Origin of the sequence: Sphingobacterium sp. UBA2480 (genome assembly GCF_002341965.1) — a bacterium.
Lineage (GTDB): Bacteria > Bacteroidota > Bacteroidia > Sphingobacteriales > Sphingobacteriaceae > Sphingobacterium > Sphingobacterium multivorum.
Genome location: NZ_DDPA01000001.1, coordinates 519,043 through 576,713, shown reverse-complemented (window position 1 = coordinate 576,713; position 57,671 = coordinate 519,043). Strand labels below are relative to the sequence as shown.

Genomic DNA, 57,671 nt, shown 5'->3' with positions numbered 1-57,671 from the left:
TTGCTGGATAGCTGATTGTACCTGTAACAATCTCATGTGATGCTACGCCAAAGCTGACAGGAACAACTTTTTCAGCCTGAGCCTGTGCTGCACCTTGCTTTTTTGCATCCTTATTTCCACAAGAGGTCCATACTAATGCCGTCCCAAGGAAGAAAGCGAATAATAATTGTCTTTTATTCATGATTTGTATTAGTTTCCGTTTATTGATTAATTTGTGTGGATTGCCCCAACTGCTTTCTGAACATCTAATTTACTTGATAATAGTGCATAGAGGGAGTTCAAATAATTAAGTTGCGTTGTTTTGAGATCAGTTTCTGCTGTCATTAGATCGAGGTAAGTTTTGATACCTTCGTCATATTGAAGTTTGATGGTCTCGTATACTTCTTTGGAGAGTTCCACATTTTCTTTAGCTGTTTTCCAATCATTTAAGTTAGCATTATAGGTTGCTCTTGCCAGCGAATACTCTGTGTTAATGCTATTTTCTAAATTTTTGATGTCCCAGTCAATTCTTTCTTCCTGCAATCTGGACTTATTGATTTGTTTTTTACGTTTAAATCCGTCGAAAATTGAAAAAGAAACATTTAGGCCGGCAACTGAACCCGGGAAATTATCGGAGTAAAGTTTACTAAATTTATCATTTCGATAGTTGAAAGCGTAATTATAAAAAGCACTTACACTTGGTAAATATGTCCATTTATAGTATTGCGTGCTCAACTGCTGGATTTTTTTGGATGTTTCCAATTGTTGGAATTCAATTCGATTAGAGACATTTATTCCAGCAGTTGTGTCTAACAAAATTTCTGATTCCATATTGCTATTGTCAAAGGATAGCGTCAAATTTTTGCTTTTATCCAAAGCTAGCAATTGTTTGAGGTATTCGTATTTATATTTGCGAAGCTCAACCGTTCTTTTCTCGTCTGCATTCGAATTTGCCAAAGCAATTTGTGCTCGCTTATAGTCGGTCTTATCGACTAAGCCCACATCGTATTGAGACTTTGCATCTTTCAATTGTTTTTGGAGGCGAGCGATATTTTCTCGTACAATCTTGATCTGCTCTTCCGAAGTTAGGATATCATAATAGGCTTTGCTGACCTCTACAACAGCGGTGATCTTTTTGTTCTCCGTATTTTGTTTATTGCCAAGACGTACCAATTCTGCCGCTTTCTTCGCCTGCATTAGCTCTGGATTTAGGATCTGTTGATCCGCTTGAAGCGTTAATGCACTTGCATTGTTCTGCCCCATTTTGATATTATTTCCGCCAATATTTGCTAATGGAACAATGACATTATAATTATAACTTCCTTTTAGACCCAATTGTGGATACCAACCTGAAAGAGAGATGTCAATATCCTTTTCACCGATGGTCTCGTCCAATTGCGCTTGTTTTACAGCGATTTGATTACGTAAGGCGTAATCAATCAGCTGCTGAAGTGTTGCATTTGCCGGCAAGTTTTCAGATTGCTGTTGTGCAAATCCTGTATTACTCAAAAGCGATAGGGCCGCTAAGGAATAAACGATTTTATTAAACTTCATATATGTAATTAATTATTTTTTTCTCTATTAATAGCCCCATCCCAAATAATCCCCATTAAGTCCTCCACATTTTGTTCGGAAAACTTGAGATCTTTAAATTTGATGCTGTGAACAGTTGATAGTGCCACGCCAATGTAACTTGCCACCAAAAGATGGACATCTACCTGCTTCAAAATTTTTCGATCAATGCCTTCCTGTAAAAAATCAACAACTTTGTTTTGCCCCCCCACAGGTTCTTGTATCTCAGCTTTGTTCTTCTCGTAATAAGGGGAGGAAAAAAACTGCTCAAAAAAACTAAAGATGTGCCCGTTCTCTAGATAGAACTTGACAAAGTTGCGCCAAATATGAAAAAATGAGTCTTTATAGTCGAAATCATCTTTTATACCATCAAAAATATACTCATTGAGTAGTGTTCTACAATGTTTGAACAAACCAAAAATTAGATCGTCTTTTGACGGGAAATAATGGTAGATAGTCCCAATTGCTACATCAGACTCTTGTGCGATTTTGCTCATCGGCGTTCCATGGAAGCCGTTTGTTTGTATAAGTTTTAGTGTGCTGGCAAATACTGCCGCAATTTTTTCATTGGAATTCATCAATCGAACGTTCATTCGGTTGCAAAATTAACGATTAATTTGGATCCAAAATGTCAGAATATTGTTATAAATCAATAAATATAAAACGATTTGAATCAATAATACAATAAGGAAAAAGAGATGAAATTGTTTTCGTATTTTTATTTTTTTTTGATCGGTGGAGGGGAGGTAGAGGTGAAGGATCGCAAATAGAAAAGCGGTGATTTGATTAAATCACCGCTTTTCTATTTGCAACCTTTTAAACTTTTCTCAACATCTTCCAAAGGATATAAATTTTTCCCTTTGTTGATCTTGGTATTGATATAGGTTAATACATAAGCGATATCAATTGCGGAAAGATTTGAAGCGGGCATGGTATTATTAAACTTTTTACCCGCAACTTCAAGTTCACCAGAAGTTCCGTGCTTGATGATGCAAGCAAGATCTTTACGATGAGTTTGCAGAAAGGTGGTATCGGTTAGGGGCGGATAGAGATTGCCCAATCCTTCACCTTTCTCTCCATGACAATTTTGACAATGTGTTCGGTATACCTTTTGACCGTTGACCGCATATTGCGCAGTTTTGATATCAACTTCATGCTGACAGCTTATCAAGACCGCTAAAATAGCACCAATTGTTATACCTGTTTTTAAGAGAATGTGCATGTTATTTTTTATCCTTGCTCAAGAGTAAAGGTAAGTCGTTCATCAGTTTTTTTACTTGCTCATCATTTGTACCGTCGTAGGCGCCCCGAATTCGCTTATCTTTGTCTATTAAGACAAGGTACCCCTGATGATCGTAACCTCCAGGCGCATTTTTATCTTCAGCGGTATAAACCAGGTATTGATTGGCTAGGCCATATATTTCTGCTTTAGTCCCCGAAACAAATTGCCAGTGATTATTGGTTACACCCAATTTATTGGCATAATCTTTCAGTACGTAGGGTTGATCGTATTTAAAGTCTATACTATGGGACAGGAAACGAACTTCTTCATTATCCTTGTATTGCTGGTATATCTTTAATAGGTTGCGATTCATCGTCGGACAGATACTTGGACAATGGGTAAAGAAGAAGTTGGTGATATATACTTTACCCTCAAAATCTTTGTCTGAAATCATTGTACTATCCTGATTGAGCAGTTTAAAAGGCGGAATAGTATGATAGACTGTATCTACGATTTGTTTTCGATCAACTGTTTTTTCTACAGCTTCTCTTTCGCCATAGATGGGTAAGCTTGTCTGGCTATTGTTTTTACAGGAAAATAAACCGAGTAAAAGACCAGTTGCGCAGTAAAATTTAGTTATGGATCTCATGTATTTAATAGTTTTGTTTGTTAAAGCTTGATTCCATCTTTACACGAACAACTTAATGTTAACCTAAAGAGGGGCGGACTGTGTTATTTGAATTTTTGGATTTAAAAATTCTTTAATTTGTCTTGGCTTTCTTTAGCAACATTATCAAATATTTTTTTCATATCACTTACTTTTTGAAGCTCTGTTTCAAAATATTTAACATCTGTTGAATCTGGGTTATATCCTTTCATCCAGTCCATCATATGGTCTGTAGCACTTTCTAAATTAGCTTTCAATGTGCTTAGCTCTTTTCTTGTTAAATTGGTGTCTAAATCAGCCTTAGTTGTTTTTAGGTTTTTTAAATTTGCCAAAATAGAATCTATCTTAACAGCATCGCGGTCGAAATGAGCGATTTGAGGCATAATTTCATCATGTATCTTAATAGTTGAATCTTGCAGGGCTTTTACACCTGTTGCACCATTTCCCTGGGTTCCACATGCTGCTATTGCCAAGGATGCGATAGCTACAAACGCGATTTTATTCATGTTTTATGTTTTTTGGTAATTGGACAAATATATTAATTTCTTATGGCTCAATATTTCGATTTCTGGAAGGGAATGTAAAATTCAAGTCACGAATATAGGTTTCACAACGTACCGTGGCACAGAGATCGCCAGACTTATCTTTAATTTCCAGGGTAAAATCCTTTACTACTTTGCCTTTTGTGCGGATAATATGAGCACATTCTTCAAGGATTTCCTCTGAGAGTTGCACAGAATATTCCACGCTGGTTTTGCCGGGTTTCTTAAAGGTGATCTGTGATGATTTTAACCAAGCAACGGTTTTCTTAAAGCCAATTTTTTGAAGGTATTGGTCGATTAGGATAGGGAAGATGGGGTCTGCTGCAGAAAAGATTGTTCCACCAAAGAGTGTTTTGTTGGTATTGATGTTGAATGGTGTTTTATATATTTTTACTTTGGCACCTTGGAAGCCAGGACTAATTTTTTTTACCCAGATTCCTTGAAATAGAAAGGGCGGGTAAATACGTAATAGCCATGTTAAGGCAAGTGGACTATATCTCATGATGCAAAAATAAAACAATGTGTCGGATTATTTTTCGAAATCTTGGTTTTATAGCTTCACTATGGTATTTTTACAGATCAAAAAACCTAAAATGTCAACAATAAAAGAAAAACAACCCAATAAAAAAGTGTGGTTACTGGTTATGATTGCGTCACTGGGCTATTTCGTCGATATCTATGATTTGATTATTTTCTCCATCGTCCGTATTCAGTCCTTCACTGATATTGGCGTCCCTGCGGAAGAGATGCGGGTAAAAGGTGAATTTGTGCTCAATATGCAAATGGGCGGTTTGCTGTTGGGTGGAATTCTTTGGGGGATTATAGGGGATAAATTTGGACGTTTAAAAGTGCTTTTTGGATCGATTCTTTTATACTCTGTAGCGAATATTGCAAATGGTTTTGTACATGATGTGCTTATTTATGGTATTATTCGTTTTATAGCGGGCGTTGGTTTGGCCGGAGAACTGGGGGCGGGAATTACCCTGGTTTCTGAAAGTATGCATAAATCAAAACGCGGTTATGGGACCATGTTGGTTGCCGGTGTCGGTGTTTTAGGCGCTATATTGGCCTATTTTGTCTCGGAAGAATTTGACTGGCGGACGGCCTACTTTGTCGGTGGTGGAATGGGCTTACTGTTGCTATTGTTGCGCATTGGCTCTTTTGAATCAGGATTATTTAAGGAGCAAGATAAATCGGGTGTTGTGAAAGGGGATATTCGCATGCTTTTCACAAATAAAAGCCGCTTAAAACGGTATGTCAACTGTCTATGCATTGGTCTTCCAATCTGGTTTGTTGTCGGTGTTTTGGTTACTCAAGCTCCGGAGATCGGTAAGGCCTTGGGGGCTGCAGGTACACTGAGTGCTGGTCAAGGGGTGATGTTTACCTATATCGGTATTTCTATCGGGGATGTACTGGCAGGAATATTCGCACAGATTTTAAAATCCCGCAAAAAAGTGGTGTTTATATGTCAATTAATTATCATTGGAAGTTCACTATGGTATTTATTGAGTGATGGTATTACCGCGACGAAGTTTTTAAGCCTTGCCTTTATAATGGGCTTAGGAGTAGGGTATTGGGCAACCTTTGTGACTATCTCAGCGGAACAATTTGGTACAAATCTTAGAGCAACTGTCGCAACGACGGCCCCCAATTTTGTACGGGGTGCACTCATTCCGTCAACAATGCTATATGGACTTCTAGTAAATGCATTTGGAATTGTGCCAGCAGCAATTACAATGGTTGTCGTTCTTTCGGGTATAGCAATTTATTCGTTGACCCAGTTAGAAGAAAGCTTTGATAAAGATTTAGACTACCTGGAAGAGTAGTCAATAAATAGCTATTTTTTTCGTCCCGGACATTTTTTACAGCGTTTGCCTTCTTTATATTTTTTGCAACACTTTTTAAAGCAGGCACAAGAAAAGTCAGAAAAAGGGTTCATAGCCGTATTCCGAAACTGAAACAACCCAGCTTTATTTTCTGACTCATCGATCTCCAACACAGATTCAATAACTTCGTTCATAATACAAAGTTACAATTTGTTTAAAACAATTCTAAATAATAGAATTGTTTTTACATTTTTTTGATCAGATTTTCAATTATTTTAGGGAAGTACTGATGTTCGAGTTGCTGTCCTTTAAATTTAATAATGTCTAAAGTATCGTTGGGATCCACTTTGAATCGTGCTTGGTATATAATTTCCCCCTCGTCGAAATGTTCATTTGCGAAATGGATCGTAATGCCATGTTCCTCTTCCTTATTGGCCAAAACGGCTTTATGTACATGGTCACCATACATACCTTTGCCACCATATTTTGGTAGGAGAGCAGGATGTATATTTATAATTTGATTTGGAAATGCTTTCAGCAGGTTATTTGGAACGAGCCAAAGAAAACCCGCCAAAACAATCAGATCAATATTTAAGTTTTTAAGAATGTTGACAACGTTGTCGGTTTTGTAAAATTCGTCACGATCAAATATATGTGCAGGTATTTCAAAATTGTCGGCTCGTTGAATAACGTAAGCATCAGGGTTATTGGATAAAATCAAGGCAACCTCAGCTTCATCTGAATACTTGAAATGTTCCATTATTTTTTGAGCATTGGACCCTGAACCTGAAGCAAAAATAGCAATTCGTTTTTTCACGATTAATAAGTATTAATAGATTTGATCGATTTAAAAATTAGCCCAAACTTACGGATTTTTTGTAAAAAAACTAAAATAATAGTTGACTGAAGCGCATTTTTAAGTATTATTGATTAAAATTAATTGAATAGTCACTGTTGGTTTAAATTTCTTTAACATGAGGTTCCTTTGTTCCCTATTTTTTGTAAGTGTATTTTTCTTATTTAAACCTGTTTTTGCACAGGTACCCAAAACACTTCCATCGTTTACTTTTGAGGAGGTCTATCAGGCCAGCAAGTTTAATTCAGACAGGCTTCCAAAATCGGGCTATATTGTGTTGGATTTTTACGACCCGGGTTGTGGCCATTGCCAGAAAATGGGGGCTGGTATCGCACGCAATTTGTCCAAATTCAAGAATGTATCCTTCTATTTTATCTCCATGAATGATAAGCCTTATGTCGATGGATTTATTAATATGCATGCGAAGGCATTGAAAAGTGCCCCAAATGTCAAATTCTTGTTTGATGCTGGAACTCAATTTATTGAAAAATTTAAGCCAAGCAATTACCCATCGCTCTATATCTATGACGCAAAAACCAAAGTATTGGTACAGCATTTGGACGGCGAAGACGATGTAAACAAGTTGTTAAAAGCTTTAGGTATTACAGGTTAAATGTTTAAAAATTAACAATAAAAAAAGAACGTCCGACAGTACTGTCGGACGTTCTTTTTTTATTGTTCTTGTTTATTGATGAACACAAATTTACCGTCGAATACATCCAGACGAATAATCGAATCGCGATTTACTTTTCCGGATAAAATTTCCTTTGATAGTTCATTTAAAATTCGTTTTTGAATAACACGTTTTAGTGGCCTAGCCCCATAAATTGGGTCATAACCAAGCTGTGCCAACCAATCCATTGCTTCATCAGAAGCCGTAATGAATATATTTTGTTCGGCCAGCTGTTTCTGAACATGTGCAAATTGTAAACGAACAATATCTCCAATTTCGTCTCGATTTAATGGCGTAAACATAATCACTTCATCGATACGGTTCAAAAACTCGGGGCGAATCGACTGTTTTAAAAGATCGAAGACCTCATTGCGTGTTTTGGCGATAATTTCATCCCTATTATCATCGGTCAGATGACTGAAATTCTCCTGTATAATGGTTGACCCCGTATTGGAGGTCATGATGATAATGGTGTTTTTGAAGTTTACCGTACGACCTTTGTTGTCTGTAAGATGGCCATCATCCAATACCTGCAATAGGATATTGAATACATCGGGATGAGCTTTTTCAATTTCATCTAACAAAACAACAGAATAGGGTCTTCTTCGGACTGCTTCAGTCAACTGTCCGCCTTCATCATAGCCGACATATCCCGGAGGCGCTCCGATTAAACGAGACACGGCGTGTCGTTCTTGATATTCCGACATATCAATACGAACCATGGATTGTTCGTCGTCAAATAAGAACTCGGCAAGTGCTTTTGCAAGTTCGGTTTTTCCGACTCCGGTAGTCCCCAAAAATATGAACGATCCTATTGGTCGTTTCGCATCATTTAATCCAGCACGTGATCGACGAATGGCATCGGAAATAGCTTCTATTGCTTCATCCTGACCGGCGACACGTTTATGAAGCTCTTCCTCCAGATTCAATAATTTTTCGCGTTCTGATTGAATCATCTTGCTCACAGGTATTCCTGTCCATTTTGCGACAACATCAGCAATGTCTTCTGAAGTAACTTCTTCTTTGAGCATACGCTTGCTTTCTTGTTTTTCAGCGAGTTCAGCCTTTAGTTTGTCTACTTTTTCTTGCGCTTCTTTAATTCGTCCATAACGAAGTTCTGCTACCTTTCCATAGTCTCCGGAACGTTCGGCCTGCTCAGCTTCGAGTTTGTAGTTTTCAATATTCTCAATCTCTTGATTGACATTGTCAACAAGACTCTTTTCTTCTTGCCATGACGCTCTTAAGGTATCTCTTTCCGCAGATAGATTAGCGATACTTTCCGATAATTCTGCAACTTTTTTATCGTCATTTTCACGTTTCAAAGCTTCACGCTCAATTTCCAATTGCATGATACGACGTTCAAGCTCATCGACAGCTTCCGGTACAGAATCCATTTCAAGGCGCAATTTGGATGCTGCCTCATCAATTAAATCAATCGCTTTATCTGGTAGAAAACGATCGGCAATATAGCGCTGTGACAATTCCACGGCAGCAATGATAGACTCATCCAGAATGCGTACTTTATGGTGTGTTTCGTAGCGTTCTTTTAGGCCACGGAGAATGGAAATGGCATCTTGCGTGTCAGGTTCTTCAACCATAACTTTCTGGAATCTGCGCTCCAATGCTTTATCTTTCTCAAAGTATTTTTGGTATTCGTTTAAGGTTGTCGCTCCAATTGCACGTAGTTCACCTCTAGCTAACGCCGGTTTGAGGATATTAGCCGCATCCATTGCGCCTTCACCACCTCCAGCACCTACCAATGTATGGATTTCGTCGATAAAAAGTATAATGTCTCCATTGGAATCGGTAACTTCTTTTACAACCGCTTTTAGACGTTCTTCAAATTCACCTTTATATTTAGCTCCGGCAACCAAAGCGCCCATATCTAAGGAAAATACAATCTTAGATTTTAAGTTTTCGGGTGCGTCGCCTTTTATAATTCTGTAAGCAATACCTTCCGCAATAGCCGTTTTACCAACCCCAGGTTCACCGACAAGTATCGGGTTGTTTTTGGTACGACGGGAGAGTATTTGCATCACACGTCGAATTTCTTCATCACGGCCGATGACGGGATCCAATTTGCCGGACTCGGCATATTCATTTAAATTTCGGGCATATTTCCCCAGTGCATTGTAGGTGGCCTCCGCATTTTGATCAGTTACCCGACTGTTTCCGCGCAATTCTTTTATGGCGGTCTTTAAGTCTTTTTCTGTAACGCCCTGTGACTTAAGTAATGTTGAGGTCTTATCAGAAGTTGCCAGAATACCCAATAATAAATGTTCTACCGAGACAAATTCGTCATTGAATTCTTTGAGATAGCCCTGTGCTTTCTGAAGTGCATTGTTGGCATCGCTACTTAAATAAATATTGCTGCCACTGACCTTCGGAAAACCTTCAATTTGTTTATCTAGTTCCGTTCCGAGATAGCTGATGTTGACATTTAACTTTTTTAATAAGTGGCTGACAACATTTTCATCCACTGTGAGTAAAGCTTTTAAAATATGCGCTGTCTCAATCGCCTGTTGTTGATGGCCAGCCGCAATTTCGGAAGCTTTTTGTATAGCCTCTTGGGCTTTAATTGTATAGTTGTTAAAATTCATTTTTATTCTCTTATTTAAAGTTTCGTTGATACATATGGGTTATAACAATTGAAGTGCCATTCGGGTTTTAAGCCATACTTCGGAAAAAATGGCAATAATTTTTATTGAATCATGACAAATTTTCAGTTATTAAAAATAATGCGCTTGATTTTTAAATAATTGGCTTAGCAGGGTATAAAATTCTTGAAATCGACTTGCATTTTTGGTTTAAGCTTTCGATATTTGCAGCATCTTAAAACGGTCAGACGTTATAAGATTGAAAAGAAGTAACGCCTCTTTAGCTCAGCTGGTAGAGCAACTGACTTGTAATCAGTAGGTCATTGGTTCGATTCCGATAAGAGGCTCTTTTAAGCAACATGCATTAAACTTCTTTAAAAAGCCTCTTTAGCTCAGCTGGTAGAGCAACTGACTTGTAATCAGTAGGTCATTGGTTCGATTCCGATAAGAGGCTCTTTTAAGCAAAATGCATTAAACTTCTTTAAAAGCCTCTTTAGCTCAGCTGGTAGAGCAACTGACTTGTAATCAGTAGGTCATTGGTTCGATTCCGATAAGAGGCTCAATAAAAAGATCCCCAAGATTTCTTGGGGATCTTTTTTGTTTAGTCTAAACTAAGTTTTGCTGATGCAGCGATTTTCTTTGGTATATCTGTGTTATCCATTTTCTGGTTGAATTGTTCGGAGCCAACTCCGATTGCATATACCGGTGCATAGGCGGCCGAATGGTTATTTGAGGCCCAGCTTATTGATCCCATCCGATTTAAGATTGAAATACTCAATGCGGCTATCTTGTCGTCGCTTGCGTAAAGGCTTTTTGCGGTTTCATTTTGATGATCGACAAAGCTTTTTTGATAGGCAGCTTCTAAAGCACTACGATCAGTTTCATGGATTGTAATTTTGGAAAATAAACCAGTTTGATCAGCGATGAGGTTCTTTAGATCATCCCATGTTGCATTTGGATTATTCTTGCGGAGCTTGCCAATTGCGTTCGAAAGTTCTGATTGCGAGGTTTTTTGTTGAGCTAAGAATTTTGTTTTCAGGGAAGAACTTCCATTACCGACACCTAATCCTCCTGTTTCATGGTCCGCTGTAACCACTATAAGTGTTTCATTGGGGAACTTTTTATAAAAATCATAGGCAAGTTGTGCGGAGGCATTGAAATCTAATACTTCCTGAATAGTGGTCGCAGCATCATTTGCATGGCATGCCCAGTCAATTTTTCCACCTTCAATCATTAAAAAGAAACCATTCGTGTTGTCTTGATGTAGTGAATTAATAGCTGCAGATGTGATATCTGCCAATTTTAGATCACCTGGCTTTTGGTCGATGGCATATTTAAGGGCATCTACAGGAGTGCCATCTGAATTCATCAATATAATCTTATCTGATTTATTGGGTAGTTGTACATAAGCATCTTTTCCTTTAAGCACTTTATAGCCGGCTTTTTCTAAGATAGGGAAAAGTGATGGTGCCTTTTTGTGATCAAAGGTTGTTTCGGGTTTGAGAAAATTGGATCCGCCAAAAAAATCGAAATTGGACGTTACAATTTCTTTGCCGATTTCATAATACATGTCACGATCGGGTTGATGGGCATAGAATGAAGCAGGGGTGGCGTGGTCTATGCTGACGCTTGTAATTATACCGACTTTCTTTCCTTTTTGTTTCGCGGCATAGGCTATACTCTTATAGGAAACTGTTCCGGTACTGTCCATACCGATCACTCCATTTTTGGTTTTTTTTCCGACGGCTAATGCGGTACCTCCGGCACCAGAGTCCGTTACTCCATTGGAGAGTGAATGCGTGGAGGCAAATCCAACATGGGGGAATTGGGTAAAAACAAGTGGGATTGGGTTATTTTTCTGCTGTATTTCAGCTTGATGGATTTCGGTAAGGTTAACTTGGTTGAGGCCCATACCATCTCCAATTAAATAAAAGATGTATTTTGCTTCTTGACCAAAAGAGGGGAAAACATGTACAAAAACGAGCAGGAACAGAAATAAAATGTGTTTTTTCATTTGAATAGTTGTTATTTTAAAAAAACACAAATTACAGTCCTAGCATTAGCTTATTGTTAATTCAATATTATGAATTATTTTTAGTTGTTTCAACTGTTTTCTGCCGCTAATGTCTTAATTTCTTTCACGCTTAGGGTATGGCTGCCTGTTGTATATTGATTGACTGCCTGTAACATTGCCTTAGCAACTTGTTCTACTGAAAGTGCTTCGTATTTTTTGAATAATCCAATTTTATTGAAGATACGAAGGGCGGTTATAGCTGTTTTTTCACCCATGCGATCTGTATTTGGCCGGATTAGTCCTCCCGGCTGGAAAATAATAAGTTTATTGAAATTAAGCGCTTTAATATCCTGTTCAAGGCTTCCTTTCATGCGGTTGTAAAAAATTTTTGAAGCCGGATCAGCAAGGACAGCCGATAATAAGAGAAAGGTAGGAAAACCATTCTTTTTGGACAATGCCGCAAATTGCAGATTAAGATCATGATCAATTTTCCATTGTGCATCTTTACTACCTGCGGTTTTTAAAGTAGTGCCAAGGCAGGATATCGCGACGTCGCCTTGTATCACTTGCTCAAAGTCAGTTAAATTTTCGAAATCTACGATGACCTGTTTTAATTTCATGTGCTCCTCAAACGATACACGCCTTAAAAGCAAAACAATTTCTGTTATTTCATCCGATTTCAACATCAATTGAACGAGCGCCCTTCCTGTAGCACCAGATCCGCCAATTAGAACTACCTTCATTATTTCCTTACTTATTTTCTTTACGAACTACCCTGAATTAAAGCTTGATTATGGAGAGTTATTTGCTCCAGTGATTGAATCGTAATTAGTCTTTATAATTAGGCTTGCCAGGAGTAAAACGTACAATGGATTGATCCAATCGGAGGGTATCTGCTACAGTAATCAAGTCTTCTTCAACGATAAAATTTTGATCAATAGCTGTCTTTATTGTGGTAAAATCCTCTTGATCGGCATCCTGAAAATAGAGGAGGGATTGAATAGTAGATACAGCCACCAGTTCGAGTAATTCGTCTTCACCTTCGTATCCAACGTAGAAAAAATCTGCCATAATAATGATATTTGATGTTATACGAATATACTTTTTTTATTTTTAAAATTTGTCAATTAGCGTGAGAACTTATTGAATTGTGATATAGGCTATGTCAAAAAGTTGTTGAAATTTGAGTTTCTTTTAGACAGATGTGGGGAGCCATAGTAAAATACATTATATTTGATATAGTCATTTTAAAGATAATTAACAATAAGTTTTGATAACAATGGATAAAGAGCAGATACAAAATTGGTTAGACAATGGATATGACATCCTTCATCATGGAAGACCTGTGAAGGTTGAAGGTGATTTGTGGGATTACATCGATGGCTTAGGAAGTTATGAAAATGTGTATGTTTTGCGGGAGTTGATCTATTGGACGGAAGAGGAGTTGGCAAATATCGGTAAGTAGCGTGAGACCCTGAAAAATCGGGTTCAGGATCTCATTGGCTGTTGTCTTGTACTAGAATATAATATTACGTTTGAAGGCACAGCCTAACTCAATAAGGGAATCTGTTTTTGCAATTCCTGGAATGCTATCGATTTTTTCATAGAGCAATTGCCGCATATGCTCGTGATTTTTAGCAATAATTTTCACATATAAGGTGTAGTTGCCCGTAATATAGTAGCATTCTGTAACTTCTGGTATTTTTTTGAGCTCTTCAATAATTCTGCTCGAGTCGTGATCTTTTTCTAAACTTAGCCCCGTAAAAGCACCCCAATCATAGCCTAGCTTCTTTTCATCCAATACAGGCTTTATACCTGTCAGTATTCCTTGTTCTGTCAAACGGTTGATTCGTTGATGAATCATGGTATTGGATACCCCCATGGCTGTTGCTATTGCAGAGTAGGCCATTCGTCCATCTTCGTCTAAATATTTTAAAATCTGTAGATCAAAGTCATCGATACTGTTCATTGTAAATACGGTTTAAAAGTTAATTTTGATATTTAAAAGCTAATTTAGCGTTAAATTTTATTTATTCTATGGTAAAATAGTAAAAATTGTATATTTGTTATTATTAGAAAAAACTGAATTATGAGTACAGTAGCTAAACAAGGTAAGGGCGAGATGTTCATTGCCAAAGAAGAAAAATATGGAGCGCACAATTATCATCCTCTTCCGGTCGTCTTGGAACGAGCTGAAGGAGTGATGGTGTGGGATGTTGATGGAAAGTCTTATTTTGATTTCTTATCTGCATATTCAGCTGTCAATCAAGGACATTGCCATCCTCGGATTATACAGGCTTTAAAAGAGCAAGCCGAGAAATTAACATTAACATCCAGAGCATTTTATAATAATAAACTGGGTGATTTTGAAGAAATGCTTTGTCAGCTTTTTGGATTTGATAAGGCTTTGGTCATGAATTCGGGTGTCGAAGCAGTGGAAACGGCAATGAAGCTTTGTCGTAAATGGGCCTATCAGGTCAAAGGGGTAGCAGCCAATCAAGCGAAAATTGTTTTTGCCAGGGACAATTTCCACGGCAGGACTATCTCTGTTATATCGGCATCCAATGATCCTACTGCAACACATGAATTTGGACCCTTTTTAGATGGCATAGTACTCGTTCCCTATAATGATGTTGATGCACTAGAACAGTTATTCAAAGCAGATGAAAATATCGCCGGTTTTATCGTTGAGCCAATTCAGGGCGAAGCGGGTATTGTCGTTCCTGATGAGAATTATCTTATGCACGTGAGACAATTATGTACAAAATACAATGTATTGTTTATTGCAGACGAAATCCAAACCGGTATTGCTCGGACGGGAAGTATGTTGGCATCCTATGCTATTGATGATGCGCAGAGTCAAAGCAAACCAGATGTTCTGATTTTAGGGAAAGCTTTATCGGGCGGTGTATTGCCGGTATCAGCAGTGTTGGCAAATGATTCCATTATGTTATGTATTAAACCGGGCGAACATGGTTCGACTTATGGTGGGAACCCATTGGCCTGTGCAGTGGCTATGGAAGCGTTAAATGTTGTGCGGGATGAAAATTTGACGCAACGGGCGTTTCAGATGGGGGCCTTGTTTTTGGATGGATTGCGTCAGATTGCTGCTAAGTGCACGTTAATTACAGAAGTGCGAGGAAAGGGGCTCTTGACTGCCATTGTAATTGATGCGGATGAAGAAAGTGATTTGGCCTGGAATATCTGTCTCAAATTTAAAGAAAATGGACTTTTAGCGAAGCCTACACATGGTAACAAAATTCGATTGGCTCCGCCGCTGGTTATTACAAAAGAGCAAGTCGAGACTTGCTTAGGGATCATTGAGCGATCGTTGACTAATTTGAAATAGTGTATGGAGAAAATGATTGAATTGATCAAAAACAGATCGGATATAGGAGCAGGGACTAGGGGTTCAGATCTGGGTATCGACGCCATCGAGATAGCTGCAATTAATAAAGGAAGTCAATATTTCATTAACTATCCATTTGTTGATGTGCCGACTCGAAATAGCTCCATTTATCAGAATGATAATCATCCTTTTGCGAAACATATTCAGCAGGTTTATGAACAATGCAAACAAGTAGCTTCCACCGTTGAAGATAGCTTATCTTCCGGCAATTTTCCATTGGTGTTTTCAGGGGATCATTCCTCCGCAATGGGGACGATCAGTGGTTTAAAGTCCGCTTATCCTGATAAACAACTCGGTGTGATCTGGGTAGACGCGCATGCCGATATTCATTCTCCGCACACAACACCTTCTGGTAATATGCATGGTATGCCTTTAGCGGCGATGTTGAATGAGGATAATATCCCGTGTAAAATCAATAAAATAGACGAATCGACACAAGAATTTTGGAATAAACTAAAACGAATAGCTGGCCCAGTAGGTAAAATACTATCCAATCATTTGATTTATTTTGGTGTAAGGGATACGGAAGAACCGGAAGATCTGGTCATTGAACGACTTGGCATTAAGAACTATCGTGTGGAAGATACGAGACAGCGCGGAATAACCGATTGTGTGGCTGAAGCATTGAAAATCCTAGAAGCATGTGATATGATTTATATCTCTTTTGATGTGGATAGCATGGATAGTGAATTGATCTCGGATGGCACCGGAACACCAGTACCGAAGGGGTTTTTGCCAAGGGAGATTGTGTCGATTTTAGAAGAGATCATCCGATCGGGTAAGGTGATTTGTTTTGAAATTGTTGAAGTTAATCCACTATTGGACAATAAGGGTAACAAAATGGCAGAGGTGGCATTTGATATATTAGAACGGATCACTCCGCTCATTGAATTGAAATCGAGTAATTAACCGGTTTTGGGATTGTCTATTTTCAAGCCCTTTTATTGATGTGTATCGTCAATAAAAGGGCTTTTTTAATAGTATATCGTTGAGCTTGGTGGATAAAAATAAGTCAGCCTTCCTTATGTTAAAACTCGTATTACTCTATGTAATTTAATATTGTGTTAACATGTTTCATGTACATTTGCAATTCGATTATTTACATGAAATATGAGGATTTCTGATAAAATTATTTTGTTTCTACTTTTTTTTATACAGCTTTTTTTGTGGCAGCCAGGTACTGCGCAGGTTGAATCCTTTAAGGATATTAGAGGATTAAGTCAAAACCATCCTGATTCTGCAATTATGCTCGTAAAAAAACGTTATGCAAAAGCTGTTACGGATAAAGACTTATTATTACAAGCCAATTGTTTACAGGCGATTGGATGGTTATGTGTTAATCAGGGGCATTATGGACAGGCGCAGGACTACTATTTTCAAGCCGATCGAATCTATACGCAATTAAATTCAAAACAGCATCTTGCTTCGAATTGGAGTGATATCGGGGAGCTCAATATTTTCAACAAACAACATGATCTAGCGAAAGTTTATTTTAACAAGGCGCTACATTCTTTCCGAACAGAAGGGGATAAAAATGGAGAGGCAGGTACATTAGGGAATATAGGTCATTTATTTGAAAAGGAAGCGAACTACGACTCCGCCTTTGTCTACCAGAATCTTGCTTTGTCCATTTATAGCAGTATTGGTAATAAAAATGGAGAAGCCAAGATCCATGAAAATTTAGGCAGTATTTATGAAGATCTTGCAAGGTATGACAGCGCTTTTTTTCATTTTGAAAAAGCACGTACCCTCTATACGGAAACAAAAGACAATTATGGAAAAATTGTGGTCATAAATAATATGGGCGATATTTTTAGGAAGACCAATAAATATCCAGAAAGTATTAAACTCACGCAATTGGCTTATCAGATGGCGGAAAATTTGGGTGATGTGTATCAAATGGCTGCTACGACAAAAGATTTGAGTAGAACCTACGCCTTGCGTGAGCAGATGGATAGCGCCTATTTTTATGCAGAAAAGAGCCGTAAGTTGGTGCTTGAACTTTATAGTGTGGATGGTGCTCGCCATACTGCTTTTTTTCAGGCACTCTACGATATGAATCAACAAGCCGAAGAGATCGAGAAATTACAAGTAACCAAAAGAATCAACTTAATCATGCTCTGGGGAACAATCGTGGTTTTAATTTTGTTAATTGTATTATCCTATGTATTGCATAGTCGCCAGAAAATTAAGATCAAAAACCAGATCTCCGATTCCCGAAAACAGGAGGCCGAACGCGAGTTGACCGAAATTGCACTTAAAAACCAGTTGCTTGAAGATAAGCAGCTCAAACAAGAACTGTCGCTCAAGCAAAAGGAATTGACATCCCATACCCTAAATTTAATCCGTAACAATCAATTTTTGGAAGAACTTCGTGATGAATTAAAAGGAATGGTTAAGGACGAACGCCGGGATCAAAAACGACAGATGCAGAAGTTGGTGTTGCAGATCAATGAAAATATCACACAGGGTATTCATTGGAAAGAGTTTATGGGAACTTTCGAAAAGGTACATCACAGCTTTTTTGAAAAACTTATTCGACGATTTCCAGATTTGACGGCCGCGGATATGCGGTTAATCGCATTGCTTAAAATAAATTTGAATAATATCGATATTGCCGTCTTATTGGGCATATCACAAGATAGCCTTCGTGTTGCCAGACATCGATTGCGAAAAAAATTAAGATTGGAACAAGGAGAGGATCTAGCGGGCTATCTTGTTGGGATTTCATAATTTTTTAACACAGGAGTAATAGAATGTTAATGGCGTTTAAATAGCATTTAAACTGTTGTTTATTAGTTGTTTAGTAGTGTTTGTTTCCTCGCTGTATAACCCATTTTCTGCCTTGTTTCCTTGTTGTAACGCTCGATATTTTGTGTGATTAAAATTGGCTGCCATCTTTGCGACAACAATCAAAGATTCATAATAATCTAAGCAAAATGAAAAACTTTTTAACAGTATTACTTGCCTCCAGTATTTCGGTCAGCGCTGCTTATGCGACCAAAATCAAAGGTAAGGTATTGGATGGTCAGACTGGTGAAGCTATTGCTGGTGCAACAGTTTTCTTGGAACAAAGTGGGCTATCGACCAAAACACAATTGGATGGTTCGTTTGAATTCAAAGGATTATCTGCAGGTGTGGATAAGGTCCATATCAAGCATATGGCTTACGCCGAACTAATTAAAGAAATCGAGATTCAAAAAGAAAATACCCCTCATTTTATTTTTCAGCTGACATCGACCGAACAAACATTAATGGAAGTAACTATAAAAGGACGTCGAAACGGTGGGGATGACGATCCTAGCGCGCGGCGTTTAGAAAAGAATGCGTCACAAATTATGAATGTTGTTTCGGCGCGCGCAATAGAGATTTCTCCCGATATCACCGTCGCAAATGTTATACAGCGTGTTTCGGGTGTATCCATAGAAAGAAATTCGAATGGCGAGGGGCAATACGCAATTCTGAGAGGGATGGATAAACGTTACAACACGACTTTGGTGAATGGCGTAAAAGTTCCGAGTCCAGATAATAAATACCGTTATGTGCCTTTGGATTTATTTCCTTCAGATATGTTGGAACGCTTAGAAGTCTACAAGTCGCTAACACCAAATATGGAAGCCGATGCAGTGGGTGGGGTTGTCAATATGGTTATGAAATCGGCGCCGACAAAGCTATTGCTTCAAGCAAATTTGGCAACAGGTTATAGCCAACGTTATTTTAATCGGGATTTTGGAAGCTTTTCGACAAGCGGAACCTCGGCAAAATCGCCATATGAACAGCATGGGAAGAATTACAATGCAACCGCTGCTGATTTTAATAAGGGTGCATTAGATTATACTTATAAAAAGCCACTTCCAGACCTTGTCGGCAATTTGACAATAGGCAATCGGTATTTGGATGATAAATTGGGCGTTATTTTGGGTGCGAGTTATCAAAATTTACATCGTGGCAGTCGTTCTATTTTCTACAAATCGGCTGTCGTTGGCGTAAATCCCAATGCGGTAATTACTGAGCAGAGTGATCGTCAATATGATGAACAGCAACAACGCTTAGGTTTGCATAACAAGATCGACTATCGATTTAATCTGAATCATCGGATTAGCTTCTATCAAATGTATGTGAATTTAAATAACATGCAATTGCGTGATGCTGTGAATACGATATATAATGGCCAGTATGATCCCAGTATTGGTAAAGCCGAACTGACCTATGTGACAAGAAGTCGAAAAACACAGCAACAGATCTACAATGGTACCCTACAGGGGGATCATCATTTTTTAGATAATCGGCTGAATGTCCGTTGGTCAGGTGTGCTTTCTTCAGCGCGCAATCAATTGCCACAAAATACGATGATTAGTTTGGATGGAGTAGAAGAAAATTTTGAACGTAAAAGAACTTCTCTCGTCAATAAATCTCCTGTAACCTATCGTTGGGAGCGTAATACGGATAATGATCATGCAGGTTATTGGGATGTAGCTTATAAAGTTCCAATGGAAAACAGTAAGCTGGAGCTATCGACCGGAGGTCTGTATCGTGATAAACAGCGTAGTAGTTTTTACAATAACTACAACTTATCACCAGCTTCTGCAGAAGAGGCAAAGTATAAATACGGTGTGGATTTTCAGCGCTATACCGATCTCAATCTGACTGTCACCAATCCTACTGGAGCTGTCGCAAATCCACTAACTTACGACGCTGGTGAGAAGACCACAGCATTGTACGGCATGTTCAATTATGAGAATGACAAATGGCAGATGATCGGTGGAATCCGTATGGAACACAGCAATCAGAATTATAAATTATTGTTTCCTGCAGGAGAAAAAAGACCGGAGGGATCACAAATTTATACAGAATGGCTGCCAAGTTTGACCATGAAATATCATTTGGACGAAAAACAACAGCTTCATGCAGCCTATTATCGCGCGTTAAACCGACCTGGATTTTATGAAATTGTACCCTCAAGTGTGGTTAATGAAGAGTTTTTAGAAAAAGGAAACCCAGATTTAAAACATGCCTTAGCAGATAATTTCGATTTAAGGTATGAATTATTCCCTGAAGCTTCTTCCCAATTTCTTGTGGGTATGTTTTATAAAAAAATCAAAAACCCAATTGAATATACCTTTCAACCGGATGAGGTTCGTAAGCAGGATGTATACTACACTCCGGGTAATTTTGGTAATGCCAACAACTTTGGTGTCGAGGTTGATTACATCAAGTATATCCAGAAATTTGGTGTTAAGGCCAATTATACCTATACACATTCACGTATAACGACCGCTAAGATGTCGCGTCGAATCAATGAAACCACACAGGACCCAGAAGCGATAATCGTGGATCAAACTAGACCATTATATGGGCAAGCTGCACATGTGGCCAATCTATCATTGCTTTACAAAGATGCTAATAATGGCTGGGAAGGACAGTTGGCTGGATCTTATACCGGCTCACGGATCAATACAGTATCGCAATTTTTGAACGATGATTTATGGCAAAAGGGATTTGTTCAGTTAGATGCTTCTATTGAGAAAAAATTTAAAGCAGGTTGGGCCATTTTTGCCAAAGCCAACAATATCTTGAATACACCAATGGAATTGTATGTGAAAGGAACAAATCCCGAAAATGAGAAGATCGCTGAAAAGCTTATTGAAGACGAAAATACATTGATTAGAAAGGATTTGTATGGACAGAACTATATCCTTGGTTTACGTTATTCGTTTAGTAAATAATAGACCCGCGTAAAACACAACATGTTTTAATCTGAACATGTACGGTGTGAAATAACAACAGTTTGTTTCGGTGAAGCTTTCCCTTTTTTGGAACGATCAAGTTTTGAACAAGTATGATTCGCTTCATCATTAAAATTAAATATATACAGATGAAAAATAAATGTATTTTATCGTTTCTAGCATTTTTTATCGTGGTGTTAAGCGCCTGTGAAAAAGCAAATATTGATGTTGATACTTCTGATGCCGATGGAAGTGCTATCGGCGAGGTCTCCGGTGTGTGGAGTAAGGGGAGTGTGCAGCATATTAAGGGGGATATTATTATTCCCGAAGGTAAGACACTAACGATTGAGGAAGGCGTAACTGTATTGATGGATTCTGTCAATAAGCCTGAAATTGTTGTTTTGGGTAATTTATATGCGTTAGGTACAGCTGAAAATCCTGTCAAGTTTACGGTTGAAGATGGGTATAAGACGAAGACGAATGAATTTGGCAAATTATGGGGAGGAATTTTAGCCGCTCCAAGCTGTCAGGAACTTGTTTTGGACAATACCATCATAGAGTATGGGGGGGCAATTACATCAGACGCGTCGACTTCTGTAAAGATGGGCTTGTATAAAAAAGTGTCTGGTGAAGCTTTACCAGCGCTATGGTTTTCTAATCCAAATGGAAAACTAGTGGTTCAAAATAGTACGGTAAGTCATTTTCACGAAGACTGCACGTATATTGAAGGAGGAAAAATCATTTTTGCTAACAACCGTTTCTTTTCCAATGGGGTGACAGGTGGAGAAGCGATGAATTTCAAATCCGGATGTCTTGCAGATGTTGCTTATAACCTAGTGTATAGTGTAAATACCAATGCATTAAAACTGTCCAATTCAGGAGACCGTACACCCCAGGCTTATATTATTGTTTACAATAATACCATGCTCAACACTGGATGGCGCAGACCGACAGCCAAAGGAGGTTCGATTTGGTTAGAAGCATCTGTCAGAGCCGAGATTTACAATAATCTTTTTGCTAATACGCGGTTTGGAGTCAAGCGCGATCCGAAAAAGCCAGAAGATAACCGTTCTGTGTCAAGTAATAACTGGTACTATGGTTACAGCCAATTGAATGTAGATCAGTTTCAGGTCGGCAAAAATGATATTGTAGGCGGTAGTAATGATATTAGAGGTAAAGCGGCAGGAGATAATAATCCTAAATTTATAGCCTATCCTTTGGAAACCTCAGTCGACAACTATCTGTTTGACTCCACCTGGGATTTTCATCTCCAAGGGAATTCACCTGCATTAAAGGCTGGTACCCTTGCTTTTAAACCTCATTTTACGAGTGGCCTGGTGATGTCAAACGGTCTAATCTATAGTTCTCCCCAGCCAGCAGCATATGTTGGGGCATTCGGTTCCAAATTCTAATTTACTTCATATAATGACAAATTTAAAAACAATACTAACACTAACTTTGGGAGCATCAACCCTGCTTCAAATGGCATGCGAAAATGCGCAAACAAATAATATAGAATCAGTTAAGCCCGTTATTGTGACTGATGCTGTACGTTATGATTCGGATGATCCCGCAATTTGGATCAATAAGAGCGATCCGAGCAAGAGTTTGATTATAGCAACGGATAAAGATGCCGATGGAGCTTTATTCGTGTACGATTTACAGGGTAAAACGGTCAAAGAAAAAGTGGTTTCCAATTTAAAACGACCAAACAATGTTGATGTAGCCTACGGTTTGGTATTGGGGGGGAAACCTGTCGATATCGCCGTCACAACAGAGCGTATGACCCATAAATTGCGTGTCTTTTCATTACCCGATATGAAACCGATCGATCAAGGGGGACTGGATATGTTTGTTAGCGAAACTGAACCGGAATTTAGGGATCTGATGGGGATTGCCCTATATACTTCCCCAAAAGGAGAGATCTATGCTATTGTTGGACGGAAAAATGGACCAAAAGAAGGCTATTTGGGTCAATATTTATTGGAGGATAATGGTTCTGGTACGGTAAAAGCTACATTAGTTCGCAAATTTGGTTCATTTAGTGGAAAGAAAGAGATCGAGGCGATAGCGGTGGACAATGAGCTTGGATATATTTACTATTCGGACGAACAAGTTGGCGTAAAACAATACTATGCCGATCCAGCAAAGGGAAACCAACAGTTGGCATTATTTGCTACAACAGGTTTTAAAGAAGATCATGAAGGTATTTCGATTTATAAATTGACCGATAGTACCGGATATATCTTGGTGTCGGACCAAGGTGCAAATCGTTTTCAAGTCTTTAGTCGGGAAGGAACCCAAAGCAATCCTTTCGAACACAAATATCTGAAGACTGTACCGGTTATGGCAACACAAAGTGATGGTTCAGAAACGACCTCCTGTAATTTAAATGAAACCTTTAAACATGGCTTGTTTGTTACTATGAGCGACGATAAAACATTCCATTACTATAGATGGGAAGATATTGCTGGAGCGGATTTGAAAAAGAAATAGGTTATAGAATAAGTGCTAGAGCAACAGTTGTTATTTGATTACAGCTGTTGCTTTTTTTTGCTATTGGAAATTTTTGTTTAAAATACCTCGCGTTATGCTTTATGCACTGAGCGGAATTTTAAACCAAAAGGTTGATCCTTGACCAATCTGGCTGTTGACACCAATTTCTCCTTGATGTTTTTGAATAATTTCTTTGCAAATAAACAGCCCGATGCCAAATCCCGACGCGTAACAATCTGCATCGTCATTTACACGATAGAATTTGTTGAATATTTGTTTCTGATCCTTGTGATTGATGCCTTTTCCTTGGTCTTTGATCTCGACTTCAAAATAACCTGATTGTATTGCCACATGCAGGGTAATTGTTGAATTACTGGGTGAATATTTAATGGCATTATCCATGAAGTTGATTAACACTTGTTCGATTTTATCACGATCGGCAGTAATCTCCAAATTCGAATCTATTGCTCCTGTATAATGGATGAAGTGCTTTACCGATTTTAAAGAATAGATATTTTGAATATAATCGATTAAAGAGCAAACGTTAAATGTCTTTTTGCGAAGCACTAGCTTACCCTCATTTAATTGAGTAACATTTAAAAAGCCGTCAATTAAACCGCGCATACGCGTTGCTTGCTCATTCGATTGGTGGAGATATTGCATGCGCTTTTCGGTGCTCAGTGTACCTTCTTTGGCCTGAAGTAATTGGATATAGGCAATTAGTGAGGTCAACGGTGTTTTAAGTTCGTGACTTGCGATACTAATAAAGTCTAGTTTTTTCATTTCTTCTTCCTTGTCATTGGTGCTGTCTATTATAGCGCCGTAGATCATATGTCTTGTTGTATCCGATTCCAATTGACTTCCACCTATTGACCTTAACCATTTTATCTTACCCGTTTTTTTATCTTTTATTTCACATTGACAATCGAAAGGAGATTGTTTATGTGTTACTTCCAGAAAAACATTATGGATGATAGTTCTGTACTGAGGCAGGATTTGGTCGAAAAAGTCAGCTTCTTTGATGTTGTCTTGCTGATCGAAGCCAAATAATTCACGGCAGCGATCATTGAGTTCCATTGTTTTGGTTTCCATGTCAATAGAAAATATACCGATACCGGCGGCTTCTACGATCATTCTAAACTGTTGATCTCTTTTGGCGATAAGTTGATGAATTGTTTCAAGCTTTTCGTGTTCTTGATGCTGGGTGGTAATATCTATAGCGGTACCTGCAAACCATTCGGCTTGTTGGTCTTGGTCAAAGTATACTCTTCCTTTACAGTGCAACCACCGTAACTGAAGATCTTGTGCTCCAATGGTTCTAAACTGTACGTCATAAACACCTTTGTTTTGATAAGTCAGTGATTTTTTTACTTCCTGATCGATTCTATTCCTATCTTCTGGATGAATATATTTAAGGACTTCATTGTATGGAACATACTCACCTTTCGCAAACCCAAAGAGTTCCCGAGTCCGTTCATCCCAATTTACTAAGTAATTTTTACAATTTAAGGTCCATGTTCCCATCTCGGCCGACTGTAAAGCAAAATGATAATGTTCTTCACTCTCAATGATTTTCTTGAGTGCCCCCTTAAGTTTTTCATTGAGATCTTCAGTATGTTTAGATGACAAGGTGTAATTATTCGTTGGGCTCTTATAGTGTTTTCCTGCTATAAGATATTTTTGAGTTAATAAATCTTGTAGCAATTTTCGTTCAATGGTATTTTTTTCCTGCGTTTGTGGGTACTTGTCTTCATTTTCAGGTATCAGTCTAATTTGATTAAATATGCCATAAATTTCACCTTTTTCATCGATGAGCGGATGATATTCAAAAGTGTGCGTATAACCTAGTGAAGCCTGATTTTCCGTTTTGAGTTTAATCCTTATCTTTTCAATGACCGCAGTTTTTCCGTTTATCCAGACATTTTTCAGGAGGGGGATATAGGGTGTTAAATCTTCTCGTTGAAGACAATTTTCAAGACGCTGCCCAATAATACGCTGATCACAACCCCAAAGTTTTAACATGTTAGTGCTTGCATAAGAAATATGGAGTTCTGCACTATCATAAATTGCGCAGGCATCCAATGAAGAGGTGAGAACGGCTAAAATATCTTTATCTGAACATATCATAACATAGCAAAAATTAAGTATTGATTAAAGCGATATCGCTATAGCTTGATTTAATAGCATACAAATATTGTTCCTTTCTCATGAGTTTTCGCTCTATCCATAAATTACCGGAGTTGTCGTACGGGATGAAATCCACTATTTTATTTGCCAGTTGATCCTGTGGGCTGTTTAATGTGAACTCATCATGTCGACAGTAGACTGGATAGAAAGTTGTATCTTTATTTTGTTTATGCAGTCTGTTTCTTTTTTATTTCAAATAGCGAATATGATAAATTATCGTTGCAGTATAAGTTTGGAAGAAAATAGAATTGAAAGTTTTTATTTAAATGCCATAGAAGATGAATACGGTTAAGATACTATTGGTTGAAGATCACATGGTCGTACGGAATGGTATTAAACTACTTTTAGAATCCCAGGGTGAATTTACGGTGATAGGCGAGGCATCTGATGGTGCAGAAGCGCTGTCTATATTGGCGAATGGTTTAGCTCCTGATATTGTTTTAACTGATATAAACATGGAGCATATGGACGGGATGGAGCTTTTAAAAATCATCAGTCAAAAATATCCATTGGTCAAAGTTGTGATATTGTCTATGCTAAATCAAATTCATTATGTTGTTGAAGGTTTTGAACATGGTCTTTCAGGCTACCTGTTGAAAAATATAGGTTACAATGAATTACTTTTTGGATTAAAGCATGTCGCTGAAGGCGGACGCTATATGAGCGAAGAAATTAGTATAGCCCTGCTTGAACAAGTTTCTTCCGGTCAAGTTTATAGGGATGCGGGCTCGAATATCATCCTCGATCTGGAAATAAACGATCGCGAGCTAGAAGTATTAGAGTTAATCGCTGACGGTTTTACAAATTTAGAAATTGCAGATAAAATCTTTTTGAGTAAGCGTACTGTTGAAGGATATCGGCAGAGCTTGATAGATAAAACAAGGGTAAAAAATACCGCGGAATTAGTAAAATATGCTTTTCAACATGGCTTATTAAAAAAGTCATGATAACCATTTCTGTATTTGGTGAGCATGACGTAGCGGGCTATTATTGGAAGTCCGCGCATGCTATTACGTTATATTCGGTATTCTTTCTCGACAACGATTGAAAATAAATAGACCAGCTCCAATAAGAATGAAGGGTATACTAAGCAGCTGTCCCATATTGATCAATAAGGAGTCTTCAAAATGCTCTTGATTGATTTTCAAAAACTCATCTAAAAACCTGAACGAAAACAGCAAAACCAACAGCAAGGCGAAATAGTTTCCATTGTTACGTCGAAGCTTGTTTTCTTTCCATAAACGATATAACAATACGAATAATAAGAGACAAAATAAGGCTTCATAAAGCTGTGCTGGATGCCGGGGGATAGTATCGATATGGGTAAACACAAAGGCCCAAGGTAAGCTACTTGCTGTGCCAATCATTTCAGAGTTCATTAAGTTGCCCAATCGAATGCAAACACCAGCTAAAGGGACGACCAAAGCAATCCGATCTGCAACCCAGAGAAAAGGAAGTTGCTGTTTTTTTGCAAATAAATAGATTGCGATTAGTATGCCTATACCGCCACCGTGGCTTGCCAGCCCACCTTCCCATATGGCTAATATTTTTAAGGGATTATTGAGGTAATAACCGGGATCGTAAAATAATACATGCCCTAGTCTAGCGCCAATGACAGTACCAAAAACAATATAAATGGTTAGTTGATCTAAAAACTCGGGTGGCCGACCTTCTTTCTTAAATAATGATCCTAATATCTTATAACATAATACAATACCCAATAACCAAAATAGTCCGTACCAGCGAATAGGGTGTTCAATAAGTGGAATAACAAAGATATCACTATCTATAGTCCAGTTTATGTAAGTAAAGATTAGGTTATTTACCATATTACGTTTTAGCGTGATGCTTTATGATATAAGTATGTGGTATGGCTATTTCGTTACACGTTTTGATAAAAAAACGAAATTCTCTTTATCGATGCAAATATTGAGTCATATATTGCGATTATTAAATAGTAAGTTTTCATTGTTGACCAATTTGTATGTTTGTAGGAAGTAAAAGAAAATTAACTCTATCTGCGATCAATAATTGCACTCGGTGTTTTTACTGAGGAAGAATATTAACATAAGTATCAGTGGGGTTAAATACTTTTGAAAGTATATATTGGTTTTTTTGATAATATTCCGATATTCGACAATAGATAACATGATATGGATAGTAGTGCCTTGCCTATTTTTTTATAGCTGTTGATATCTTGTGAAAGCTTATTATAGTTAATGGAGGAGGTAATGGAAAAATATAAGACCTTCATGTAAATTTAAACAGATAGTTATATTCTGATGATACGAAATTTGACAAGATTTACTTTTTGTTTTTTATCTCTCGTGCTAATGGCACAGTTACTTTCTTGTTATCAAAGTGACCGTCAGACGTCTAGAAATAATGCGCATACTGAAGATAAGGCACTTGATTTAACCTATCAGGACACATTATTAAAATTTCTCGCTCTACAGGATTTTAGGGATCAATCTATTATAGCAAAGAAGACAACGGAGTTTGCTAAGGATAGATATTTTAATATTTCTGGCTATAATTGGATTTTTTTGGCGTATAACTACTTGTTGGATGATAAAATTGATTCAATAGAAATTGCGCTGAAAAACCTTGATGGGAGAACAATGTCTCCCGATTTGCATGTTCTGAAGGATTACTTTAAAATAAGAGCTAATTTTAGTTTTAATGATGTGACTACTATTGGCATCATGGAACAAATTATCGATGCGAAAGAATATGCATTAGCAAATAAAAGTAGGTTTAGTTTTCTTTTTTTTAACCTATTGGCCAATGCAAATTATCGCCGCGCTGATTATAACCAGGCACTCAAAGATAACGAGTCGTGGTATTATTATCATCCCAACAGATCCGACCCACATGTTGCACAGGCCTATCAGGAGATTAAATTTATACAGTATATTGAATTGCATGATTTTGAGAAATTAAAATTAACACTGGATAGCTGCAGATATTATGCAAATAAAACGGCTGATTCTGCTATTATTATGCGCATGTATAATTTACAGGCGCAGTATTTTTTTAGCATAGGTAATAGTCGAAAAGCAGTAGAGGCATCCCAAAAGTATTTTAATTATTTATCTTCAAGCAAGGCGCTCAATGCCTATGCGTATGCGAATTTGGCAAAAAATTTTTTGAATAATCATCAAGTGGACTCGGCGATCTATTATTTCAATGCTGGATTGCAGTTTATCAAAACACATAAAGGCAAGCAAAATAAATTATTCTATTACCAGAATCTACAAGTAGCACACGCATTAAAAGGAGATTATGAACGGGCTTATTTTACCTTAGATTCAGCCTATCAGGATTATAAAAATAGCACAAAAAGTATTGAAAATGATCGTATCAATGAGATCAATACACGATATGAAACTGAAAAAAAGGACCAGGCTATTCAGCTTTTAAAAACAACAAATGCCTTCAACCATCAGATTATGGTCCAACAGCGTTGGATTTTTGTTATTTTATTTGCGCTGATCTTTAGTATTGCATTCTTCTTTTATTATCGGAATAAACAAAAGCTGTTGAAAAATATTAATCAGCGTATAGTTGCCGAAAACAGACAATTAATTTTAGAGCAAAAGACACGACAAAACCAGCTTAATCCCCATTTTATTTATAATGCTATAGCTAATTTGCAAGGTTTGATCAGTAGTGAACAAAAAGCAAAAGCAAATCAATACCTCATCCTGTTGTCCCGTCAAATTCGTGATATACTCGAATTAAATAGGGAGGAGTATATTTCTTTGGATCAAGAAATTAAATCATTAAAGAATTATATACTTTTACAGCAGATGCGCTATCAAGATGTATTTGATTTTGAAATTGAGAGCGGTAATTTGGATGTGGACGATGTCATGATTCCCCCCATGTTGATTCAGCCCTTTGTTGAAAACGCTATTGAACATGCTTTCAAAAATTTAAATTATCGCGGACAGTTACAAATTCTTTTTAATCAGCAAGCAGATCAATTGCATATTGTTATCAGTGATAATGGTTGGGGAATGCGCACAGATAAAAAAGAGAATGCGCACAAGACATCTCTTTCACAGGTGATTACCAAAGAGCGTCTTGAACTTTTATTTACTGATCCAAAGCAAAAAGCAAGGATTGAAATAAAACCCAATTATAAAGAGGATAAAAGTGGATATCGTGTAGAAATTTATATCCCACTTGTTTTATATTTTAATTAAATACGTGAAATTATGAAAGTTTATATTCTTGAAGACGAGCATAACATCTATCTGTATATTAAGTCTCTGTTAGATGCGATACCCTATGTTCAGATAGTAGGTTATAGTCCCTCTATTGCCCAGGCAGAACGTGAATTGCTTGAATCTAATCCAGATCTTATTTTAGCCGATATTCAATTGAAAGACGGATCCAGTTTATCCTTCCTTTCAGAACTGAAATTGGATATTAATACCATCTTTATAACAGCATTTAACCAGTATGCCATAGAAGCCCTAAATATAGGTGCCATTGCGTATTTATTAAAGCCATTAGTCCCAGAACAATTTATGGAAGCTATTGAAAAATGTTATAAAAAAAATACGGAATTTAAGTTCAATAGCATGCAATTAAGTATGGCCGAAAGCTATCTGAAATCTCCAAGTAGACCTCGTAAGATAGCGCTTCGTACATTTGAATATACCCAGATCGTGAATATTGATGATATTCTTTATTGTCATGGAGATAAAGGGTATACTACATTTTATATCAAAGACAATAAACCGATGATGGTTTCAAAAGTCCTTAAACATTTTGAAACGATGCTTCCTGAATCTGAATTTATTCGTTGTCATCAATCTTATTTAATCAATGCCAATTATATTAAAAAATATTTCAAGGATGGCCAAATAGAAATGTCTGATGGTAAAATGATTCCTGTTGCGACCAGAAAAAAAGATGTCATCCAACAATTCTTGAATGATATATAAGAATTGAAATAGTAAAGATTCCGTTTTAGCACTGTGTTTATTTGCTAAAAAATATAGCTTTCGTCTTTAATACTAAAATATTTAGTATTACATTTGTATGTACTATTAAATAGGAGGGGTTATGATGTTAGATGATAAACAAGCTTTGATTAGCAAACTTAAAAAAGACTTACTGTCGTGGCAGGGAGTAGCTCAAAGTTTGAATGATGAATGCGCTATAGATTTGGGGCCTTTGGAAAAAGCTTTTCCAAATGGAATCTTTCCCAAAGGTGTTATACATGAATTTGTTAGCTTTAACCGCATGGATAGTGCTGCTTCCTGTGGATTTATTGGTGCTTTGCTTGGAAAACTGATGCAAAATGATGGGATTTGTATTTGGATAGGCTCTATTCAAACGGTATTTCCTGCTGCTATCAAATCATTTGGAGTTGATCCGGCCTCGATTGTTTTTGTCTCCATGAAACGGGAAAGAGATGTTTTATGGGCAATGGAAGAAGCGTTGAAATGCCATGGCATAACAGCCGTATTGGCTGAAATACATCAGCTGGATTTTATTCAGTCAAGGCGCCTTCAACTTGCCGTAGAAAAAAGCCGGGTGACAGGATTTATACTTCAACATAACCCCAAGATCTTGTTGGCGACGAGTTGTGCTGCACGTTGGAAGGTTACTTCTTTACCTAGTCAATCGGATGATGGATTACCTGGTATTGGTTACCCCTGTTGGGAAGTAGAGCTGCTTAAGGTAAGAAATGGTAATCCAGCCAAAGGACAAATTATCTGGTCTCCACAAGGATTTAGAACATTCCTCAAAAAAGATGTGCAGATCACAGATTGGACCTATAATTATCAAAATTTAGGCTAGCCATGAAAAAAAGATTTGCGTCCCTTTGGTTTCGTTACTTAAAAACAGATTGGCTTACCGTCTGTAAGCCACATTTGCAGGATGTTCCTGTTGTTTTGTCTGTCGCTGTGCAAGGAAAATTAATCGTTAGTGCGTGTAACGCATTTGCAGAGCAAGCGGGGATACACCCAGGTATGGCTATAGCAGATGCACGGGCATTTATTCCATCACTTAAAATCATCAAAGAGCAAGCTGGATTGGCTGAAAAATTACTCCATTCCATAGCAGATTGGTGCATAAGGTATACACCATGGGTTTCATTGGATGAGCCCGATGGAATTATGCTCGATATAAGTGGTTGTGCACATCTTTGGGGTGGAGAGGCAACTTACTTAACAAGTATTGTTTCTCAATTTAAACAACATGGTTATACTGTGCGCATGGGCATTGCTGATACCATTGGGGCCGCATGGGCTATCACACATTTTGGTTCTGAAAATACGATTATAAATGAACAGGCGCAGTCAGAGGCACTTTTTCCCTTGCACCCTGCAGCACTACGATTGGAAGAGGTTCAATTGAAAAGGTTGCAATCGCTTGGACTACAGTCAATAGGAAGTTTTGCAAAAATGCCGCGTTCAGTCTTGCGTAGAAGATTTGGTGACAGCCTATTACTTCGACTGGATCAGGCCATGGGGCTGGAAGATGAATTTGTTCTTCCTATAAAAGCTAATTTACCGTATGAAGAGCGATTACCTTGTCTCGAACCCATCTGTACAGCACATGGTATTGAACTGGCGCTGGAAGAGTTATTAAACAAGTTGTGTAAACGTTTGTCGGGAGAGGGGAAAGGATTACGTGCAGCTGAATTGAATTGCCACCGCGTGGATGGGAAATTAGAGACAATCAGCATTGAGACTAATCGTGCTACTGCCCAGGTCAAACATATCCTTCAATTATTTGCCATAAAGATTCCACAGATTGAACCGGCATTGGGGATTGAATTATTTACTTTGGAGGTTTCTAAAGTTGAAATCGCAGATCCTATTCAGGAAAATCTTTGGAACAATAGAATTGGCCTCAAAAACCCGACAGTTACCGAACTGTTAGATCGCTTGAAAAGTAGGGACGCCAATTGTGAGATTTCACGCTATGTTCCGTCTGCACATTACTGGCCCGAGCGATCCATGAAAATAGCGACTACACTAGATGAGGTTGCAACTGTTGACTGGCAAATGGCAAGACCACGTCCGACGCGATTATTGAAGGTTCCGGAACGTATTATTGTTACAGCTCCCATACCCGATTATCCCCCCATCTTGTTCCGTTATAAGGGAGACACCTATACGATCAGAAAAGCAGATGGCCCCGAACGTATTGAGCGTGAATGGTGGATTGATCCAGGCGAACATCGGGATTACTATGCGGTAGAAGATCTGCAAGGCCGGCGTTTTTGGCTGTATCGTTCGGGGCATTATGACGGGCATACGGATCAATGGTTTATACACGGTTTTTTTGCTTAAGCATGGGCTATTGTGAATTACAGATAACAAGTAATTTTAGTTTTCTCGAAGGTGCTTCACACCCTGAGGAACTGATCGAAAGGGCTGCTCAATTAGGGTATCATGCTGTTGCAGTAACCGACCGTAATAGCCTTGCTGGGATCGTTCGTGCGCATATCGAGGCTAAAAAAGTAGGTATACGACTTATTCCTGCCTGTCGTTTAGATTTACAGGATGGCCCAAGTTTATTGGCCTACCCAACAGATAAAGAGGCTTATGGCCGACTCTCAACATTGTTAACTCTTGGAAATTTAAGGACCGAAAAAGGAAAATGCGAGTTATATAAAAACGATGTATTTCAATACGCTGAAGGGATTATATTCATTATTTGTCCACCTGAAAAATTGGTGTTGGGGTTTGAGCTTGAACATTCATTTATTGAGTTTGTTCAGGAATGTCAACAGCATCTCCAGGGCTATCTTAATCTAGGAATAAAAAAACTCTATCGTGGGGATGATGCTAAATTATTGTTTCGGATAAATCAGCTGGGCGAACAATTGGATATCCCGAGGGTGGTACTTGGTGATGTATATTATCATGTCCCTGAAAGGCGTGAATTGCAGGATATTTTAACCTGCATTCGTGAAAAATGTACGATACATACGGCTGGATTTCATTTACATCCTAATGCGGAGCGTTATCTCAAATCAATACCTGAAGTTGAACGTTTGTTTAGGCTGTATCCTGAGGCCGTAGCACAGAGTGTAAAAATAGCCAATGCTTGTCGTTTTGCCCTAGATGATTTGAAGTACATCTATCCAGATGAATTATCATCCCATGGTCGAACGACGCAGGAGGAATTAACTTATTTAACCTGGGAAGGGGCAAAAAAACGATTTGATGGTGATATTCCAGCAACAGTTCGTGAAACGATTCAAATGGAACTTGATTTTATCGAACGCAAAAATTATGCTTCTTATTTTTTAACTGTATACGATTATGTCCGGTTTGCAAAGGAAAAAGGAATTTTATGCCAGGGACGTGGATCGGCAGCAAATTCTACGGTCTGTTACTGTTTGGGCATTACTTCTGTTGACCCATCAAAATACAGGCTTTTATTTGCACGATTTATGTCCGATGCACGCGATGAACCGCCGGACATAGACGTCGACTTTGAACATGAGCGTCGAGAAGAAGTGATCCAGTATATTTATGAGAAATATGGTCGAAATCGTGCTGCTATCGTAGCAACTGTCACACAGGTACGCTCCAAAGGCGCAATACGTGATGTTGGCAAGGCGATGGGGCTTTCCATGGATGCGGTAGGGCGTTTAGCAGGGGTAGTGAGTAGCCATTGGGACGATGATATCAATTTGGAACGTTTGGTTGAACAGGGCTTTAATCCCGAAGATCAACATTTGCGAAAAATTCTCGAATTGACGCACCAATATATTGGCTTTCCACGTCAATTGGGGCAGCATACGGGCGGCTTTGTTATTACGCAAGGTAATTTGCATGAGCTTTGTCCCTTAATAAATGCCCGCATGGATAATCGGACAAATCTCGAATGGAATAAAGATGATCTTGAAGCACTCGGCTTTCTAAAGGTTGATGTACTTGCTTTGGGGATGTTGACCTGTATACGCAAAGCTTTTGACCTCGCTAAAAAGCATTATGGAAAAGAGCTTACCCTGGCTGATATTGGGGCAAAAGACGATCCAAAGGTTTACGATATGATCTGTCATGCGGATACCTTAGGTGTGTTCCAGATCGAAAGCCGGGCCCAAATGTCGATGTTGCCGCGATTAAAGCCGCGCAAATTTTATGACCTGGTTATTGAGGTGGCTATCGTACGGCCTGGACCAATACAAGGCGATATGGTGCATCCTTATTTGCGTCGGCGAAATAAAGAGGAAGATGTCGATTATCCAAGCACAGAGATCCAAACCATTCTTGAAAAAACCTTGGGCGTCCCCCTTTTTCAGGAGCAGGCCATGGAAATTGCCATTGTTGCTGCGGGATTTACACCTGCAGAGGCCGATGAATTGCGCCGAAGCATGGCTACATTCAAAGCCAAAGGGCAGGTGTCGACTTTTCACAAAAAGATGGTCGATGGTATGGTAAAGAAAAACTATACGGAAGAGTTTGCAAATCGAGTTTTTAAGCAATTGGAAGGTTTTGGCAGTTACGGTTTTCCAGAGAGTCACGCAGCGTCTTTTGCATTACTGGTGTATGTGTCCTCATGGCTTAAGTATTACTATCCGGATATTTTTGCAGCATCCTTACTCAATAGTCAGCCCATGGGGTTCTATCAGCCAGCACAAATTGTTATTGATGCACAGAAACACGGGGTAAAAGTACGTCCTATTGATATCAATCATTCTTTGTGGGACAATACCTTAGAAGGAGAAATTGGAAAACCACATGACCTTCGATTAGGCTTACGTCAGATCAAAGGATTTTCAATGGAAGAGGCTGCTGTGCTGACACAAGGTCGGCAGTCTGCTTATGCATCCATTACTGGTATGATGGATGTTGGACTATCTCTTACTGCGTTGGAGAAGTTAGCTGATGCAGATGCCTTTACATCATTAGGTATTGATCGTCGGCAAGCACTTTGGGAAATTACAGCATTGGCGGATCGTCCGATTGCATTATTTGAAGGTCAACCCTCTGAAAGTATAGTAGAAGGACAAATCGAACTGCCATTGCTCACGAAAAGCCAACATGTAGTGGCCGACTATGCAAGAACCTCACTATCCATTAAAGCACATCCCGTGAGTTTCTTGCGCGGTAAGCTTGATCTACTCCATGTCATGCCTACAGCAAAATTAGGTCTGATCAAAAATAATATACTCGTGAAAATATGCGGATTGATTACGGTTAGACAACGACCAGGAACCTCTAAAGGTGTTTTATTTATCACCATTGAAGATGATACCGGTTTTGCAAATATTGTCGTTTGGAGTACTGTATTTGAAAAATATCGAAAAGAAATTCTTCGCGCAAAACTCCTGATGGTCGCGGGTAAAATTCAAGTTGAAGGAGAGGTTATTCATGTAATAGCAGAACGATGCTTTGATATGTCAGGTTTGTTAAAAGATCTGACAACAGATGGCGACAATGCTGCAGGTATTTTTCATAAGGGAAGAAATTTTCATTGATCTTTCATTTATTAATCTGATTTTTGATCTAAAATGGTTCAGTGCTAATCGATAGCGAAGCAATCCATAGAAATTAAACGGCATGACTAAAAATATTCTCGTAAATACAATCGAAATTGATAAAGCAACTATTCGTGAATTAATTAAACAGGGCGATGTCAATGTCGCAATTGATCTGGTTGCCACAGCGGCAAATGTAAAGTATAAAGCTGCCCGGGATATAGTGCAAATGTTTCAAGAAGATCATATTGATCTTTTTGATGGTAAAGACTTATTTTTAGGCGATTATGACCGGATTGAACATCGTGACGATGCTGACAGAGCAGATCACAAAAGATCTACATTTTTGGAAGTGGAAACAAATGAGCATAGCCGGACCAGTATTTGGAAGGCACTTTTTATTTTTTCTGTCCTTGCACTATTTGCTTTTGTTATCTTAAATTACGTTGTTGGTTTTAATCAAATAGGACATCATATTTCAGAACTTACACAGTTATTCGATAAAAATGAAAGCTCAGCTGCTGCAGATGCTGACACATCCAAACAAAATATCGCCTTAAGTGTTGGAGCCACCCAGGTGGACGATGTTGAAGACCTCCATCCCGTAGATACAAATCTCTTACCAATGGATGTGAGGCAGGCCGAAATAGCACGAATATATCAGGCTCAGTTCGACCAATTGAACCCCGCAAAACATTCGCCAACGGATGAAGATGCACACCTTGCTTTAATTCACCTTACCAAAGGACGGTTGACGGACCTTATTATTCAACAAAAATTAAGTGTAAAAATAGGGAAGTGTTATGAAAACCTGGCCATGAAAGATAAGGGAACTTGCGTGAGTTGCATGATACTACTTTATAATAGAGCGCAGAAAAAATGGCAAGAAGCACCCGATGGGGAAAATTTCCTGCGTAATGCTTATGACTTTTACTTGTCCCCTGATTCAGATTTGTGGGAAGCTGGTCCCTTGAGTATGCGCATACCCTATGATTATGCTTTAGTGAACAAATATAAGGCAGCAAATTAGCGGCCTTAACCCTTATATAAAATAAGATAAAACAGCTAAACCCTATACAAATTACCTGCTATTTTACCTTTTGTGAAGGTAAATAAGCTATAAAACCTAGGACAAATAAGAGCAATATGACCGATAGTGCGATCGAGTAGCCATAAGCTGATGAAATATGCTGCCAAATGAAAAATTTATTTTCTTTTTGATGTAGAAATACACCGACGATAAATGTGATTCCCAGGCATATTGATAGTTGTTGTATCGTAAGATAGATGGCAGATCCGACTGAAATTAATTTTTCATTGAGGTCTTTTAAGGCAAGAGTCATTAATGCCGGTAGTACACTACCGCAACCAATGCCGTAAAAAAAGAACAGGGTATGTATCTGGTAGTTATTTAAAAGCATCCTATTAAAGATGAAAAGATGTGCAACCAATCCCAAAATCATGATGCCTAATCCATAAAGCACCACAATTTTTCCATGACGCTGTATCAACTTGCTGACCATAACGCTTGCCAATACATAACCTATACCTTGATAAACAAAGGCAATTCCGGTCATTGTTGCTGTATAATTCTTTTGATTTTGAAGGTAATTGGAATTTATGATAAAATAAGCGTCCTGTACCATATAGTAGGCTAATGCGGCCAGCAGACCCAAATTGAAAACCCGATTATTGAATAAGGTGAAATTGAGTACGCTAGGATAGCCCATCTTTTCTAATTTACGCTGTTTTTTTAGAAATAGCTGGACAAAAACAAGCGTTGTTCCCAGGACCAGCAGTGACCATATTGGCCATTTCAAGTCAGGCCCCATGATTAATGGAAAAATTATTCCCATTAAAAGCGTAAATAATGTTACCATTGGTTTAAAAGAAACAGCGGATTTAACGTAGACTTGATCGTTAGCTGTATAACGATAGACAGCAAAGCAGGCGACCACCCCAATGGGAACATTAATTAAAAAGATAAGACGCCAGCTTTCATGTATCCAGGTCTGGTCGGGAAGTATTCCGCCCAATAATTGACCGATGACAGAAGCGATGCCTGCTATACTCCCATAAATACCCAATGCCATTGATCTCTTCTCGGGATTTTCAAAACGTAAGGTGATCAATGCGATACCCTGTGGAACCATCAATCCAGAACTAATCCCTTGGATCAATCTTCCGGCCAATAAAATGTAAAGATTATCGGCTAAGCCACATAAAAGAGAGGCTACTGTAAAACCAGCCATGCCAATTAAATATAATTTCTTCTTTCCATAATGATTTCCGGCATTCCCTGCATTGATTAGAAGACTTGTGTAACCAATGATATATAGTATTATGATCCATTGCGTATCACTATTGCGTAGATGTAGCGCATGTTGAACCGTGGGAAGAGAAACATTAATGATAAAAAGATCGATGACGAAAAGAAATATACCCGTTGAAAGGAGGAAAATATGAAGTAGATCCTTAATTTGAAAGCGCATATAGAAAGTTTTTAATAATTTTACGATTAAAAATAGTTTGGATATTTTTTGCAATCAAGTAGTTATAAATGATGTACTTGGTATGTTTTTATGAACTAATGGTCAGTATGAGGAGATTATGAAGGAAAAAAAAAGTGAAAATTTTGGAGCCTGTTGTGATGTCAACGGAATTTTTAAGATAATTGGCGGAAAATGGAAAGTTTTGCTCATTAAGGCTGTTGCCAAACAATGCCCCAAAAGATTTGGAGAACTACGGCGGGAAATGGAAGATCTGGCGCAAACGACCTTGACCGTTCAACTCCGTGAGCTCGAACGTGATGGTATTTTATGTAGACAGATTTATGCTGAATCTCCACCACGTGTGGAGTATAAACTTAGCGAATTAGGTAAAACTTTACTGCCGGTCATTGAAAGACTTGATGAGTGGTGGTGTGATTACAAACGCGAAAGGGGATAGGCATTTAGTTTATATTCCCTTTCGCTACTCATTTTTGCTGATGCCTAATGAGACAATTGTACCGATGATACAACAGTTTGCATCCATTCTGTTTCTTTAAAAGGTGCATTTAGCCACAACATTGCTAATAGCGCTACCTCAAAATAAATTTGATGGGAAGTCTTGTTAAAGCATGACCTCGGCGTCAGTGATTCCTTTGGTTGATAGGTCTGAGATGCTCCTTAGTGTTCTTTGCGAAATTTCGGTTAATGCTTCTGTGGTGAAAAAAGCTTGGTGTGCCGTCACTAAGACATTCGGATAACTCATCAATAATTGTATTGTTTCATCTTCAATAATTGTTGTCGATAAGTCTTTAAAAAACAACTTTTCCTCTTGTTCATAGACATCAATACCCAGTAAACCAATTTTTCGTTCTTTGAGTGCTTTAATGACATCTTGGGTGTTGATCAGATTGCCTCTGCTTGTATTAATAATAGTAACGCCGTCTTTCATTTTCCCCAATGACTCGCTATTGATGAGGTAGTGGTTCTCGGAGGTTAGGGGACAATGAAGTGAAATGATATCTGATTCTTTAAAGAGCTCATCCAATGATTTGTAATTGACACCCTGTGTTGTAAGCTGCTGATCGGGATATAAGTCATAGGCAATTATTTCTGCCCCAAATCCCAATGCAATTTTGATAAAGGCCTTTCCAATTTTCCCCGTTCCAATAACGCCAATTTTTTTCTGGTGAAGATTAAATCCTAAAAGGCCATTCAATGCAAAATTTTGCTCCCTTACGCGGTTATAGGCTTTATGGGTTTTACGATTCAATGTCAATAACATTGCCATTGTATGCTCTGCAACTGCTTCTGGGGAATAAGCCGGGACCCGACATACCTGAATGCCAAACTCCTTTGCCGCCTCCAGGTCAACATTGTTAAAACCAGCACAGCGTAATGCAATCAGTTCGACACCTTTTTGAGCAAGTACTTCAATCACTTGTCGGTTTAGTTTATCATTGACAAATGCGCAGACCACTTTCTCATCTTCAATAGCATTGACAATATGTGGACCTAAATGCGTTTCAAAAAAATTAAACTGAAATCCGTAAGCGCTGTTTTCCTGTTCAAAGAATAATTTGTCGTATGGTTTAGTCGAAAAGAAGGCGATTTTCATAAAATTGTTTGTTACGTAATAGAATACCATAAATATACAGTATAAATAGCTTATTTGGAACTTCCGTTGTAGGATGTTTCCCAATAGTTATCACATCATTTAACAAAAAATAAGCTAAATTAGACGCATTACATCGATCGTTATACAAATTTTAAGACTATTAAATTGTCCCGATATGCAGTGGTCAAATCAACTCACAAGATCAATAGGTATTGAATATCCGATTATCCAAGCTCCAATGTTTGGTGTTACGACACCAGAAATGGTCATTGCAGCCTCGCGTGCTGGAGCGCTCGGTTCGTTATCTTTGGGTGATCTGCCGCCAGAACGTTGCAGCGAACTTATTCGTTTGACTGCCGAAAATCTAAAGCGGCCTTTCGCGGTCAATATTTTTGTCAATAATATTCCCAAGGTTTCATTCGATTTAAGGAAACAGTATAGTGAAACAAAAACTTTCGTGGAGCAATTAGCCGCGCAGCACGACTTGAAAGTAACCTTACCCGAGCTTGATAGTATCCATTTGACCGATTACAGGGAACAGATTGACGTAATCATCACCCATCGGTGTAAAGTTGTGAGTTTTACGTTTGGAAATTTGGATACAGAAAGTATAAAACGATTGAAAGACAATGATGTTACTCTTATTGGTACATGCACCTCGGTGGCAGAAGCAATCGCTTTGGAAGAATCTGGCATTGACATCATCTGTGTACAGGGACTAGAAGCAGGGGGACATCGCGGAAGTTTTGACGAGACTCCAATACCGGCGATTGGCGGACTTTCACTACTACCGCAGGTAAAAGAGCATGTCCATGTTCCCCTTATTTATGCCGGTGGTTTATACAACGCTAGTACATTGCATGCTGCAAAGCTCTTAGGTGCCAGTGGCTTCCAGGTGGGTAGTTTATTACTCAAATCTAAGGAGAGCGCGCTCCTGGACTTTGAAAAAGCGCGTCTTTCAGGCGTTAATGAATCAGACATCGTATTAACGAGGAGCTTTTCAGGGCGCTACGCCAGAGGTATAAAAAATAAATTCATTGAAGCTTTAGAAGCCGCTCAAAAGATTTTGCCCTATCCTTATCAAAATAAACTCACAGGCGAATTAAGAAGAGTAGCAAGGATAAATAGAAATGCTGATTTTATCAACATTTGGACCGGACAATCGATACATTCTTACAGTGAACTTTCTACTGCAGATATCATTCGTTCCTTGATCGAAGAAGTTGAAATTTTACATACTAGCTTAGTTGTTTAACAATAAACACGAAATAAGCTATGTCAATATATTGTCATTTTAAGAGATAACAATCCTTAAAACCTGCGTTTAAATTATTTAAATCCACCTGTAGTTGTTAATCTACAAGACATTTTCTTTTTTTTTCGAAACTTTGTCTCACCGTGAAAAACTAAAAATCTACCGCTATGGAGAACGAAAAAAAGAGAATTCTTGTTATCGAAGATAATGAAATTCTATTGAGCACAATGCAATTTGTTCTTGTAAGAGAAGGGTATGACCTCTTACTGGCAAAGTCCGGTAAAGAAGCCCTTTCGCTGGTTTCGGATGAAACCATTGATTTGGTCATAACAGACCTGGCATTACCCTTTGCTAATGGTTACGAAATAATCGATCGCATTCGGAAAAGCAGTACGAATAACCAGGTGCCCGTTATTATTATTTCAGGCTATCGAGATGACAACAGCATTGTTGAAGGTTTCGAAGTAGGAGCCAACGATTATATCAAAAAACCTATTTCGCCGTCTGAACTGATATCCCGTGTACGATTAAGAATAGGTCATGCTTAGTAAAATAGAACATACGATTCATAGCATCCGATCCTTTTTTGAGGGTGAGGGTTGGCCTATTTTGGTTACGATAGCGCTTGTGTTGAGCTTTCTATTTTGGGTAAGCTGTCTTGTCGGTATTGCTATCTTTTATTATCGCGACTATCGGTATCGCCTATATCATGCTAAAATATATCCTGTATTGCGAGATTTTATCTATGAACACATTTTGATTGATAATAGGAATAGCCATTATCCGGTGGATAAACTAGCGTTGGATCTTCATAAGCCGATCATTCAGAAAGTGGTCCGTCAAATATTGCATGAATATATTTTTACTATCGGTGGAGAGAAAGGAAAAAATATGCGGAGTTTATTTAATGAATTGGGCTTCGATAGAGAAGCGCAATACGAAATAAGACACGAGAGCCACCATGTGGCAGCCACAGTAAGATCTTTGGCCGATTTAGCATTGATGAAGGTCGAAATCCAGGATGCGGTTTTGATGCAGCTGATGAGTAGCCCACGCATTGAAATTCGGGTAGCGGCCTTTAAATATCTTTTGCAGGTGCGGGGTGAAATATCCTTCGATCAGGTTTTTTCTGGTATTGCAGGAATTACTGACCTGGATGCACTTGATATCTATCAAACAATTGTCTCAACCGATTATGTGGGATCTTACGTGTTCTCTCAATGGCTGGACGGCGCTCAATCTTTTTCAATCAATAGCCTTATGATGGACCTCATGGTCTATTACCAGCAATTGGATGAAGAAAAATTATGGCAGCTCATCGTTTCAGCTCAGGATGCTAAAACGCTACACAAAGCGATCAACTCATTGGGCAAACTCCTGGCGAGAGATAGCGAAAGTCGGTTAGTGGATTTTTACACCATCGAGCAGCCCTTAAATGTCAAGATAGAGATTGTAAAAGCATTGGGGCGTCTTGGTCAAGGAAAATCGATCGATCTTTTAGAGAACATCTTCAACGATAAAAGTACAGTATTGGCACTACGAAAACACGCTTATCGTTCCCTGCTCGCGCAAAAGCCTTACAGTGCATCAAGTTTACGTAAAATTGAAACTGCTGAAAATTTGGACGATTATAAGCTTATACGTTATGTTAGTCACCCTATGGTTCACTATATATAGATTGCTAGGTATTGGTTCCATAACACAAAAGTATTGCATATGAAACATTTTATATTTTCAATAGAATTTGTTTTCGGATTTTATTGTCTCTTGCTGTTGATTGTATACGTCATGTTGTTTCGGATGTCATCCATATCGATCCGGAAGAATCTTCGGAAGAGAAATTCCCGACGTGTGCAGACATTAATGGAGTCTGAAATTGCTCCAGGGGTAAGTATTGTCGCACCAGCATATAATGAATCGGTTACAATCGTGAACAATGTACGTTCGCTGATGACACTGTTTTACTCCAGATACGAGGTCGTTATTGTGAATGATGGCAGTAAAGATGATACATTGGAGAAGCTCATTAAAGAGTTTGATCTGGTCCAGGTAGACTTTTTGGTTGACTATTTGGTGCCATGTAAGGAGATTAAAGCAATCTACAAATCCAGGGACATCTCTCATAAACGACTAACGATCGTTGATAAAATAAATGGGGGTAGTAAGGCCGATGCGGTAAATGCTGGAATTAATGTAGCTTCCTTTCCTTATATTTTAAATACCGATGTGGATTGTGTGCTCGCTAATGATACCCTGGTTCAATTAATCGAAGCTGTACTGGATTCGAAGGAACGTGTAATCGCTGTGGGCGCAACACTACGGATGTCAAACTCCAGTTATGTGGATTCCGGTATGTTGGTGGAAGCTGCATTACCCAAACCCATATTGGCCCGTTTTCAGGAAATGGAATACATTCGATCATACCTGTTGGGTAAAATGGGCTGGAATTACCTTAACTGTATTCCCAATGTTTCTGGGGGATTGGGATTGTTTGATAAAGAGATTCTCATTGCTGCGGGCGGATATGATTCTAATTCCTTGGGCGAGGATATGGAGATGGTAACCAGAATGTGTATGACCATGTGTGACAATAACCAAAAATACGAGGTCAAGTATATTCCGCAGACGCTCTGTTGGACTGAGGGGCCTGACAGCCTCAAGATGTTAACGCGTCAACGTATACGCTGGGCGCGGGGTTTGATGCAAATTATGCGCACACATCGTAAGGCCTTTTTTAATCCAAAGTACAAAAGGTTTGGACTCATCGTTTTTCCATACAATGCCATTTTCGAATTTTTTGCCCCTATTATGGAGATTTTAGGTATTTTCTTTTATATCTACCTCATCCTAACACATGGCATTAATTGGCCAATGGCTATTCTTTTATTGATCTTCGTCTATATGTTTTCGGTCTTTCTGACAAGTTTTTCCATTTTACTGGACAATTATGTCTATAAATATTACAAACGGCGAAAAGATATTATAAGGTTATGCCTCACCGCATTTATAGAACCATTTGTTTATCATCCCATTATCGTTTATAGCTCGATTAAGGGCTATGTCCAAGAACTTTTTGGGAAAAAGCATGCCTGGGGGGAAATGACGCGAAAAGGCACCTTAACTCCTTTGCCCTCTGATCACATTAAAAAGTAGAAAAATGAAAAAATTAATCCTATCTGCGCTAATTTTTTGTTTGCTATTTTTGTCGCAAGTTGTACATGCGCAGGTTAACTGGCAAAATAAAACATACGACGTTGACAGCTTGGTTCCAAAAGCCGCTGGCTACCTGCGAGCAGGAAGAGTGGGGGAATCCATTGCATTGAGCCAAACCGTATTATCAAAATATCCTAAATACACGGATTTTAGGTATATCTTGGGATTGAGCTATCAGAAGATGGGGCGAGCCGACTGGGCGATTCCCTATTTTGAAGCAGTGGTTTCGAGCGAGCCCAGCTACAGAGACGCGTATCTTTCATTAGCTGCACTATATGAGTCTTCTAATCAGCCTGAAAAAGCAACGATTACCTGGCAATCCGCACGTAAACGGTTTCCGATGGACGCTGAAATCATCAGGTTGTATAGCGAATTTGAACATCGGAAGTTAACACGTGACCGTGATGCGTGCATCGATATCTGGTATAAAAGGGGACGGAATTTCGTCGAAAAGGGAGATGTATTTCAAGCATTGGCTTATTCGGACAGTATACAACATGCTGATCCTGCAGACAATCGTTTCTTATACCTGCGATCAAGTGCTTTTATGACGAATAGAGAATACGGGAAAGCGAAGACTGATTTCGAAACTTTATGGAGCAGAGGTGACAGTTCGATTTTTGTTACCGAACAATTAGCAAACATTGCTGCACTAAACAAAGATTATTCAACGGCATTGGGTTATATGAATCAGCTGGTAGCGAAGATGCCAGAAAATGTACAATATCAGCATTTGACCAAAGTTTACCGCGAGAATATGCCTTATAAGTTTTATATTGGAGCAAATCATATGCAAAGTTCGCAAGATCGGCCAAATGGACATTTCTTTATTTCAGGTCTGGAATATGGCCAAAAATTAGGGGAGAAAAATACACTTATCGGACAGTTTAATTACGGGAATAGACGTGGTGAGAAAGGTTATCAGGTCGGTTTGGATGCTTGGCTTAACTACAGTAAAAATATATATGCCTATCACCAGATAGCTTGGGCTGATGGTAGTGTTTTTCCAACATGGCGCGCATCTTATAGCCTATATCGGGAAGCGGGATTGTGGCTCTTCGATTTCGGAGGAAGGTATGTTCGTGCAAATGACAATACAAATAATTACGGACTTGTCGCTTCGGCAGGCCGATATTTTGGGCCAACTTTTGTCTATTTAAGGGGATTTTTGTTACGTGATGAACAGCGATGGAACCAAGCCTACTCCCTCGCGATCCGACATTATTATAACAGTGAAAAACCGGATTCCTATGTCACACTAATCGGTAATGTGGGGACTTCGCCAGATGATCCATCGCGTTATCAATTCCTAAACAACCGTTTCAATTTTTTATCCCGATCAATTAATGCAGGCTGGCAACATCGCATAGATGCTTGGGGGTTTACACTCATGGGCGGTTGGAGCTATTACAAAGTTGCTGAAAATAGATTTATGAACCAGTATGATCTAAATCTATCATTAAGGAGATATTTTTAATATGATGTGGAAGTTTATGTTAGGTCTATTGTCTTTGGTAACGATAGTTCAGGGTAAGGAAAGAATGGTATTGGTGGACAATGGGAAAACGGATTATGTCATCCAGGCGGATGCAAATGATCCTGTTGTACAAAAAGCTGCTGCGGTGATAAACACCTTTACTAAAGAAAGCACAGGTGTAGATTTTGCAATACAAGCCAAAGTTGATGATACACATGCCATTATTTTGGAAAGAAGCCCAATAACAAATGCGTCCCCTGAAGACAGTTATTCGATTGAAGCTGTAGGAAAAAATATTTACATCAAGGGAAGTGGTAGAGGTGTAATATTTGCGGCGTACCGTTATGTCAGGGATGTTATTGGTGGGCGAAAGTGGTATACAGGTAAAGAAAGTACCGATGTTCCAAAGTGTACTGCGTTATATGTGGATGCCGATTTAAAAATCTTTTCAAAGCCTAATTTTCAATTTAGAGAAGTTTATTTCCCTGTGGAATTGGATCAGGAGTACATGGACTGGTATGGCCTACATAATTTGGAAGATAGATGGGGGGACTGGGGCCATACCTTCAGTAAAATATTGCCACCATCGATTTACTTTAAAGATCATCCGGAATATTACGCGCTGTATGATGGGAAGCGCCAACCGATTCAGCTCTGTCTTTCCAATGAAGAAGTTTTTACTCATACAGTCGCTTACTTTAAGAAAAGGATGCTTGAAAATCCAACGGCTATCTATTGGTCCATAGCAGCCAATGACGACATTGGAAGCTGTACTTGCGATCTTTGCCAAGCCATTGATAAGCGCGAAGGAGGAGCACAGGGCTCCTTGATCCACTTTGTGAATAGGGTGGCCGGAAAATTTCCAGACAAGAAATTTACGACGCTGGCGTATCTCGAATCGGCTAATGCTCCAGCGCATCTTCGCGTCGCAGATAATGTTTCGGTTATATTAAGTAATATCGATGCTTTTCGGAAAAATGATATCAGTAGTGAATATTCTGCAGCAACTTTCCGTAGACAATTGGGCGCTTGGAAATCGAAAGCGAAGCATGTGTTTGTATGGGATTATTTGACTCAGTTTACCAATTATCTTGCCCCATTCCCCATTCAAGGAACGATGCAGAAAAGCATGCAATATTTGAAAGGACAAGGGGTAGAAGGGGTATTCTTACAAGGTGGCGGAGCGACCTATAGTGATATGGCGGAGTTAAATGCTTATATTTTGGCTAACCTTGCCTGGGATACAGATGGTCGTTCAGAAGAGCAATTGACAGATGAATTTATTGAGGGCTATTATGGTAAGGCTGCGCCATTTATTAAGAAATATCTCGATCTGCGAAGAAATCACTTGCCTGGAGCTTCCTCCGCTTTGTCGATTTATGGAAATCCAATTGATAATAGAAAGGATTTTTTGAGTCCCGAAGCTATGGATCAATACAGTACATTGTTAGAAAAAGCTGAAATTGCAAGTGAAGGAAATCCTTTATTAGAATCGCGTATTAGACGTGTCGGTTTAGGCTTGGATTACACCTACTTGCAACAAGCACGGTTCTATGGTCCGCATCAGCATGGTATCTTTGAGCAAGACGGCGACCATTGGGTTGTAAGACCTAATGTAAGCCGTAAAGTCACTCAATTTATTAAAGACGCCAAAAGGCTGGGGGTAATAGAACTTGCCGAAGGGGGGGCGTCACCTGATGCTTATGCAAAAGAATGGAGCGAAATATTCAATGCTGGAGTCAGAACGAACAAAGCTTCACAAGCAAGTATAAAACTGAAAAATCCATTCGATCCTTCCTTCCCTGCCAATGGTCTGGAAACCCTCTCCGATAGTGTCCCAGGATACATGGATTATAGCTACAACTGGTTGCTATGGAATGGGGAGCCGATGGATATTACGTTTGATTTTGAACAGGAAAAACACATCGATACAATTGAGCTTAATTTTCTAAAGGATGTCCGACATTGGATATTTTCACCAAAGGAAGTCCGCATTTCGGTATCCAAAAATGGCGAAGATTTTCAAGATGTGCTGCTGAGGAAACTTGAATCTCAGGAGGAAGATTATACAGTGGAGAAGGTTCGCTATCGAGCTTTGATAAACGACCGTGTTAAGGTCATTCGAGTCTATGCTGAGCCCTTAGCAAAATTACCTGAATGGAGGTATCATCCGAAACGGAACGCGCTTATAGCCTGTGATGAAATATGGATAAACTGATGTTGAAGATGTATCTATAGAACTGATTTTAATAGTGTGTGGATATTGTTCTACAATAAATTTTTTAGTGCTTTAATTTAATACGGAAAATGATTAAATTAGAGTTAACTAAGTTATAAACAGATTCATATGGAAATTAAAACATCTTCAAAATTTGTTGCCGAACTAATTGGAACATTTGGTTTGGTACTTTTTGGTTGTGGAGCTGCCGCTATTGCAGGGGCCAATACCACAGCTGGACTTTCTGGCCTTGGCCTTTTGGGTATTGCAGTTGCCTTCGGCCTTTCGGTCGTGGTTTTTGCTTATGCGATCGGAGGAATCTCAGGTTGTCATATCAATCCTGCCGTTACGGTTGGTGTATTATTGGCGGGTAAAATGTCTGCTAAGGATGCAATTGTGTATATCATTGCTCAATTTATTGGCGCACTTTTGGGAGCATTTGTTCTTCAACAGATTTTGAGTGGACAGCTGGCCGGCTTTACTGCAGGTGAATGGGCCTATGGCTCCAACGGATGGGGAAAGGGTTATCAAAACGAGTATGGTACTGCTTCTGCCTTTCTGATCGAAGCAGTGTTAACGTTTCTTTTTCTATTTGTGATATTAGCGACAACCTCTAAAGTAGGTAACAGTACAATGGCTGGACTTGCAATCGGTTTTACACTGCTATTAATCCACCTCGTTGCTATCCCTGTAACGGGTACATCCGTTAACCCAGCACGTTCATTTGGTCCTGCCATTTTAGCGGGGGGGCAAGCTTTGTCTCAGCTATGGTTATTTATCGTTGCGCCGCTCGTGGGTGCTGCAGTTGCAGCGGTTGTTTGGAAAGCGTTGGAACCTAAAGACTAATTTTTTTCATTTTATCGGATGCGTCCAATGGGTACAACATACCTATTGGACGCTTTCATTTAGGAGTGATTGATAAGCCTAGAGGCAGGATCACTAAGATTTCAATATGGCCTCCATAAAACTTGCAACCTGCTCCTCGTCGGTGGCCCAGGAGGTAATCAGGCGAATAGCAGCATAATCATTATCTATTTCCTTCCAAATATAAAACTGGTATTTCTGACTCAATGTCTCTATGACAGATTTGGGTAAAATCGGGAAAATTTGATTAGTGGTTGAGTCTGTCAAAAATGAATGGCCTTTTTCTTTGATCACCTGAGCGATCCGCATAGCGTAGGAATTTGCTTTTTGCGCTAGTTCAAAATATAAATCATCTTTAAAGAGCTCGAGAAACTGAATGGATAAAACCCGGCCCTTGGCAAGCAAAGCGCCCTTCTGCTTGATTGCATAGTCAAAATCCAGTGCCAATTCGGGTTTATTAAACACTACGGCTTCACCTAAAAGCGCACCGTTTTTCGTCCCGCCAATATAGAATACGTCAGCATAATTTCCAATGTCTTTCAGTGTTAGATCGTTGTTTTCAGCCATCAAAGCATGCCCCAACCGAGCTCCATCCAGATAAAGTAAAAGATGATGTTCTTGACAACATACATAAAGTGCTTCCAATTCTGTCAGCGTATAGATCGTGCCAATTTCAGTCGAATTGGAAATATACACTATTCTTGGCTTTACGACATGTGGTGCCAGTGCATGTTCCTTTAACGTTTTTGTAATATCCTTCGGCGTTAGTTTTCCATCAAGTGTTTCGACAGTAATGACTTTGTGTCCAGTTGCTTCGATAGCGCCAGTTTCATTGGCCGATATGTGCCCCGTTTTTGCGCTAATTACGGCTTCATGGATACGTAAGAGAAAGGATAGCACAAGTAGATTGGTCTGTGTTCCGCCAGATAAAAAGTAAACAACAGCTTGCTCGTTCGCTATCTTTTTCTTCAAAATGCTTTTTGCTGCTTTAGCATATTCATCTTCGCCATAGCCGGCTTGTTGTATCAGATTTGTTTCAATAAGTTTATCTAAAATGCGGGGGTGCGCCCCTTCGGAATAATCGTTTTTAAAATTATACATAACGCTGTTTTTTACTTCAGATGCTATTTACTAAGTACGTCAAACGCATTACCAGGATGATAAATGAATCTTGACCGAGTCAAATGTATAAATACAATATCGTTTTTTAACAATCTGAGCAGGAAAAAAATGGGATAAAAGCTATGAATATAACATTCTGAGCGTATAAGAAAAGAATATGTTGTTTTGCACTGTAAATGTTTTTTCAAAACTTATGATTAAATTTGGGAGAGGAGGTAGAAATAAATATTTATCCTTATCAAATTATGAAAAGAGTCGTATTTGTTGCGAGTATTTCGCTGGCGTTTGGAATGGGGTACGCCTTTAATACCATGAGCAATTTGAACCGACCTGTCGAGTTAAAAAGAGTAACTGGTATAGGCGGAATTTTCTTCAAGTGCAAAGATCCTAAAAAATTAAGAGCCTGGTATGCCGATCATCTGGGACTGGCAACAAATTCTTACGGCGCTGTATTTGAGTGGTATCAGGGTGCTGATAGTACGAAAAAAGGATTTACGCAATGGAGCCCTTTTAAAGAGAGTACAAGCTATTTTGGCCCCTCGGAAAAAGACTTTATGATCAATTATCGGGTTGCCGATATTGAACTTCTAATCGATCAATTGAAGAAGGAGGGAGTTACGGTACTTGATAAGATCGAGTCCTTTGACTATGGCAAATTTGTTCATATCATGGATATTGAAGGAAATAAAATAGAGCTTTGGCAGCCGAATGATGTTGCTTATGAAAAGATGGGCATCGATATGGGGGCCAAAACGACAAAATAGGTCTATTCAGTTCACAACGCAGGGTCTGTTTTTAGCAAATGATCTTTAAGATAATCAAGAAATGCAGCTCCAAGCGCTCCCAGGCAATAAGCCCCTAAATCTGACCAGAGAAATCCTTGTCCAAATACGAGGCGCAAAAGTGAATTGCTCCTTATCCATAAAAATAGGGGCAATTGGACAAGTTGTAAAAATTCAATGGTAAAACAGAATAGAATGGTAATGATACAGTAGGAGAACAGTGATTTTTTAATAAATATTAAGCGTGATAACCAATACACCATCATGGCATAAAGCACATCGCCACATATAGGCGGTATGACAGATATTTTACGTGAGATTAAACCCAAGAGTAGAGTTGTCACCATTAGGACCAAATACTGAATTTTTGCCGCGCTTTTCATTTCGTATATCGATGCCAAATTTATTGCCTGGAATAGGAAATTGTTTCAACAGGATTTCCAAAGATCTTTTTGTTCCCCTTTGTCTTCACAAATCTACCCTGTTGTGCTATTGCACTACCGATGGAGAAAATGACATTTGTGTCGTTTTGGGGGTGTATTGTAGCGAGTAGCTGTCTATTTTGATCGAACAGCTGAAGCTGGTTAACCAAAGCATGGTTTATTTCCATGATGTAGATCTCTTTCAGTGGAATAATGCTATCCTCTTTTTTCGGCTGCCTGATAGATAAGTTCGCACTGTCAACTTGTACTTCAATCTTGGGATTGATCAATTGCAAGATGACGACGAGTGGACCAATGATAACAACCGCAACCAATATCCCTAAGCCCTTCGCCGAACCAAAGTTATTTGCCGCATCGGCCATCCCATTTATACCACCGAAGATCATATAACATAGTATAAATACAACAACTAAATAAATTAATCCAAAGATTAAGCCCTTTTTAACCTGATGTGATTTAAACTGAAAAGTCTTCATACGATACGCTTTGATTTTTTACATATATATTAATTAAAGATATTTATATTTATGCAATCAGAGAGATATTATGTTAAACATTTTTTCATTTTGTTCGAGCAGGTAGTGGAAAACAGCATTGAAATTAAGAGAACCAACTTCCAACGGAAATCAGATTATTTTCAACTGCTGATGTATATGCTATGCTCAGTGCTGGGTGTTGTCAGTATATTTTGGGATTGGAAAGCAAGTATCCCAGCTGTAATGTGTACAATTTTTGTGTTAATAATACGACGTAAGGTTGACATTTTGTCTAATATGAGCTGGTTTATTTTTGGATTTATTGCTGTTGCATTGCTTTTGTCCTGGATTTTTCATCTGTCTTTTGGTCTGTTTGTGCTTCAGTGTGCATTATTTGCAACTGTTAAACTTGCCATATCAAAATTTAGAGAGATTGGTCAAGATCACACTGATATTATCTTCTCTTTAAATGCCATTGAGTTCTCTTGTCTATGTCCCGAAAACAGCGATTATAAGGGCTATGCAATAAATCCCATGGGCTATAAAAAGCGATTTCAAATGGCAGATATTCGCTCTGTACAACGCGATCGCAAAAATCTACTTATCGTATTAAAAGAACAGATCGTCCGCCCCCGCGAACTTAGACAGGAAGAGATAGAGCTCATTCTTACGTATTTTAGAAAAAATAAGGCCGATCTTATTCATGCGGTAACCACCGAAAGGATCCTCCAGGAAGAGGATCGTGTCTATTGGATCAAGCTGATTGTTTTTGCTTTGCCCTGTCTGTTGGCGGTATGCGCAATCTATATTTTTGCTGATAACGGGCGAAATTCATTAATCAGCGTATGTATCATTATTGGGGCAATACTTGTAGCGGTAATTTTATTAAAAATCACGAATTTGATTTATCATCATGGTGAGAAAAAGTAATTTTTTTATTTTAAGAAGTCCGCATACCAATGCCCAGAGGATTTGATGATACGTTGTTGATTTTTGAAATCAACATACACCAGTCCAAATCTTGGCCGATATCCTTCAGCCCATTCGAAGTTGTCAAGAAAAGTCCATACAAAATAGCCCTTGACATTTATACCTTCCTGTTTCGCACGATAAACTTGTTGCAATGCTTCCTGTAAATAGGAAACTCTTTTAGGATCATGTACTATACCATTCTCGGCTTTATCCGGAAACGCGGCGCCGTTTTCGGTAACAATTAAAGGCGGCATGTTTTGGTAGGTACTGAATTTTTTGAGCATATGATAGATGGACGCTGGGTAAACCTCCCAGTTCATTTCAGTTAAATCAACTTTACGCTCTTTTGCGGATACTATTTTTGCTTGGAGATAAGGAACGAACATGGCGTATCGTATAACCTCCCGCGTATAATTCTGTATCCCAATGAAATCCATATCAAATTTCAGGTCTCTTTCATCATTAAATTTAATATACTTCTCAATTCTATTCAGTATTTTAATCTCCTGAGTAGGATAGCCCATTCCTAAGAGAGGTTCTATAAACAGACGATTGAGTAATACGTCTGCTTTTTTTGCTGCTTTAATGTCCTTGTCTCTCGATGTGAATGGTTCGACATGAGAACATGAAAATGTAGTTCCAACCTGACTGTCGGGCTGGATCGATTTGATGATTCGACCTCCCTGTGCTTGTGCCAATGCCGCATGATGCGCGGCGGCCAAAAAATTACCCAGACCTTTTCGTTCCGGTGCATGCACGCCAAAGAAATAACCTGCGGCAGTGAATACGGTAGGCTCATTGAGAACCATCCAGTTTTTAACACGATCACCGTAGGTATGCACACATTTGGAAACAAATTCGCCAAACCAATCTTTTACATCACGGTTCACCCAGCCACCTTTTTTTTCTAATGCATGGGGAAGATCCCAATGGTATAAGGTAACCCAAGGGGTGATCCCTAGTTCGAGCGATAGGTCGATCAATCGATCATAAAAATCCAAACCTGATTGATTTACTTCACCGATTCCACCCGGGAAAATACGGCTCCATGATAAGGAGAATCTATAATTAGGAATATGCATTCCTTTCATTAGATGGAGATCCTGGACGTAGCGATTATAAAAATCGCAAGCCTCATTACCATGTTGATTTTGAAATATACGGTTCCTTTTTTGTACAAAGATATCCCAAATAGAAGGACCTTTGCCATGTAAATCATGCGCACCCTCGATCTGATAGGCAGCTGTAGACACTCCCCAAATAAAATCTTTGCCAAAAGCATCTTTGGTTAAAAGCATTTATAAAATAAAATTATCGGACCTCAATGCCGTTTAAAAACAATTAGGTCTTGTGGAATCTCAAGGGTGAATAGAATGAACTGAATCGACCTAGAAAGATCCTAAATATAATTCGCTGGAAAAAGTAGTTTATCGTTTTCATAATAGATACATTACTCCGTTGATTACATTGAACTATTGTATGATAAAGTAACGAAACGAAAATGAACTGTATATAAACTATGTGTTAAATATACGAAAAAAACACCGCGATGAATCATGGTATTTAACTTAGCCGTATGCTAATTCTAAGCAAGTTTTATCCGTAAGTACGATCTTACCAGAATGTCTAATTGGCGTAGATTCTTAATCCCAATTTTTGAGCTATCTAATTTCAAATTCCGTATATATTGTCCTTTTAAATTCTAAAACTTCGGGGGCTACTTTAAATCCTTCGCCGCCGTAACCCTTGTTGAATGTTTCTAACGCCATCCCTGTTCTAAACTGCGTCGATTGGTTGGATGCGCTTCCGTCGTTCGACAAAAACAGCAGTTTGCCAATTTCGACATCTGCCCGAGATGCAAGTTTTTTTGCAGATTTTAATGCATCATCATAAGCAATAAGATCCGCTTCTCTTAAAATACTGTCTGCTTTGGAATGATCGAATGAGATGGAGCCTATTCCGCTTATTTTGGTCTCTAACAACTTGCCTGTTAATTCTGTAAATTTCGATAAATCATGTAAAACAAAATCGATTGTTTGTTGTGCTTGATACCCAATAAATTTATTGGTATTTCCGATGTATTGATAATCCTTATTTGCTGATACGCTGCTTGTTTTAATGTCTTCCTTTTTATTGCCGTATTTTTGGAGCAATGCAATGACCGTATCGACAGTTGCTTGAGTCTCTCTAACCGCGTCTACCATCCTTGGTTTTGTGAATGCCGTATTGATTGTCAAAGTGACTTGATCGGGCATTATCCTAATCTTTCCTTCACCACTGACACGAATTCTATTTTCACCTTCTTTTGCTGCCCGATCACAGGACAATACTACCATAATGCCACTCAAACATATAAAAAATAAAGTGATTATCTGTTTTTTCATAATTTTTGATGTTCAATCTATTAAATCAATAAGTTGTTCCCTAAATATCTAAATATAATGAATAACTAGGATATCCGCTAGGGTAAAATGCAGTTGAAGCATAGGCAGGTCTAAGTAATGGGAAATAAGATAAAAAAGCAGGTAATTACCTGCTTTTTTATCTTGAAAAGAGACCATTTTTTAATCAATACTTTTTGAATAAATCTTTAGCTGTTTTTGCAGTGCTTTCCTGGCCATATGTATACGTGTTTTGACCGTACCCTCCGGGATTTGCAGATGCTCTGCAATTTCATAATATTTAAATCCTTCCAAAAACATTGCAAAGGCGTTATAGTAATCTTTTGATAAACTATTGAGTGCGTGTTGTATATCAGAGGCTATAAAATTATTTTCACCGCGATTGGTTGTTATTTCATTATGATAACCTATACTTACATATTCATTGCGGTAATTCTCCAATCGTTTATTTCGAGTATATTGGTTAATATATGTATTTTTCATGATGATATAGAGCCAAGACATCAACTTTGGATGCTTCAGGAATTTTTCAATAGATCCCAATGACCTTACCATGGTCTCCTGAACCAGATCTTCTCGTTCATCCGGATCGTTTGTAAATTGCGCTGCCAAATATTTTAATGTAGGTCTTTTTTCCTTAAACAGTTGATCGATTGTTAAATTTTCCATATTATCAAGTTTTAAGTGTCTATCTTGGCTATATCACTACAATTAAGGTGCTAGAAAATAATTAAGAGGAAATGCGTTGACGCTGAATGGATCAAGCCGATTTATCACTTGTTTTATTTTAACAATCAGTTAGTCAATGCTTTATCCAGAATAACTATTCAGCTATCAGGCTGATGCTAAGCGTTATTCTGCATTAATAACAAGTGTTTTCCTGTCTCATTTCCCCCTTTTTTCTTTTTGTCGCACGTATTTATACGTAGTGTTTTAATAAGTACATTTTTGATGATTAAATAGATGTGAATATTTAAAACTGTTGATACGTTTAAATGGTTATTAGTTATGACATGTAATGAAAAACAATATGGGGGACGAAAACAAAAAACTATATTTTGAGCTATCAGAAGAGCCCATGGAACGATTGGAGAGCCTCAAAGAGCCTTCGGAATTAAAGCAGGTATGGGATGGTAGTCAAGAAGATTTTTATAAATCGATTATTAGGAATCAACAAGATGATATTGGAAAAATAGGACGGTATTTCCGCGATGAATTGGCTCAGGAACTTTACGGAATGCGTATATCTCTTCAGAATTTTACAAATCGCTATGGTGATTTTGAAGAATTACGCTGCTTACGTGATTCATTAAGCACGTTGGTTATGGAGATTCGTAATAAAGCTGTGTTGCTCTACAATCCGATACTGAATGATCTTGGCATTTTTCATGCAGTTGATGAGGCTGTGGCGAGTTATAGAAAACGATCGGGTTTTACAATTGACACCTTGCTAGATCCGCATTTAAGAGAATTGCATCATGGGGCACAAGTTCAGCTGTTTAAGTTACTTACGGCTATATTCCAGTATTTAAATGATGAGATTCCTTCACAGGCTATTTCAGTTTCGGTGCAGGTGATTGAATTTGAGATTTTAATTAAAGTGTCACCTTTTTTTAGCCAGGAGAAATCGCTGTCAACAATAAAACATGAACATAGTCCAATGCGTTTGATGAAGATTGCTGAACTCTATAATGCACGGATTATGAATCATACGCCGGCAACAGGTATTTTACTTAAATTAACTATTTAAAAAAAGAATAATGATAAAAATCCTATTGGTTGAAGACCACATGGTTGTACGTAACGGAATAAAATTACTATTAGAATCGCAAGATGGATTTGAAGTTGTTGGAGAGGCGTCGAATGGAAAGGAGGCTCTTCAGTTCTTAAATTCTAATCCTGTTCCTGATATTGTCTTAACAGACATCAGCATGGAGGAAATGGATGGTATTGAACTATTACATGAATTAAAAAAACATTATCCGTCCATTAAAGTAGTAATACTGTCCATGTTGAATCAGATCAATTACGTTGTTGAAGCATTTGAATCTGGTCTTGCAGGATATTTGGTTAAAAACGTTGGCTATAACGAATTGCTTTTTGGATTAA

Annotated in this window: 51 protein-coding genes and 3 tRNA genes (2 of these 54 only partly in view); 31 read left to right on the top strand and 23 right to left on the bottom strand. The window is 38.5% G+C overall.

Annotated features, from left to right (window positions below):
- The 7 genes from B3600_RS02670 to B3600_RS02640 form a co-directional block, all read right to left on the bottom strand.
- Window positions 1-181, bottom strand: the beginning of a protein-coding gene (locus tag B3600_RS02670; RefSeq protein ID WP_046673554.1) for an efflux RND transporter periplasmic adaptor subunit. Its footprint begins 977 nt before the window's first position; 181 of the gene's 1,158 nt are visible here — the first part of the coding sequence; it begins with the start codon at window positions 179-181; its stop codon lies off the left edge, out of view.
- A 26-nt stretch (window positions 182-207) separates the two neighbouring features.
- The gene (locus tag B3600_RS02665) at window positions 208-1,533 is read right to left on the bottom strand and encodes a TolC family protein (RefSeq protein ID WP_046673553.1); all 1,326 of its coding nucleotides are present in this window, start codon (window positions 1,531-1,533) and stop codon (window positions 208-210) included.
- 8 nt (window positions 1,534-1,541) lie between these two features.
- The gene (locus tag B3600_RS02660; protein ID WP_053003616.1) at window positions 1,542-2,129 is read right to left on the bottom strand and encodes a TetR/AcrR family transcriptional regulator; all 588 of its coding nucleotides are present in this window, start codon (window positions 2,127-2,129) and stop codon (window positions 1,542-1,544) included.
- A gap of 224 nt (window positions 2,130-2,353) precedes the next feature.
- Complete coding sequence (locus tag B3600_RS02655) at window positions 2,354-2,773, bottom strand: c-type cytochrome (RefSeq protein WP_286751992.1); 420 nt, start codon at window positions 2,771-2,773, stop codon at window positions 2,354-2,356.
- Window position 2,774: 1 nt separating this feature from the next.
- Window positions 2,775-3,422, bottom strand: a complete 648-nt coding sequence (locus B3600_RS02650; protein ID WP_286751991.1) for an SCO family protein — start codon at window positions 3,420-3,422, stop codon at window positions 2,775-2,777.
- A gap of 101 nt (window positions 3,423-3,523) precedes the next feature.
- Window positions 3,524-3,946, bottom strand: a complete 423-nt coding sequence (locus tag B3600_RS02645; RefSeq protein ID WP_286751990.1) for a transposase — start codon at window positions 3,944-3,946, stop codon at window positions 3,524-3,526.
- A 40-nt stretch (window positions 3,947-3,986) separates the two neighbouring features.
- Window positions 3,987-4,484: a PaaI family thioesterase gene (locus B3600_RS02640; RefSeq protein WP_070563819.1), complete on the bottom strand. Its 498-nt coding sequence runs from the start codon at window positions 4,482-4,484 to the stop codon at window positions 3,987-3,989.
- A 91-nt stretch (window positions 4,485-4,575) separates the two neighbouring features.
- Between B3600_RS02640 and B3600_RS02635 the strand changes: the two genes are divergently transcribed.
- The gene (locus B3600_RS02635) at window positions 4,576-5,808 is read left to right on the top strand and encodes an MFS transporter (protein ID WP_286751989.1); all 1,233 of its coding nucleotides are present in this window, start codon (window positions 4,576-4,578) and stop codon (window positions 5,806-5,808) included.
- A gap of 244 nt (window positions 5,809-6,052) precedes the next feature.
- Here the strand turns inward: B3600_RS02635 and purN are convergent, their stop codons facing one another.
- On the bottom strand, window positions 6,053-6,625 hold the full coding sequence (gene purN / locus B3600_RS02630; protein ID WP_070563826.1) for a phosphoribosylglycinamide formyltransferase: 573 nt from the start codon (window positions 6,623-6,625) through the stop codon (window positions 6,053-6,055).
- Between the two features lie 157 nt (window positions 6,626-6,782).
- Here purN and B3600_RS02625 point away from each other — a divergent pair, with 157 nt between their 5' ends.
- A complete protein-coding gene (locus tag B3600_RS02625) occupies window positions 6,783-7,277 on the top strand; it encodes a TlpA family protein disulfide reductase (protein WP_286751988.1) in 495 nt (164 codons plus the stop codon).
- Window positions 7,278-7,336: 59 nt separating this feature from the next.
- On the opposite strand, the gene clpB is transcribed toward B3600_RS02625, so the two are convergent.
- Complete coding sequence (clpB, locus tag B3600_RS02620) at window positions 7,337-9,937, bottom strand: ATP-dependent chaperone ClpB (protein ID WP_286751987.1); 2,601 nt, start codon at window positions 9,935-9,937, stop codon at window positions 7,337-7,339.
- Window positions 9,938-10,208: 271 nt separating this feature from the next.
- On the opposite strand from clpB, the gene B3600_RS02615 reads away from it, so the two are divergent.
- The 3 genes from B3600_RS02615 (at window position 10,209) to B3600_RS02605 (ending at window position 10,494) form a co-directional block, all read left to right on the top strand.
- A tRNA-Thr gene (locus B3600_RS02615) sits at window positions 10,209-10,281 on the top strand.
- A 34-nt stretch (window positions 10,282-10,315) separates the two neighbouring features.
- Window positions 10,316-10,388, top strand: a tRNA-Thr gene (locus B3600_RS02610).
- A 33-nt stretch (window positions 10,389-10,421) separates the two neighbouring features.
- Window positions 10,422-10,494 (top strand) — tRNA-Thr (locus B3600_RS02605).
- Between the two features lie 41 nt (window positions 10,495-10,535).
- Here B3600_RS02605 and B3600_RS02600 read toward each other — a convergent pair.
- The 3 genes from B3600_RS02600 to B3600_RS02590 form a co-directional block, all read right to left on the bottom strand.
- The gene (locus tag B3600_RS02600) at window positions 10,536-11,948 is read right to left on the bottom strand and encodes an alkaline phosphatase (protein ID WP_286751986.1); all 1,413 of its coding nucleotides are present in this window, start codon (window positions 11,946-11,948) and stop codon (window positions 10,536-10,538) included.
- Window positions 11,949-12,037: 89 nt separating this feature from the next.
- Window positions 12,038-12,691 carry an NAD(P)H-binding protein gene (locus B3600_RS02595; RefSeq protein ID WP_286751985.1) on the bottom strand — a complete coding sequence of 218 codons (654 nt, stop codon included), beginning with the start codon at window positions 12,689-12,691 and terminating at the stop codon, window positions 12,038-12,040.
- 85 nt (window positions 12,692-12,776) lie between these two features.
- On the bottom strand, window positions 12,777-13,019 hold the full coding sequence (locus B3600_RS02590) for a hypothetical protein (protein ID WP_046673541.1): 243 nt from the start codon (window positions 13,017-13,019) through the stop codon (window positions 12,777-12,779).
- 208 nt (window positions 13,020-13,227) lie between these two features.
- Between B3600_RS02590 and B3600_RS02585 the strand changes: the two genes are divergently transcribed.
- Entirely contained in the window at window positions 13,228-13,413 is a 186-nt protein-coding gene (locus B3600_RS02585) for a hypothetical protein (protein ID WP_046673540.1), read from the top strand.
- 51 nt (window positions 13,414-13,464) lie between these two features.
- Here the strand turns inward: B3600_RS02585 and B3600_RS02580 are convergent, their stop codons facing one another.
- Window positions 13,465-13,917, bottom strand: coding sequence for an Lrp/AsnC family transcriptional regulator (locus tag B3600_RS02580; protein WP_286751984.1), 453 nt, complete (start codon window positions 13,915-13,917; stop codon window positions 13,465-13,467).
- Window positions 13,918-14,037: 120 nt separating this feature from the next.
- On the opposite strand from B3600_RS02580, the gene rocD reads away from it, so the two are divergent.
- The 6 genes from rocD to B3600_RS02550 all read left to right on the top strand — a co-directional run bounded on the left by rocD (window position 14,038) and on the right by B3600_RS02550 (window position 23,579).
- On the top strand, window positions 14,038-15,297 hold the full coding sequence (gene rocD / locus B3600_RS02575; RefSeq protein WP_286751983.1) for an ornithine--oxo-acid transaminase: 1,260 nt from the start codon (window positions 14,038-14,040) through the stop codon (window positions 15,295-15,297).
- Between the two features lie 3 nt (window positions 15,298-15,300).
- On the top strand, window positions 15,301-16,266 hold the full coding sequence (locus B3600_RS02570; protein WP_286751982.1) for an arginase: 966 nt from the start codon (window positions 15,301-15,303) through the stop codon (window positions 16,264-16,266).
- 336 nt (window positions 16,267-16,602) lie between these two features.
- Window positions 16,603-18,090: a tetratricopeptide repeat protein gene (locus B3600_RS02565; RefSeq protein WP_286751981.1), complete on the top strand. Its 1,488-nt coding sequence runs from the start codon at window positions 16,603-16,605 to the stop codon at window positions 18,088-18,090.
- Between the two features lie 206 nt (window positions 18,091-18,296).
- Window positions 18,297-21,083, top strand: coding sequence for a TonB-dependent receptor (locus B3600_RS02560; protein ID WP_286751980.1), 2,787 nt, complete (start codon window positions 18,297-18,299; stop codon window positions 21,081-21,083).
- Window positions 21,084-21,232: 149 nt separating this feature from the next.
- Window positions 21,233-22,495, top strand: coding sequence for a right-handed parallel beta-helix repeat-containing protein (locus tag B3600_RS02555; RefSeq protein ID WP_286751979.1), 1,263 nt, complete (start codon window positions 21,233-21,235; stop codon window positions 22,493-22,495).
- A 13-nt stretch (window positions 22,496-22,508) separates the two neighbouring features.
- A complete protein-coding gene (locus B3600_RS02550) occupies window positions 22,509-23,579 on the top strand; it encodes a phytase (RefSeq protein WP_286751978.1) in 1,071 nt (356 codons plus the stop codon).
- A 99-nt stretch (window positions 23,580-23,678) separates the two neighbouring features.
- Here B3600_RS02550 and B3600_RS02545 read toward each other — a convergent pair whose 3' ends face one another.
- Window positions 23,679-25,706 carry a sensor histidine kinase gene (locus B3600_RS02545; RefSeq protein ID WP_286751977.1) on the bottom strand — a complete coding sequence of 676 codons (2,028 nt, stop codon included), beginning with the start codon at window positions 25,704-25,706 and terminating at the stop codon, window positions 23,679-23,681.
- A gap of 338 nt (window positions 25,707-26,044) precedes the next feature.
- Here B3600_RS02545 and B3600_RS02540 point away from each other — a divergent pair, with 338 nt between their 5' ends.
- Window positions 26,045-26,713, top strand: a complete 669-nt coding sequence (locus tag B3600_RS02540) for a response regulator (protein WP_070563855.1) — start codon at window positions 26,045-26,047, stop codon at window positions 26,711-26,713.
- Window positions 26,714-26,776: 63 nt separating this feature from the next.
- Here the strand turns inward: B3600_RS02540 and lgt are convergent, their stop codons facing one another.
- Window positions 26,777-27,595: a prolipoprotein diacylglyceryl transferase gene (lgt, locus tag B3600_RS02535; RefSeq protein ID WP_286751976.1), complete on the bottom strand. Its 819-nt coding sequence runs from the start codon at window positions 27,593-27,595 to the stop codon at window positions 26,777-26,779.
- Window positions 27,596-28,099: 504 nt separating this feature from the next.
- Between lgt and B3600_RS02530 the strand changes: the two genes are divergently transcribed.
- The 6 genes from B3600_RS02530 to B3600_RS02505 all read left to right on the top strand — a co-directional run bounded on the left by B3600_RS02530 (window position 28,100) and on the right by B3600_RS02505 (window position 37,261).
- Entirely contained in the window at window positions 28,100-29,977 is a 1,878-nt protein-coding gene (locus B3600_RS02530; protein WP_286751975.1) for a sensor histidine kinase, read from the top strand.
- Window positions 29,978-29,989: 12 nt separating this feature from the next.
- Window positions 29,990-30,724, top strand: coding sequence for a LytR/AlgR family response regulator transcription factor (locus B3600_RS02525; protein WP_046673530.1), 735 nt, complete (start codon window positions 29,990-29,992; stop codon window positions 30,722-30,724).
- A 121-nt stretch (window positions 30,725-30,845) separates the two neighbouring features.
- Window positions 30,846-31,586: an ImuA family protein gene (locus B3600_RS02520; RefSeq protein WP_070563863.1), complete on the top strand. Its 741-nt coding sequence runs from the start codon at window positions 30,846-30,848 to the stop codon at window positions 31,584-31,586.
- 2 nt (window positions 31,587-31,588) lie between these two features.
- A complete protein-coding gene (locus B3600_RS02515; RefSeq protein ID WP_286751974.1) occupies window positions 31,589-33,088 on the top strand; it encodes a Y-family DNA polymerase in 1,500 nt (499 codons plus the stop codon).
- Window positions 33,089-33,090: 2 nt separating this feature from the next.
- Window positions 33,091-36,231: an error-prone DNA polymerase gene (locus B3600_RS02510; RefSeq protein WP_286751973.1), complete on the top strand. Its 3,141-nt coding sequence runs from the start codon at window positions 33,091-33,093 to the stop codon at window positions 36,229-36,231.
- Window positions 36,232-36,313: 82 nt separating this feature from the next.
- Window positions 36,314-37,261 carry a hypothetical protein gene (locus B3600_RS02505; RefSeq protein WP_286751972.1) on the top strand — a complete coding sequence of 316 codons (948 nt, stop codon included), beginning with the start codon at window positions 36,314-36,316 and terminating at the stop codon, window positions 37,259-37,261.
- Window positions 37,262-37,319: 58 nt separating this feature from the next.
- On the opposite strand, the gene B3600_RS02500 is transcribed toward B3600_RS02505, so the two are convergent.
- Window positions 37,320-38,723 (bottom strand): MFS transporter, encoded by a 1,404-nt coding sequence (locus B3600_RS02500; RefSeq protein WP_286751971.1) that lies wholly within the window; start codon window positions 38,721-38,723, stop codon window positions 37,320-37,322.
- Between the two features lie 118 nt (window positions 38,724-38,841).
- On the opposite strand from B3600_RS02500, the gene B3600_RS02495 reads away from it, so the two are divergent.
- On the top strand, window positions 38,842-39,180 hold the full coding sequence (locus B3600_RS02495) for a winged helix-turn-helix transcriptional regulator (RefSeq protein ID WP_112375470.1): 339 nt from the start codon (window positions 38,842-38,844) through the stop codon (window positions 39,178-39,180).
- A 165-nt stretch (window positions 39,181-39,345) separates the two neighbouring features.
- Here the strand turns inward: B3600_RS02495 and B3600_RS02490 are convergent, their stop codons facing one another.
- Entirely contained in the window at window positions 39,346-40,338 is a 993-nt protein-coding gene (locus B3600_RS02490) for a 2-hydroxyacid dehydrogenase (protein WP_046673609.1), read from the bottom strand.
- Window positions 40,339-40,513: 175 nt separating this feature from the next.
- On the opposite strand from B3600_RS02490, the gene B3600_RS02485 reads away from it, so the two are divergent.
- The 7 genes from B3600_RS02485 (at window position 40,514) to B3600_RS02455 (ending at window position 49,347) form a co-directional block, all read left to right on the top strand.
- Window positions 40,514-41,593: an NAD(P)H-dependent flavin oxidoreductase gene (locus tag B3600_RS02485; protein ID WP_286751970.1), complete on the top strand. Its 1,080-nt coding sequence runs from the start codon at window positions 40,514-40,516 to the stop codon at window positions 41,591-41,593.
- A gap of 167 nt (window positions 41,594-41,760) precedes the next feature.
- The gene (locus B3600_RS02480) at window positions 41,761-42,141 is read left to right on the top strand and encodes a response regulator (protein ID WP_046673523.1); all 381 of its coding nucleotides are present in this window, start codon (window positions 41,761-41,763) and stop codon (window positions 42,139-42,141) included.
- Window positions 42,134-43,270, top strand: coding sequence for a HEAT repeat domain-containing protein (locus B3600_RS02475; protein ID WP_286751969.1), 1,137 nt, complete (start codon window positions 42,134-42,136; stop codon window positions 43,268-43,270). Before B3600_RS02480 ends, B3600_RS02475 begins: the two co-directional genes overlap by 8 nt.
- A gap of 39 nt (window positions 43,271-43,309) precedes the next feature.
- Window positions 43,310-44,746: a glycosyltransferase family 2 protein gene (locus tag B3600_RS02470; RefSeq protein WP_286751968.1), complete on the top strand. Its 1,437-nt coding sequence runs from the start codon at window positions 43,310-43,312 to the stop codon at window positions 44,744-44,746.
- A gap of 4 nt (window positions 44,747-44,750) precedes the next feature.
- Window positions 44,751-46,283 carry a YaiO family outer membrane beta-barrel protein gene (locus tag B3600_RS02465; protein WP_286751967.1) on the top strand — a complete coding sequence of 511 codons (1,533 nt, stop codon included), beginning with the start codon at window positions 44,751-44,753 and terminating at the stop codon, window positions 46,281-46,283.
- 1 nt (window position 46,284) lies between these two features.
- Window positions 46,285-48,501, top strand: a complete 2,217-nt coding sequence (locus tag B3600_RS02460) for a DUF4838 domain-containing protein (protein ID WP_286751966.1) — start codon at window positions 46,285-46,287, stop codon at window positions 48,499-48,501.
- A gap of 129 nt (window positions 48,502-48,630) precedes the next feature.
- Window positions 48,631-49,347, top strand: coding sequence for an MIP family channel protein (locus B3600_RS02455; protein ID WP_046673518.1), 717 nt, complete (start codon window positions 48,631-48,633; stop codon window positions 49,345-49,347).
- Window positions 49,348-49,440: 93 nt separating this feature from the next.
- Here the strand turns inward: B3600_RS02455 and B3600_RS02450 are convergent, their stop codons facing one another.
- The gene (locus tag B3600_RS02450) at window positions 49,441-50,466 is read right to left on the bottom strand and encodes a threonine aldolase family protein (protein ID WP_070563890.1); all 1,026 of its coding nucleotides are present in this window, start codon (window positions 50,464-50,466) and stop codon (window positions 49,441-49,443) included.
- Between the two features lie 266 nt (window positions 50,467-50,732).
- Between B3600_RS02450 and B3600_RS02445 the strand changes: the two genes are divergently transcribed.
- Complete coding sequence (locus B3600_RS02445; RefSeq protein WP_286751965.1) at window positions 50,733-51,251, top strand: VOC family protein; 519 nt, start codon at window positions 50,733-50,735, stop codon at window positions 51,249-51,251.
- A gap of 11 nt (window positions 51,252-51,262) precedes the next feature.
- Here the strand turns inward: B3600_RS02445 and B3600_RS25560 are convergent, their stop codons facing one another.
- Together B3600_RS25560 and B3600_RS02440 are read right to left on the bottom strand one after the other, a co-directional pair.
- A complete protein-coding gene (locus tag B3600_RS25560) occupies window positions 51,263-51,616 on the bottom strand; it encodes a DUF2809 domain-containing protein (protein ID WP_353681995.1) in 354 nt (117 codons plus the stop codon).
- 56 nt (window positions 51,617-51,672) lie between these two features.
- Window positions 51,673-52,188, bottom strand: a complete 516-nt coding sequence (locus tag B3600_RS02440; RefSeq protein WP_286751964.1) for a hypothetical protein — start codon at window positions 52,186-52,188, stop codon at window positions 51,673-51,675.
- 51 nt (window positions 52,189-52,239) lie between these two features.
- On the opposite strand from B3600_RS02440, the gene B3600_RS02435 reads away from it, so the two are divergent.
- Window positions 52,240-53,118 (top strand): hypothetical protein, encoded by an 879-nt coding sequence (locus B3600_RS02435; protein WP_286751963.1) that lies wholly within the window; start codon window positions 52,240-52,242, stop codon window positions 53,116-53,118.
- A gap of 5 nt (window positions 53,119-53,123) precedes the next feature.
- Here the strand turns inward: B3600_RS02435 and B3600_RS02430 are convergent, their stop codons facing one another.
- From B3600_RS02430 to B3600_RS02420, 3 genes are all read right to left on the bottom strand, one after another.
- Window positions 53,124-54,458: a GH1 family beta-glucosidase gene (locus tag B3600_RS02430; RefSeq protein ID WP_286751962.1), complete on the bottom strand. Its 1,335-nt coding sequence runs from the start codon at window positions 54,456-54,458 to the stop codon at window positions 53,124-53,126.
- Between the two features lie 363 nt (window positions 54,459-54,821).
- Window positions 54,822-55,544 (bottom strand): SIMPL domain-containing protein, encoded by a 723-nt coding sequence (locus B3600_RS02425; RefSeq protein ID WP_286751961.1) that lies wholly within the window; start codon window positions 55,542-55,544, stop codon window positions 54,822-54,824.
- Window positions 55,545-55,724: 180 nt separating this feature from the next.
- Window positions 55,725-56,231, bottom strand: a complete 507-nt coding sequence (locus tag B3600_RS02420; protein ID WP_046673512.1) for an RNA polymerase sigma factor — start codon at window positions 56,229-56,231, stop codon at window positions 55,725-55,727.
- A 349-nt stretch (window positions 56,232-56,580) separates the two neighbouring features.
- On the opposite strand from B3600_RS02420, the gene B3600_RS02415 reads away from it, so the two are divergent.
- The gene (locus tag B3600_RS02415) at window positions 56,581-57,312 is read left to right on the top strand and encodes a hypothetical protein (protein ID WP_286751960.1); all 732 of its coding nucleotides are present in this window, start codon (window positions 56,581-56,583) and stop codon (window positions 57,310-57,312) included.
- 10 nt (window positions 57,313-57,322) lie between these two features.
- Window positions 57,323-57,671 carry the 5' portion of a response regulator transcription factor gene (locus B3600_RS02410; protein WP_286751959.1) on the top strand. It continues 308 nt past the right edge of the window, so only the first 349 of its 657 coding nucleotides appear in the window; the start codon lies at window positions 57,323-57,325; the stop codon falls past the right edge of the window.

Coding starts and splice junctions, on each gene's coding strand:
- B3600_RS02665 (WP_046673553.1), bottom strand. CDS start 1,533: ATGAAGTTTAATAAAATCGTTTATTCCTTAGCGGCCCTATCGCTTTTG.
- B3600_RS02660 (WP_053003616.1), bottom strand. CDS start 2,129: ATGAATTCCAATGAAAAAATTGCGGCAGTATTTGCCAGCACACTAAAA.
- B3600_RS02655 (WP_286751992.1), bottom strand. CDS start 2,773: ATGCACATTCTCTTAAAAACAGGTATAACAATTGGTGCTATTTTAGCG.
- B3600_RS02650 (WP_286751991.1), bottom strand. CDS start 3,422: ATGAGATCCATAACTAAATTTTACTGCGCAACTGGTCTTTTACTCGGT.
- B3600_RS02645 (WP_286751990.1), bottom strand. CDS start 3,946: ATGAATAAAATCGCGTTTGTAGCTATCGCATCCTTGGCAATAGCAGCA.
- B3600_RS02640 (WP_070563819.1), bottom strand. CDS start 4,484: ATGAGATATAGTCCACTTGCCTTAACATGGCTATTACGTATTTACCCG.
- B3600_RS02635 (WP_286751989.1), top strand. CDS start 4,576: ATGTCAACAATAAAAGAAAAACAACCCAATAAAAAAGTGTGGTTACTG.
- B3600_RS02625 (WP_286751988.1), top strand. CDS start 6,783: ATGAGGTTCCTTTGTTCCCTATTTTTTGTAAGTGTATTTTTCTTATTT.
- clpB (WP_286751987.1), bottom strand. CDS start 9,937: ATGAATTTTAACAACTATACAATTAAAGCCCAAGAGGCTATACAAAAA.
- B3600_RS02600 (WP_286751986.1), bottom strand. CDS start 11,948: ATGAAAAAACACATTTTATTTCTGTTCCTGCTCGTTTTTGTACATGTT.
- B3600_RS02595 (WP_286751985.1), bottom strand. CDS start 12,691: ATGAAGGTAGTTCTAATTGGCGGATCTGGTGCTACAGGAAGGGCGCTC.
- B3600_RS02590 (WP_046673541.1), bottom strand. CDS start 13,019: ATGGCAGATTTTTTCTACGTTGGATACGAAGGTGAAGACGAATTACTC.
- B3600_RS02585 (WP_046673540.1), top strand. CDS start 13,228: ATGGATAAAGAGCAGATACAAAATTGGTTAGACAATGGATATGACATC.
- B3600_RS02580 (WP_286751984.1), bottom strand. CDS start 13,917: ATGAACAGTATCGATGACTTTGATCTACAGATTTTAAAATATTTAGAC.
- rocD (WP_286751983.1), top strand. CDS start 14,038: ATGAGTACAGTAGCTAAACAAGGTAAGGGCGAGATGTTCATTGCCAAA.
- B3600_RS02570 (WP_286751982.1), top strand. CDS start 15,301: ATGGAGAAAATGATTGAATTGATCAAAAACAGATCGGATATAGGAGCA.
- B3600_RS02565 (WP_286751981.1), top strand. CDS start 16,603: ATGCTCGTAAAAAAACGTTATGCAAAAGCTGTTACGGATAAAGACTTA.
- B3600_RS02560 (WP_286751980.1), top strand. CDS start 18,297: ATGAAAAACTTTTTAACAGTATTACTTGCCTCCAGTATTTCGGTCAGC.
- B3600_RS02555 (WP_286751979.1), top strand. CDS start 21,233: ATGAAAAATAAATGTATTTTATCGTTTCTAGCATTTTTTATCGTGGTG.
- B3600_RS02550 (WP_286751978.1), top strand. CDS start 22,509: ATGACAAATTTAAAAACAATACTAACACTAACTTTGGGAGCATCAACC.
- B3600_RS02545 (WP_286751977.1), bottom strand. CDS start 25,706: ATGATATGTTCAGATAAAGATATTTTAGCCGTTCTCACCTCTTCATTG.
- B3600_RS02540 (WP_070563855.1), top strand. CDS start 26,045: ATGAATACGGTTAAGATACTATTGGTTGAAGATCACATGGTCGTACGG.
- lgt (WP_286751976.1), bottom strand. CDS start 27,595: ATGGTAAATAACCTAATCTTTACTTACATAAACTGGACTATAGATAGT.
- B3600_RS02530 (WP_286751975.1), top strand. CDS start 28,100: ATGGCACAGTTACTTTCTTGTTATCAAAGTGACCGTCAGACGTCTAGA.
- B3600_RS02525 (WP_046673530.1), top strand. CDS start 29,990: ATGAAAGTTTATATTCTTGAAGACGAGCATAACATCTATCTGTATATT.
- B3600_RS02520 (WP_070563863.1), top strand. CDS start 30,846: ATGATGTTAGATGATAAACAAGCTTTGATTAGCAAACTTAAAAAAGAC.
- B3600_RS02515 (WP_286751974.1), top strand. CDS start 31,589: ATGAAAAAAAGATTTGCGTCCCTTTGGTTTCGTTACTTAAAAACAGAT.
- B3600_RS02510 (WP_286751973.1), top strand. CDS start 33,091: ATGGGCTATTGTGAATTACAGATAACAAGTAATTTTAGTTTTCTCGAA.
- B3600_RS02505 (WP_286751972.1), top strand. CDS start 36,314: ATGACTAAAAATATTCTCGTAAATACAATCGAAATTGATAAAGCAACT.
- B3600_RS02500 (WP_286751971.1), bottom strand. CDS start 38,723: ATGCGCTTTCAAATTAAGGATCTACTTCATATTTTCCTCCTTTCAACG.
- B3600_RS02495 (WP_112375470.1), top strand. CDS start 38,842: ATGAAGGAAAAAAAAAGTGAAAATTTTGGAGCCTGTTGTGATGTCAAC.
- B3600_RS02490 (WP_046673609.1), bottom strand. CDS start 40,338: ATGAAAATCGCCTTCTTTTCGACTAAACCATACGACAAATTATTCTTT.
- B3600_RS02485 (WP_286751970.1), top strand. CDS start 40,514: ATGCAGTGGTCAAATCAACTCACAAGATCAATAGGTATTGAATATCCG.
- B3600_RS02480 (WP_046673523.1), top strand. CDS start 41,761: ATGGAGAACGAAAAAAAGAGAATTCTTGTTATCGAAGATAATGAAATT.
- B3600_RS02475 (WP_286751969.1), top strand. CDS start 42,134: ATGCTTAGTAAAATAGAACATACGATTCATAGCATCCGATCCTTTTTT.
- B3600_RS02470 (WP_286751968.1), top strand. CDS start 43,310: ATGAAACATTTTATATTTTCAATAGAATTTGTTTTCGGATTTTATTGT.
- B3600_RS02465 (WP_286751967.1), top strand. CDS start 44,751: ATGAAAAAATTAATCCTATCTGCGCTAATTTTTTGTTTGCTATTTTTG.
- B3600_RS02460 (WP_286751966.1), top strand. CDS start 46,285: ATGATGTGGAAGTTTATGTTAGGTCTATTGTCTTTGGTAACGATAGTT.
- B3600_RS02455 (WP_046673518.1), top strand. CDS start 48,631: ATGGAAATTAAAACATCTTCAAAATTTGTTGCCGAACTAATTGGAACA.
- B3600_RS02450 (WP_070563890.1), bottom strand. CDS start 50,466: ATGTATAATTTTAAAAACGATTATTCCGAAGGGGCGCACCCCCGCATT.
- B3600_RS02445 (WP_286751965.1), top strand. CDS start 50,733: ATGAAAAGAGTCGTATTTGTTGCGAGTATTTCGCTGGCGTTTGGAATG.
- B3600_RS25560 (WP_353681995.1), bottom strand. CDS start 51,616: ATGGTGACAACTCTACTCTTGGGTTTAATCTCACGTAAAATATCTGTC.
- B3600_RS02440 (WP_286751964.1), bottom strand. CDS start 52,188: ATGAAGACTTTTCAGTTTAAATCACATCAGGTTAAAAAGGGCTTAATC.
- B3600_RS02435 (WP_286751963.1), top strand. CDS start 52,240: ATGCAATCAGAGAGATATTATGTTAAACATTTTTTCATTTTGTTCGAG.
- B3600_RS02430 (WP_286751962.1), bottom strand. CDS start 54,458: ATGCTTTTAACCAAAGATGCTTTTGGCAAAGATTTTATTTGGGGAGTG.
- B3600_RS02425 (WP_286751961.1), bottom strand. CDS start 55,544: ATGAAAAAACAGATAATCACTTTATTTTTTATATGTTTGAGTGGCATT.
- B3600_RS02420 (WP_046673512.1), bottom strand. CDS start 56,231: ATGGAAAATTTAACAATCGATCAACTGTTTAAGGAAAAAAGACCTACA.
- B3600_RS02415 (WP_286751960.1), top strand. CDS start 56,581: ATGAAAAACAATATGGGGGACGAAAACAAAAAACTATATTTTGAGCTA.